The organism is Syntrophotalea acetylenica, assembly GCF_001888165.1.
In the GTDB taxonomy this organism is placed as follows: domain Bacteria; phylum Desulfobacterota; class Desulfuromonadia; order Desulfuromonadales; family Syntrophotaleaceae; genus Syntrophotalea; species Syntrophotalea acetylenica.
Genome location: NZ_CP015455.1, coordinates 2695109 through 2752779, shown reverse-complemented (window position 1 = coordinate 2752779; position 57671 = coordinate 2695109). Strand labels below are relative to the sequence as shown.

Sequence of the window (57671 nt, the reverse complement as noted above, 5' to 3'; positions counted from 1 at the left end):
CGTCACGGGCGAGGTCGGGCAGGGTTTCGAGGATAAAGGCCTTTTTTTGTTCCGGGGTCAGGTTGAATACGGCCTGTTTGATCTGATCGACGGTCATGGGTAATGCGGCTCCTTGGTCGTGCCTGATAATGGGTTCGGGTTGGTGGTAACGGTGCCTTGCAGACTTCAGGCACCTGCGAAAGCGACCTTGTAGACATCGCGGTAATCCCGCGCGAAGTGCACCTTCAGCCCTTCCTGCAGATGTTCGGGAAGCTCCTCGAAATCCTTGCGGTTGGCCTCCGGAAGAATCACGGTGTCAAGTCCGATGCGTTTGACGGCGATGATCTTCTCCTTGACGCCGCCGATGGGCAGCACCTTGCCGGTCAGCGTCAGTTCGCCGGTCATGCCGAGTTTTTTGATCACCGGCCTGCCGGTGATCATGGACAGCAGCGCGGTGGCCATGGTGACGCCCGCCGACGGGCCGTCCTTGGGGGTGGCGCCGGCCGGTACGTGCAGGTGCACGAAGTGCTTGTCGAAAAATTCCGGGTCGACGCCGTATTCCTCCAGGTGGGCCATGACGTAGGAATAGGCGATATCGGAGCTTTCGATCATGACCTTGCCGAGCTGGCCGGTCTGCTTGAAGCCTTTGCCACTGCTCGGCATGGCGGTGGCTTCGATCTGCAGGGTGGCGCCGCCCATGCTGGTCCAGGCCAGTCCGGTAACCACGCCCGGAACATCCTCGAACACTTCCTCTTCGGTGAACACCGGCTTGCCGAGAATCGCCTCCACGTCTTTCTTGCCGACGGTGATTTTGTCGGCGTGTCCCTGGGAAAACTCCATGGCGGCGTAGCGCATGATTTTCTTGATGCGGTTTTCCAGACTACGCACCCCGGCTTCGCGGGCGTAGCCGTCGATGATGGTGTGCAGGGCGTCCTTGCGAATGGTCACCTGGCCCTTGTCCAGGCCGTGGTTTTCCAGGGCTTTCGGGATCAGGTAACGCCGCGCGATCTCCATCTTCTCTTCAAGGATATAGCCGGCCAGGCGGATGATCTCCATGCGGTCCAGCAGCGGCGCGGGGATGGTGTCAAGCTGGTTGGCGGTGGCCACGAACAGCACGTTGGACAGGTCGAAGGGCACGTCCAGGTAATGGTCGCGGAAGGAGCTGTTCTGCTCCGGGTCGAGGACTTCGAGCAGCGCCGAGGCGGGGTCGCCCTGAAAAGAAGCGCCGATCTTGTCGATCTCGTCGAGCATCAGCACCGGGTTGGCGGTGCCGGCGCTCTTCATGGCCTGGATGAAACGTCCCGGCATGGCGCCGATATAGGTGCGGCGATGTCCCTTGATCTCGGCTTCATCGCGCATGCCGCCGAGCGAGAACCGGTAAAAGGTGCGGTTCAGGGCGGCGGCGATACTCTTGCCTATGGAGGTTTTGCCCACTCCCGGTGGACCTACCAGGCACAGGATCGAGCCGGAAATATCCCCCTTGAGCTTGCCGACGGCGATAAATTCGAGGATCCGGTCCTTGACGTCCTTGAGGCCGTAATGGTCGCGATCGAGGATACGCCGCGCCCGCTCGATATTGTAGTTGTCCTTGCTGTGCTTGCCCCAGGGCAGAATGGTCAGCCAGTCCAGGTAGTTGCGCGAGACGTTGTATTCCGGCGAGGACGGCTCGATGAGCCGCATCTTTTCGATTTCCTCGTGGATGGTTTTTTCCGCCTCTTCGCTCAAGGTCAGGTTTTCGAGGCGCTTTTCAAACTTCTCGATTTCGCTGACCTTGCCTTCTTTTTCAAGACCGAGTTCCTTTTTAATGGCCTTGAGCTGTTCGCGCAGGAAAAACTCGCGCTGCTGAGCGCTGACCTTCTGTTCGATCTGCTTGGAAATCTTGGTTTGCAGTCGCGATACTTCCAGCTCCTTCTTCAGCAACACCAGAACCTTGTCGATGCGCTTGCGCACGTCGATGGTTTCGAGGATATCCTGCAGCAGTTGCCCGTCGCCCGAAGTCAGGTTGGCGGCAAAATCGGTCAGCCGGCCAGGGTCGTCCATGCTCTGGCGGTTGAGGAACATCTTGATTTCTTCGCTGTACAGCGGGTTGATCTGCACCAGTTCCTTCAGGGCGCTGATGATGGCCATGGAGTAGGCTCTCAGTTCCGGGTTGACCGACAGTTCCGCCGCGTAGTGGTAGTCAACCCAGGCAAACAGCCCTCTTTTCGACTCGCTCAGTTCCCGAATGCTGAAACGTTCCAGACAGTTGACCAGCAGATGGATGCTGTCGTCGTCGGAGTGCAGCACCTTCATGATGCGTCCGACCACCCCGAAGCGATGCAGGTTGTCGGGGCTGTCCGGTTCCTCGACCTCCTTGACCAGCACCAGTCCCATCATTTTGGAGGATGTCTCGACCGCGCGCCTTGCCATGGCGATGTGCTTGTCGCCGGTAAACACCATCGGCGTCAGAATGCCGGGGAATGCCGGCCTTGGACGCAGGGGGATGATCGGCAGGGTGGGCGGCAGAACGTCGGAGGCAACCACCAGGCCATCTTTCGGTTTTTCCGTCTCGGCGGGCTCCGGAGTATCCTCTGCGGCAAAATCGGCCTCTATGGTTTTTTCATGATCGTCTTCCATTTTGTCCCGGTCGTCAGTCATGGTGAGGTCTCCTTGTGTGGTGTCGGGATATAAAGGGCAACCTAATCATTTAGGCGTCGCTTGTCAACCGTGGCGCAGAGGTGTTTCGGTGGGTGCCGCGCATCGGCGACACATTGCTTTTTGACGATGCGTGAGATACTGTTAGGAACGATATCACGTTGAAAATTCTTATCATTCGATTTCAGGATCAGGAACCTTATGACCGACCAGCGTCAGCGTATTTATCTCATCGACGGATCTTCCTATATTTACCGTGCCTATTATGCCATTCGCCAGTTGTCCAATTCCAGGGGGATGGCGACCAACGCCGTGTTCGGCTTCACCAATATGCTCCTGAAGGTGGTGCGGGAGGAGCGGCCCGATCACCTGGCGGTGGTGTTCGACGCCAAAGGTCCGTCTTTTCGCAAGGATATCTATCCGCAGTACAAAGCCAACCGTTCCGCCATGCCGGAAGATCTGCAATCCCAGATTCCCCTCATCAAGCAGGTTGTACGAGCCTTCAAGATGCCGGCCCTGGAACTGGCCGGCTACGAAGCCGACGACATCATCGCTACCCTGGCGCGGCGCTTTGCCGAACGGGGCATGGAGGTTACGGTGGTGACCGGCGACAAGGACCTGATGCAGATTGTCAACGAGCAGGTGCGGTTGCTTGATACCATGAAGGATCAGGTGACGGGACTGGCCGAGGTCGCGCAACGGTTTGGCGGCGCCCCCGACAAGGTGGTGGAGGTACAGTCCCTGGCAGGGGACAGCTCCGACAACGTCCCCGGGGTGCCGGGGATTGGCGAGAAGACCGCCCGGGACCTCATCCTGCAATTCGGCACCCTGGAAAACCTGCTGGCCAACATCGATCAGGTGTCGGGCAAAAAGCGGCAGGAAAATCTGCGTCAATTCGCCGATCAGGCGCGATTGTCCAGGCAGCTGGTAACCCTGGTGGATGATCTGCCGCTGGCGGTCGATTACGATAATTTCAGTCTCGACGAGCCGGATCGCGAGGCTCTGACGGCTTTGTTCAAGGAACTCGAATTTCACAAGCTGCTGCAGGAATTCTCCAGTGATGAGCGCGCCAGCGGCGAGAAATACAGGGCGGTTCTGAGCGGCGCGCAACTCGATGCGCTTGTGGACAGCCTGAAAAAAGCCGCCCGCTTCGCGTTTGATACGGAAACCACCAGCCTTGACGCTGTGCGTGCCGATCTGGTCGGGCTGTCTTTTGCCATCAGGCCCGGCGAGGGCTGGTACATTCCCCTCGGACATCGTTATCCGGGGGCGCCAGAACAGCTCGATCGCGATCTGGTGCTGGAGAAGCTGCGGCCCTTGCTGGCCGATCCACAGCTGGCGAAAGTCGCGCAGAACGCCAAATACGACATGCTGGCGCTGCGTCGCGCCGGCGTCGAGGTGGCCGGGCTGAGCTGCGATACCATGGTTGCTTCCTACCTGGCCACTCCCGCCGCCAAATCCCATGGTCTCGATACCCTGGCCGCGGACCTCCTCGGATACCGCACCATCAGTTATGCCGAGGTGACCGGCACGGGCAAAAACCGCATCGGTTTTGCGGAAGTCGCCGTGGAAAAGGCGACGGTGTACGCTACCGAAGACGCGGATATCACCCTGCGCCTGGCCGACAAGCTGGAGCCGCTGCTGCTTGAGACGCACCAGGATGCGCTGTTCCGTGAGGTGGAACTGCCGCTGGTGACGGTGCTGGCTGACATGGAATGGCAGGGTGTGCGCATCGATGCCGGTTTTCTCAAAGGACTGTCGGCGGATATGGAGGTGCGCCTGGCCGATCTGGAACAGGAAATCCACCAGATGGCCGGCCGTGCCTTCAACGTCAGCTCTCCCAGGCAGCTTGGTGAAGTGCTGTTCGAGGAACTCAAGCTGCCGCGCGGCAAAAAAACCAAAACCGGCTGGTCGACGGATGTCGAGGTGCTCTCGCAACTGGCCGAAGAACACGCTATTGCGGCACGGGTGCTCGATTTCCGTTCGCTGGCCAAGCTTAAAAATACCTATTGTGATGCTCTGCCCAGATTGATCCATCCGGAGACCGGGCGCATCCATACGTCCTTCAACCAGGCAGTTACGGCCACCGGCCGGCTTTCGTCCAGCGATCCCAATCTGCAGAATATTCCCATCCGCACCGAAGAGGGCCGCCGCATCCGCGAAGCCTTTGTGCCGGCCGAGGGCAATGTGCTGCTGGCGGCCGACTATTCCCAGGTGGAGTTGCGGATTCTGGCCCACATGGCCGACGAGCCGGCCCTCAAGGAAAGCTTCGCGCGTGGCGAGGATATCCATTCCCGCACCGCCAGCGAGATTTTCGGTGTGTTTCTGGAGATGGTGACACCGGAGATGCGTCGCCAGGCCAAGACCATCAATTTCGGGGTGCTCTACGGCATGAGCGCCTTCGGTCTGGCCAAAGCCCTCGGCATCGGCCGCGCGGAGGCCCAGACCTATATCGACAATTATTTTTCCCGTTACCCGAAGGTCCTCGAGTTCATGGAGGCCAAAAAGAGCGAGGCCCGCGAAAAGCTCTACGTCACCACCCTGCTGGGCCGGCGTTGCGCGGTCCCGGAAATCACCAGCAAAAACGGTGTGATGCGCGGCTATGCCGAACGCAACGCCATCAATTATCCGATTCAGGGTTCGGCCGCGGATATCATCAAGGTGGCCATGGTGCGTATTTTCCGGGAACTGCAGCAGCAGCGACTGCAGGCGCGGATGGTGCTGCAGGTCCACGATGAGCTGATATTCGACGTGCCGACTGCCGAGCAGGCCGCCATGGAGAAACTGGTGCGTCGGGAAATGGAACAGGCCGCATCACTCGACGTGCCGCTGCTGGTCGACCTGGGCGTCGGACGCAGCTGGAGCGAGGCTCACTGATTCATCGTGAAGGATGATGCCGCATCCGTCACGGTTTTTCTGCCGGCATTATCTTGTAGCCGCCGAGGCCGCCCATGAGATCGCTTGGTCGCAAATTGTTGCTGTCGGGAGGGCTTCTGCTGGCGGCTCTTTGCCTGGGGCTGCTGGGCTGGAGGCTGCTTGTTTCCGACCGGTTTCTCGACGGCATCGCGCGGCCCTGCCTGCAGAGATATGCCACTTCCCGCCTGCAAGCCGAGGTCCAGGCGGAGCGACTGGTCTGGCAAGACGGCGGCCTGAACCTGGCAGGCCTGCGCGTGGCGCGCGTGGACCGATACCGCTTCTCCCTGGATCGCCTGCGGGTGATTCCCTCTTTGGCCGGCCTGCTGCGCAGACACCTGCCCGCCGTCGAAATCCTGAATCCCCGGCTTGAGGTGATTCCTTCCCCTGCCTCGAACGAAGTGTTCGGCATTCCCGCGGAGCCGCCGCTGACCATCGGCCGGTTGACGGTGCGCGGCGGCTCTTTGGCCTATCTTCACGCCGGACATCCCCTTGTAATGCAGGATATCTCTTTCTCGATGCATGGCGAGGCTGCCTTCGCTTTTGTTCTGTCTGCCAGCCTGCGGGGTCGCGATGCGATTCCGATGGAAAGCCGCGGCACCGGGCGCTGGCATGACGGTATCCGGTTGGCGTTGTCCGTTCTGAACTGGCAGGGTCGGTCGCTGTTGCGAAAGCCGGTGCTGTTGTCCCTGCCCGCCGGGCGCGGCAAGGGGCAGTTACAGTTTTCCGTTGCCTTTGGCCGCATATCGCGCGGCGATGTGCAGGTGTGGCTGGAGGCGCTCTCCCTGGCTCTGCCGCTGCCTGACGAGCTGGATTTTGCGGTGGATGATGTGCGTGTCTGTGCCGATTGGCGCCCGACTGGTCTCGCTGCCCGGCTGCGTTTGGGACCCGGACTGGTGCGGTGGCCCAAGCTGGCATTGCCGCTGGCGTCGCTGACACTGGATGTCACCAAAGGCGATGGGCTCTGGCGGGGCGGCGGCAACTTTGTTCTGGACCCGGAGACGACAGGCGAACTGGCGTTTGAGGCTGGTCCCGACGGCCGGCGGGGGAACCTCACGCTGACGGTGACGGATCCGGTGGCGTTGCAGGAGCGCATCCTTGGTCGCGTGCCGGCACCGGTGGCCGGTGCGGTGCGCCTGGAAGCCCGCGGCGAGCTCTCCGGCGAGGCTCCCGCTGTTTTTTTTGCAGTGCGCGGTGGCCCGGGCAAGAGGCCGCGTCCCGGCGCACTGCTGGATGTTTCTGAGCTGACGCTGCAGGGGCAGCTGGCAAGATCGCCTCGGCAGTGGCGTGTCGATGCGGTTGCCAGCCTCGCCGGCGGGAAGCTGGCAACACTCAACGGCACGTCGGACCAGATGCAGGTGGCCGCAGGGCCCGTTTCGTGGTCCCGTTTGCGCCGGCTGTTGCCTCCAGCGCGCCGGCCGGCATGGCTGCAGGATGCGCAGGGACTGACTGGCGAGGCGACCCTGCAACGTGACCGCCGGGGATGGACGGCCGAGGCCCTGTTGCAGGCTGATCGGGTCGCGACCCTTCATGGCGGGCTGCGGACGGTGGTGTTGAAGGGCCGCTTGCTGGCGGAGGATGGACGACTCGCTTTTTCTTCCTGCCATCTGCGCGGCCGCGTTGTGCACCGGCAAGGCGGCGAGGGGGATCTGCGAGCCCGCTTCGATGCTGTTGTGCGACCTGACGGCGGCTGGGATGCGCGCATCGGCGACCTGGATTTCGGACCTCTGGAGTGGATGCGGCCCGACGGCCTTGCCGGCCTGACAGGAGGGCGACTGCATCTGGAAGGGCGGATCTGCCGCGCCGATCGAACCTCCCCAACAGAAATGCTTCTGCATGGCCGGGTTGCGGTGGAAGAAGCCCTGTGGGGAGCCTGGTACGGCGAATTGCGCGATCTGCCCCTCGATTTCAGGGTGTTCGCCGGATGGGATCCCCGGTTGGCACGCCTGGAGCTGATCGATCTGAAACTCGACGCGGGCAGTCTCGTCGTGATCCGGGGCGAGGGACAGCGACATAAGGCGCGGCTGTCTATGCAGGGCCGTATCCAAATAGACGATCTGAACACCGCCTGGAACGGCAATGGCCGCGTTCTGCTGCGTGAACTGCGCCCGGTGCTGGCCGATCTCGACCTCCATGGTGGGGCCGAGGTGCGTTTTGCCCTGGATGGCGAGCCGGGGCAGTGGCGGCTGGCGGGAACCTGCCGGCTGCGGGATCTGTCCGCCGACTGGCCACGGGCCAGGCTTTCCGCGCAGGGGGTCCGCGGCCTCATTCCCCTGGATCTGGCCCTGCCTGCCGGTCGCCTGCGGGATGTGCCCCTGCGCCGCGCCCGCCTGGATATCGATCGACTGGCCTGGGGTCCGGTGCGACTGACGGAAGCAACGGTGCCGTTGGCCGTGAGCACCAACCGGATGCTTCTGTCGGCGCCGCTGGAGCTGAACCTGGGAGGCGGCAAGGTTGGCATCCGCCAGTTGCAGGCTGGCTATGCGGAAAGCGGTCCGCAACTGCTGTCCGAGATCCGCATGGAAAGCATCGATTTACAGACCCTGACGGCCGACCTCGGCATGGTGCCCATGGAGGGTGAGGTCAACGCCGACCTGGGACGCATCAGTTACGTCGGCGGCGTGTTGCGCTCCGACGGCGAGGTTCTGCTAAAGGCTTTTGACGGCGAACTGCGCATGCGCAATCTGCAACTCGATCCTTTTTCCCTGGGACTGCCCCAGCTGCAGGCGGATATAACCTTTGCCGGCATCGATCTGTACAGGCTGACCCGGACTTTTGCTTTTGGTGCTGTCAATGGGGTGGTTGACGGGCGACTCGACGGCCTGCGTCTGTACGGCACGACCCCTTCGCATTTTACCGGGCAGCTTCAAACCCGTCTCGACGGACGCCGCAATATCAGCGTCAAGGCATTGAACAATCTGTCGATTCTCAGCCAGGGCGGCCTGTCCGCCGCCCTGTCGCGGGGCGTCTATCGTTTTATCGATTTTTACCGCTACCGCCGTATCGGCGTCCGCTGCGAACTCGCGGAAGATGTTTTTACCCTGCGCGGCGTTGCCCGCCCCGGCAGCGAACGTTACCTGGTCGATGGCGGCTTGCTGCCTCCGAAGATCGATATACTGGCTCCGGCACAACCCATCTCCTTCCGGGAGATGCTGCGGCGCCTTCAACGCCTCGACCGTGCCGGCAGGGGCGGTGATTGATTTTGTCCGCAAGCGGCGATATAGTGAAGCGACATGAGGAAGCACTGAATATCCAATCGGGAGAGGGTCTATGAAAAAGCGTTCCTTGGTCTGTTCCATGGCGATTGTCTGGCTGATGGCGGCGTGCGTGACCATCAATATCTATTTTCCCGCGGAAGAAGTGCGCAGCGCCGCCGACCGCATCGTCAACGAGGTCTGGGGCGAAGGCGATCAGCAGCCGGCGCCGTCCAATCCGGCAGCGTCTCCCGAAACCGGCCCCACCAGCCTGCTGCCGTTCAGTATCGGCCCCGCCAGTGCCTGGGCCGCCGAAGGAGTCAATGGCGCGGATATCAATATCAGCACCCCGCAGATCCGGGCCATCAAGGATGCCATGAAGCAGCGCACCGCGGAGTTGCGGTCCTATCTTGATGGAGGGCAGGTCGGCATCGGGCGTGACGGTCTGCTCAAGGTCAGGACCCTCGAAGGGCTGGACCTGCGTGGCCGCAGCAGCGTACAGCGCCTGGTAAATGCCGAAAACCAGGATCGCCTGCGGCTTTACAGCGAGATTGCCGGCGAGATCAATAAAAACCCCAATCGTACCGCTACCCCCGCCCAGGTGCAGGAGATTTTCGCTGAATCCTGGCGGGCCCAGGCCGCTTCCGGTTGGTACATTGAATCCGGTGGTGGCAACTGGCAGCGCAAATAGGCGGTTTTTGTCAATGCAGGCCGCACTGTCGGGTTGATGATTCGCGGTGCGGCTCTTGTGAAAGGCCCGGGCATGGAATACCCTCCGGTGGGCGGTCAGACTGGCAGCACCCTTCTGATGGTGCTGGCGGCCCTGGTGATCCTGGGGTTGACGGCGGGGACGGCCGGTAACAGCTGGAAGCATATCCTGCAGCGTGACCGAGAACAAGAGCTGCTGTTTCGCGGCGATCAATATCGCCGCGCCATAGAAAGTTTTCACCATGCCTGGGGCATCTATCCGAAACAGGTGGATGAATTGCTTGCCGATCAGCGTGCCCTGAAGGTGCGCCGCCATCTGCGGCGGCCCTATGCCGATCCCATGACCGGCAGGCCCTTCGAGCTGATTCGCGATACGACCGGCGCCATTCTCGGCGTTGTCTCCACCGATCATGGCCGGCCTTTCCGGCGCGACGGATTCCCCGCCGGCTATGAGGAGTTTTCCAGGGCGAGCAGTTACCGCGACTGGAAGTTTGTTTTCGAATCTGTCCAGAAGGCGGAAACCACGGGCGGTGCCGTGGTTTCTCCGGGAGAATCCCGGGGGCCGTGAAGGGCTGTTGACAGCGGATAATTCCGGGTGTTAGTCTCATGTGTTTCGTATTTTACCGCATGAGAGGGGAACGCCATGGATCAGAAGCTGCAGCTTCTTCTGGATACCGTCAAGAAACTGATCCGGCGCGGAGCTTATCCCAACCTGACAAAGGTTATCGGTAAAACGCATCCCGCCGATATCGCCCATCTTTTCCCCCATCTGACGCCCAAGGAACAGCAGACGCTGTTCAACCTCATCGACGACACCGAAACCGCGGCCAGCGTGCTGTCGGAACTTGACTATGTCAGTGGCGCCCAGCTGCTGGAAAAGATCGGTCAGGAGGCCATCACCGAAGTTCTTCAGGAGATGCCCTACGACGACGCCGTTGAAATCATCCGCAACATGCCTGAGCAGATCGCCGAGGAAATCCTCAGTACCATGAAGGATGAGCATTCGGATGAGATCGAGCAACTGCTGAAATACGACGAAGACACCGCCGGCGGCATCATGTCGACGGAATTTTTCTGTCTGCCCGAGGATACCACCGTCCAGCAGGCCATCGAAGCCCTGCAGCAGGCCGCCGATGTGGAGATGGTGTTTTACGTATATGTCGTCGACCGGCACAATCACCTGGTCGGCGTGCTGTCCCTGCGGCAGCTGCTGATGGTGTCTCCTGCCACACGGCTCAAGGAGATCATGGTCGCCGATGTGATCAGCGTGCGCACCGACAAGGACCAGGAGGAGGTGGCGCAACTGGTCGAACGTTACAACCTTCTGGCCCTGCCGGTAGTGGACGAGTGGAACAAGCTGGTCGGCCTGATTACTGTCGACGATGTCATCGACGTGCTGCGCGAGGAGGCCACCGAGGATATCTACATCATGGCTGGCGCCAGCGAAGAGGAGCTGCTTTACGGTCACAAGTCCTTCAAGGTAGCGCGCCTGAGGCTGCCGTGGCTGATCACCAACCTGTTCGGCGGCATTGTCACCGGATACCTGATGTGGACTTTCAAGCTGACCCTGGAGTCGGTCATCGCCCTGATTTCCTTCATCCCGGTCATCACCGGCATGGGCGGCAATGTCGGCGGCCAGTCGGCGACCATTGTGGTGCGGGGGTTCGCCACCGGCAACATCGATTTTTCCAGTTTGCGCAAGGTGTTTTTCAAGGAACTGCGCGTCGGTATCATCATGGGGGCGGTCTGTGGACTGACCGTCGGGCTGGTCGCCTACCTCTGGCATCACAATATCTACCTGGGGATGGTGGTGGGGCTGGCCATGGTTTCGGCAATGACCGTGGCGGCGACCATGGGGGTGCTGGCACCGAGTTTTTTCAAACGGGTTGGCATCGACCCTGCCATTGCGTCGAGCCCATTTGTCCAGACCGCCAATGATATCACGGGCATTCTGATTTATTTCGGCACGGCGACCTTGTTTCTGCCGTTTCTGCAGGGTGGCATGTGAAGCCGGGAGTTTATGGCATGCAGTAACCATTCGGAGATTCCGGATGGTTACTGCATTGTGGCCGGTGGTTGTTCTGGAGGTACGCTGGCGTATGGAAACCTGTTGTTCGGATGCCGTGGTGCTGCATCACCTGGACTATGGTGAGGCGGACCGCATTGTGACGTTTTTCAGCCTCGATCAGGGTCTTGTAAAGGGTTTTGCACGGCAGGCGCGCAAGAGCCGGAAACGTTTTGGCGCGGCGCTGGAGCCGTTTTCGTCCGTCCGTATCCGCTGGCAGGCGCCGCGCGGCGGGGAGCTGGTTTCCGTGCAGGAGGCGGAACTCGTCGATCTGCGCAACGGTCTGCGGCACGATCTGCTGGCCCTGGCCCTGGCCGCCTACGGCTGCGAACTGGTCGAAAACCTGATGGGTGAATCCGGCCCCCAGTCCGGCGTCTACCATCTGCTGATCGCTTTTCTTGACCACGTTACCCGCCATGGGGGTTCGGACGAAGCCCGCTTGCTGTTCGAACTGCGTCTGCTGAGCCTTGCCGGTTACGAGCCTCGTCTTCTGCAGTGCTGCAAGTGCGGCGTGCCGCTGCGCTCCGAAACGGTGGCTTTTGCCGCCGCGTCCGGCGGGGGGCTGTGTCCGGACTGCGCCGGCCAGGGAGATGTTCAGCTGCTCTCGCCGTTGACTCTGGGCAGTCTGGCGCGCGCCCTGCAGTCGCCCCCGACCCTGTTCGAAGGGTTCCGTTTCGGGGCGCAGACCCTTCAGGAGGGCGGACGGGCTATTTTCTCGATGCTTCGGCAGCATCTCAGCCGCCCCGTCAAATCGCTGGCGTTTCTCACGCAAATGGCCGAGGGTCGCTCCCGGGTCGCTGCCATTCGTTAACCGTCGACAGGCGTTTGCCCGGGGCCGACGGCGGAATGTCAAACGGGTTGACAGGTTCGGCGCAAACAAGCTAATGTGGGCTGCTCAATTGACAGTGCATTCCGAAGCCGGAAAGGTGCTCCCCGTGCGGGTCGGCATCGTCCGGACCTGGAGGTATCGTGACTTTTCAAGAACTCATTCTGGCCTTGCAGAATTACTGGGCCGGGCAAGGTTGTATCATTCAGCAGCCCTACGACATGGAAAAAGGCGCGGGGACCTTCAACCCTGCCACCTTTTTGCGCGTGCTCGGTCCGGAGCCCTGGAACGTGGCCTATGTGGAGCCTTCCCGGCGCCCGACCGACGGCCGTTACGGAGAGAATCCCAACCGCCTTCAGCATTACTATCAGTTCCAGGTGATCATGAAGCCCTCGCCCATGAATATCCAGGAACTCTACCTCGACTCTCTCAGAAGTTTCGGCATCAGCCCGTCGCGGCACGATATACGCTTTGTCGAGGATGACTGGGAATCTCCGACACTGGGCGCCTGGGGGCTTGGCTGGGAGGTATGGCTGGACGGCATGGAAATCACCCAGTTCACCTATTTTCAGCAGGTCGGCGGTATCGATCTGAAGCCGGTTTCCGCGGAGATCACCTACGGTTGCGAGCGCATCGCCATGTATCTGCAGGGTGTCGACAATGTGTACGATCTCGAATGGATCGACGGCATCCGATACGGTGACGTGCACCATCAGTCCGAGGTGGAGTTCTCCACCTACAATTTCGAAGAAGCCGATACCGGCATGTTGTTCCAGTTGTTCGACATGTATGAAAAGGAATCTGTCCGCCTGGCGCAAAAACAGCTGGTGCTGCCGGCCTACGACTACGTGCTGAAAGCCTCCCATTCCTTCAACCTGCTCGATGCGCGCGGGGCGATTTCCGTCACGGAGCGGGCCCACTATATCGGCCGGGTGCGCAACCTGGCACGGCTGTGCGCCGAAGGGTATGTCGCCCAGCGGGAAAAGCTCGGATTTCCCCTCATCAAAGGGCGGTAAATTCCCTGCAACAGGTAACCGCGCCACGGAAAAATGCTTTTCCGTGGCTTGCTTTTTTTTGAAATAACGGAGCGCTCATGTCTGCTGAACTGTTCCTGGAAATTGGTACCGAGGAAATCCCTGCCGGTTTTCTGCCGACGGCCATGGCCGATCTTGAACGGCTGGTTCGCAAAGAACTTGAAAACGCGCGTATCGGCTTTGAGTCGGTGCGAACCTTTGCCACACCCCGCCGGTTGGTGGTGGCGGTCGATGGGGTCGCCCGCGGTCAGGAACGCCAGGAAGTGACGGCTTCGGGCCCCTCCGTTGCCGTGGCTTTCGATGCCGACGGCCAGCCGACCAGGGCCGCTCTGGGGTTTGCCCGCAGCAACGGCGTCGACGTTTCCGATCTTGAACGGCGGCAGACGGACAAGGGGGAATACCTGTTTGTCTGCAAGGTCGTCGAAGGGCGCCCGACGCTGGAACTGCTGCCCGAAATGCTGCCCCGCATCATTGGCGCCATCCCCTTTAAAAAATCGATGCGCTGGAAGGATCTCGATATCCGCTTCGCCCGCCCTATGCACTGGATCGTCGCCCTCTTCGACGGACAGCTGGTGCCGTTTTCCTATGGCAACCTGGCCAGCGGCACGTTTTCGCGGGGACACCGGTTCATGGCACCCGAGACATTCGAGGTGACCGGACTCGACCAGTATCTAGAGGAGACGCAGCGGCGTTTTGTGGTTGTCGATCCGGCCTGCCGCCAGGAGATGATCAGGGAGCAGTTGGCTGAAGTCGTTTCCCGCACCGGAGGGCGGCTCAATCCCGACGAGGAACTGCTCGACGAAGTGGCGTTTCTGGTGGAATATCCGACGGCGGTAATCGGCGGCTTCGAGGAGGCTTATCTGCAATTGCCACCGGAACTGCTGATCACGGTCATGCGGGAGCACCAGCGATATTTTACCGTGGTGGACGATGAGGGTCGGCTGCTGCCGCGTTTTGTGACCATTTCCAATACGCGCGCCGAAGACCTCACCGTGGTGCAGCGGGGTAATGAAAGGGTGTTGCGCGCGCGTCTGTCCGATGCCATGTTTTTCTGGAAAGAGGATCGCAAGATCCGCCTGGAAAGCCGCCTCGATGCCCTGAAAAATGTCGTTTACCAGGCCCGGCTTGGAACCAGCTACGAAAAAGTCATGCGATTTAAAACCCTGGCCGTGGAACTGGCGGACCGACTGGCGCCCGACGCGGCTCGCCTGACCGAACGTGCGGCGTTACTCGCCAAGTGCGATCTTGAAACGGGCATGGTTTTTGAATTTCCCGAGCTGCAGGGAGTCATGGGCAGGGAATATGCCCTTCTCGACGGTGAGGACCCCCGTGTTGCGCGCGCTGTTTTCGAACATTACCTGCCGCTTCAGGCGGGCGGTAATCTGCCCGGCGACGATGTCGGGGCGTTTGTCTCCATTGCCGACAAGCTCGATTCGATCTGCGGCTGTTTCGGGGTCGGGTTGATACCCACCGGGACTGCGGACCCCTTCGCGTTGCGGCGCAGCGCCATCGGCATTCTCAATATTGTTCTCGATCGCGGTTACCGGCTGTCCTTGCCCGCCCTTGTCAGTCGCAGCCTGGAACTGCTGGCAGACAAGCTGACCCGGCCCTCTGCCGAGGTATCCGCCGAGGTGCTGGAATTCATCCGCCTGCGATTCTTCAACATGCTTTCTTCCCAGGGGTTGCCCAACGATGTCGTGGATGCTGTCTTGAGTGCAGCTTTCGACGATCCTGTCGAAGCCCTGCAGCGGGTCAGGGGGCTGGCGGCGTTTCGCGAGGAGGAAGAATTCGCCGCTCTGGCGATAACCTTCAAGCGGGTCGTCAACATTGTCAAGGGCGGCGTCGATGCTCCGGTGCAAGCCGATCTGTTCGAGGCGGATTGCGAGGGGCGGCTTTTGGCGGCGTTGCAACAGGTGAACGGTCGTTTTGAACAATATGTCGCAGAAGGTGCCTATCTGGATGCCCTGCGTACGGTCGGAGAGCTGCGGCCGGCTGTCGACGACCTGTTTGAAGGGGTCATGGTGATGGCCCCGGACGAGACGCTCAAGACCAATCGGCTTGCATTGCTGACCAGGGTGGCACGCTTGTTCCAGGGGATTGCCGACTTTTCGAAAATCGCTGCCTGACTCATCAATGATGCGGAGCTCAACGCTGCCGTTGAACGGCTGCATACCAAATCCTTCAGGAGGAACTCAATAATGGCTGCAAAGTACGTTTATTTCTTCGGCGCCAACCAGACCGAGGGCGGAGGCCAGATGCGCAACCTGCTTGGCGGCAAAGGCGCCAATCTCGCCGAGATGACGGCTATCGGTCTGCCGGTGCCCGCAGGTTTCACGCTTACCACCGAGCTTTGCACTGAATTTTATCGCAACGACCGCCGCTATCCCGAAGGGGTACGCGAGGAGGTTGCCGAAAATCTTCAAAAACTGGAACTGGCCATGGACAAGCGCTTTGGAGACCCGGCCAACCCTATGCTGCTGTCGGTGCGCTCCGGCAGTCGGGTGTCCATGCCCGGCATGATGGATACGGTTCTCAACCTGGGGCTCAACGATACCACTGTCCAGGGTCTGATCGCGCAGAGCGGCGACGATCGCTTCGCCTACGACTCCTATCGGCGTTTCATTCAGATGTACTCCAACGTCGTGCTTGGCATGGACGGCGAGATTCTCGAGCACATTCTGGAGAACATGAAGGAGACCCGCGGCGTCGATCTCGATACCGAGCTGACCGGCGACGACATGAAGCAGCTGGTTGCGCTGTTCAAGGCCAAGGTCAAGGAAACTCTGAACCAGGAATTTCCCGACGATCCCGAAGAGCAGCTCTGGGGCGCCATCAATGCGGTGTTCGGATCCTGGATGAATCCTCGCGCCGTCACCTATCGCAAACTCAACAACATCCCCGCCGACTGGGGCACCGCTGTCAATGTCCAGGCCATGGTGTTCGGCAACATGGGCGATGACTGCGCCACCGGAGTCGCTTTCACCCGCAACCCGTCCACCGGCGAAAACCGCTTTTTCGGTGAGTTTCTGCTCAATGCCCAGGGCGAGGACGTGGTTGCCGGCATCCGTACCCCGCAGCCCATCGACAAGGACAGCAGCGACGGTCAGCTGCCGTCCCTCGAGGAAGTCATGCCGGAATGCTATCAGCAGCTGCTGGACATTCGCCAGTTGCTGGAAAAGCATTATCGCGACATGCAGGACATCGAGTTTACCATCGAAAAAGACAAGCTCTACATGCTGCAGACTCGCGGGGGCAAGCGCACCGCCACAGCGGCGGTGAAGATTGCCGTGGACATGGTCAGGGAAGGTCTCATCGACAAGAAAACCGCCGTGCTGCGGGTCGCTCCGGAGCAACTCGACCAGCTGCTGCATCCGTCCCTCGATCCCAGGGCGCGCAAGGAAATCATCGCCACCGGTCTTCCCGCTTCCCCGGGCGCCGCCAGTGGCGAAATCGTATTTTCCGCCGAGGATGCCGAAAATGCCGCCAAACTCGGCCTTAAAGTCATCCTGGTGCGGATCGAAACCAGCCCCGAGGATATCCATGGCATGAACGCCGCCCAGGGCATTCTGACCGCTCGCGGCGGCATGACCTCCCACGCTGCCGTGGTGGCGCGCGGCATGGGCAAGTGCTGTGTGGCCGGCTGCGGCTCCATCAAGGTCGACTACAAGACCCAGCAGTTTGCCACCGCTGCCGGCGAAGTCTTTAAAAAGGGCGACGTCATTACCCTCGATGGCTCCACCGGGGAAGTGATGAAGGGTTCCGTCGATACGGTGCAGCCTTCGCTGACCGGTGATTTCGGCAAGCTCATGGAGTGGGTCGATCAGTTCCGGCGACTGCGTGTGCGTACCAACGCCGATACCCCCAACGATGCCGCCGTGGCCCGCAATTTCGGCGCCGAGGGGATCGGGCTTTGTCGCACCGAGCACATGTTTTTCGAGGGCGACCGCATCATGGCGATGCGCGAAATGATCCTAGCCGAGGACGTCGAGGGACGCAAGCTGGCGCTGAGCAAGATTCTGCCCATGCAGAAAGGCGATTTCCTCGGGCTGTTCCGCGAAATGAAGGGGCTGCCGGTTACCATCCGCCTGCTCGATCCGCCGCTGCACGAGTTTTTGCCCCATACCGACAAGGAGCTTGAAGAACTTGCCGGCGTGATGAACGTTGCGGCCAAGATTCTCAAGCAGAAGGTCGAATATCTGCACGAATTCAATCCGATGCTCGGCCACCGCGGTTGCCGCCTGGGCGTGACCTTTCCCGAAATCTATGACATGCAGGTGCAGGCGATCATGGAGGCGGCCTGCGAGTTGGTGTCCGAGGAAGGTTTTGAAATTGTGCCCGAGATCATGATTCCGCTGGTCGGTCATGTCGCGGAACTCAAGCTTCTGCGGCCCCGCGTCATCCGGGTCGCCGACGAGGTGATCGCCCGCTATGGCGTGCAGGTCAAATACCTGATCGGCACCATGATCGAGTTGCCGCGTGCCGCGCTTACCGCCGACGAAATCGCCCGCGAGGCCGAATTTTTCTCCTTCGGCACCAATGACCTTACGCAGACCGCCTTCGGCCTGTCTCGCGATGATGCCGGCAAGTTCCTGCCGTTTTACGTGTCGCGCGACATTCTGCCGCAGGATCCCTTTGTGGTTCTCGACCAGGATGGCGTCGGGCAACTGGTTCGCATCGGCTGCGAGAAGGGGCGCAAGACCCGCCCCGGCATCAAACTCGGCATCTGCGGCGAGCACGGCGGCGAACCTTCCAGTGTGATCTTTTGCCACAATGCCGGCCTCGATTACGTTTCCTGCTCCCCCTATCGGGTCCCCATCGCCCGTCTCGCGGCAGCCCATGCGGCGTTGCTTGAGGAGCGGGGATAGGCTGCAGGGTTCCTTGTCCTGTCCGCAACATCAGGCGGCCCCCGGAAAGGATCTTCGGGGGCCGCTTTTACGTTGCGATGCAATATCGGGGACGGCCCGGCATTCCTTGACAGGTTCGTGTCGAAGATGATAAATTTCGTCCCACGCAATACGCGTTGCCACAGGGCGGTAGTCCCTGTGGTTTTTTCTTTGGTTCAGAGGAGATGTATGAGTAAGCAGTTGTCGGCAGGAGATATTATCGAGGCTCGTTGCACCCGTTGCAAAGCCGTGACAAACCATACGATTATCGCCATGATCGGGGGCCAGCCCGTTCGCGTGCGCTGCAATACCTGCGATGGCGATCACAATTATCGTGCTCCCAGGGTCAAGAGCGAACCGGCGCGGAAAACGTCACCGGCCCGTCAACCCGGGGCGCAACGCAAGCCGAAGGCGGTAATGCAGGACGAGCAACAATGGCAGGAGGCCGCTGCGCGCTTGCGCTCGGGGCAGAGTGTGCCCTATGCTATGGACAGATCGTTCAAAAAGGGGGACGCTGTCGACCACCCTGCTTTCGGCATCGGCATTGTGGTGGATATGGTGCCGCCCAACAAGGTGGAAATCCTGTTTGAAAGCGGTCGCAAATTGCTGCGCTGCAAACTTTAGGAACAGCGGGGCCGGACTGATGCCCGGCCGTGCGTATAGGTGGGTGCCGCCGTCTGTTTTGTTCCGGCGGCCTCTATCGAGAGAGAAGCGCAAGGGGTATGGAGTTTGCCGAGCTTCACGGTTGGTGCATGACACCCCGGCAGGCGATCGCATTGCAAAAGGCCCTGGCGCATCGTGTTTGCACGGAAAGCCGGCTGCCCCAGAACCTGCGCCATGTGGCCGGTGTCGATGTCTCCTTCCGGCGTGGCGACTCGCTGTTTCATGCCGCAGTGGTGGTCGTGGATTTAGCCGACATGGCGTGCGTCGAGGCGGTCTGTGCCGCCATCGAGATTCGCTTCCCCTATGTGCCCGGGTTGTTGTCCTTCCGTGAGTTGCCGGTGGTGCTTGAGGCTTTCCGGAAATTGCGGAGTACACCGGATGCGGTGCTGGTGGACGGCCAGGGTATTGCGCATCCCCGTCGCCTGGGCCTGGCGAGCCATCTCGGATTGTGGCTTGGCCTGCCTACCGTCGGTTGTGCCAAAAGCCGACTGTGCGGGGAACACCCGCCGCCGGGCCGCAGACGTGGCGAGCGGGTGCCGCTGGTTTTGGACGGCACCGTTGTCGGCACGGTTCTTACCACCCGTGATGGCATCAGGCCACTGTATGTTTCTCCGGGGCATATGATGGACGTGCCCGGCGCTGCGGAGCTGGTGCTGGCCTGCACCGGGCGTTATCGTCTGCCGGAGCCGATTCGCCGGGCGCATCAGTGCGCCAACGAGGCGCGGCAACGCGCCCGGAGTGACATCAACTCACCGTTTCACTGAATACCGATGTTCAGCCAGTTCACCCCTTCGATCTCCGCGCAGATCTGATCCCCCTGAACCACCGGTCCGACGCCCGCAGGCGTTCCGGTCAGCAGGATGTCACCTTTTTCCAGGGTAAAAATGGCCGATGCGGCGCTGATCAGGGCCGGGATTTTGAAGATCATTTCCGCCGTATTGCCATCCTGCCGGGTTTCGCCGTTGACTGACAGGGTAAGACGCAGGGCGTGGGGGTCGGGAACCTGTCCGGCCGGTACGAAATCGGACAGGGGGCAGGAGGTGTCGAACCCTTTGGCCTGGTCCCATGGCAGGCCCTGCGCCTTGAGGCGTTGCTGTACGTCCCGCAGGGTCAGATCGATGGCGACGCCGTAGCCGGCGACATGGTTCATGGCCTCCGCTTCCGGTATGTTGCGGCCCCATTTTCCGATGAGTACCGCCAACTCGATTTCGTGGTGGCAGAGCCTGCTGTAAGGCGGGATCACGGCATTTTCTCTGGGGCCGATGATGCTGCTGGAGGGCTTCAGAAAAAATACCGGTTCATTGGGCGGTTCATTACCCAGTTCATCGGCGTGGGACCGGTAATTGCGAGCCACGCAAAGAATCTTGCCGACCTGAAAAAGGGTGTCATCGAGCAATCTGACTGTATGCATGGCAATCCTCCTGTTTCGGATGTCAATCCCGGGCGCGTGGCAGCGCCCAGTTGAAGTGGATGGCAAACAGCCGCAATGCGCTGACCGTGACGGCGGCCACCAGCAGGGCCGGCGATCGGGCAACGCCGAAACGGATGAACAAAGCCAGCAAAGCGGCGCCGGCCAGGCATGCTGAAGCGTAGATCTCCTTGCGCAATATCAGTGGGATCTGGTTCGCCAGAACGTCCCGCATAATGCCTCCGGCGGTAGCTGTGACGACCCCCATCAGGACTGCGCCCAGAAAACCCAGCTTGAAATGCAGCGCCTTTTCGGTGCCGATGACCACGAAGGTTCCCAGGCCGATGGCGTCGAAAAACAGCAGCGGCTGCCGAAAACCGCCAAGGTGCCGATGGAGAACGAAAGTTAACAGGGCGACCCCCAGACTCAGGTAAAGATAGCCTTCATTCCGGAAACAGAATGGGGGATTGTCGCCAAGCAGAAGATCCCTCAGGGTACCTCCTCCGATGGCGGTGACCAACCCCAGGACCAGGACGCCGAACAGATCCATTCTGCGTCGAATGCCGGCCAGGGCGCCGGAAGCCGCGAAAGCCGCTGTGCCGATCAGGTCGAGGGTATAAAGCAGGGACAAGATTTCATCCTCCGGAGGTTTATGTAATGATACCTTCCGGGCGGCGAAACACAACAATCCGTGCGCCTACGCCGGTTATGGTAAAATGTACCGGCATGATACCCGATGGAAGGCCTTTCGTTAAACAATTTTTGTTCGGCAGGGTGCTGTCGTCCCGCCCGTCGTGTTGTGGCGGGGTCGTTGCGAGCTGGCGGTACCGGTCGAGGGAGAGTGTATGTTCCTGCCCTTTGGTGATACCCCCAACCCGCGTGTCACGGCCTATGCCAACTGGCTGCTGATTGGACTCAACATTGCCGTGTTTATCGGTATCAGCCTGCCTCTGACCCTGTCGCGCGCCGACCCTTCCGATCCGTTGCTGCTGGAGTATCTGCGCAGTCACGGGGTGCGGGGATTAGTCTCTGCCCGGGAGCTTCTGCAGCAGATCAGCAGCTACGACCTGTTTGTTTTCCGCTACGGTTTCCGTCCCGCGGAACCTTCCCTTACCAGCCTGTTTTCCTGCATGTTCCTGCATGGCGGATGGATGCATCTGGCCGGCAATATGCTGTTTTTGTATATTTTTGGCAACAACGTCGAAGCACGCCTCGGCGCTGTTGGATATCTTCTGGTCTACCTGACGAGCGGCGTGGCGGCGACATTGTTTTTTGCCCTGTTCGTACCGGGATCCCAGGTGCCCCTGGTGGGGGCTTCCGGGGCGATATCCGGAGTTCTGGGGTGCTATTTTTTGTGGTTTCCCCGCAATCAGGTCAAGACTTTCATTTTTCTTTTCCCGTTTTTGATGACCACGGTGCTGCTGCCGGCCCGACTGGTGCTTGGCGTGTATCTGGTTATCGATAATCTGCTGCCGTTCCTGGCCAATGGCGGAGCCTCCGGCGGCGTTGCCCATGGCGCGCATATCGGCGGGTTTCTGGGAGGACTGGGGCTGGCTTACGGAGTGGAACACTGGGGCCTGGTGCGGCACCGCCGGCGCTGAGCCTCCCGGCTTTCAGAACGGGAATAAAAGGGGAATCATCAAGGATGCGCAGGCCCATACCAGCAGGTTGAGGAGGGTGCCGGTGCGGGCGAAATCGGAAAAACGGTAGCCACCCGGCCCCATCACCAATGCGTTGGACTGATGGCTTATGGGGGTCATGAAGCAGGATGACGCGGCCACGGCCACGGCCATGAAAAACGGTCGTGGCGAAACCTGCAGGGAGGTGGCCGCATGCAGTACCACCGGTGCAATCAGCACCGCTGCGGCGGCATGGCTCATGATTTCGGTCAGCAGCGAGGTGAGCAGGAAAAACACCGCCAGCACCGCCATGGGGCCCCAGTGCCCGATCAGATGCAGGATGTTTTGCGCCAGCAGGCTTGCGGCTCCGCTGTTCTGCAGAGCCAGGCCCAGTGGCAGGGTGCCGGCAATCAGCAGAAGGATGCGCCAGTCAATGCTCTCATAGGCTTCCTGCATATTGAGACAGCCGCTGAGCACCATGGCCACCGCGCCTAAAGGGGCGGCCAGGGCGATAGACAGGCTCTCGGTCACCGTCAACAGAATCACCCCGGCCAGCACCAGCAGCGCCATGGGGGCCTGCCGTGGCCGATAGGGTGTCGGTTCAATCCCGCCCAGCAGCAAAAAACCGTGTTCGCGGCCCAGGTGCGCGATTCCCGCCTCGTCCCCCTGCAGAAGCAGCACATCACCAAATCGCAACACGACATGATCGACTTTTTTGACCACCGGCGCGCCCTGACGCCACAAGGCCAGGACGTTGAGTCCGTAGGTCTCCCGGAACCGTACCTGGCGCAAGGTCTTGCCGGCCATTTCACTGTTGGGGGTCAGGGAGGCTTCGATCACCATCAATTCCTTGCCGCGATGTGGCGGAGGGTTATCCCGTTCCGGAATCAACTCCAATCCCTTGGCTTTTATCACCTTGAGGATGCCCTGGGGGTTGCCTTCGAGAAACAGGATATCGCCGCTGCGCAATTTGCGGTTACGGCGCGGCGCGGGAATTTTTTCCCTGCCGCGCAGGATGGCTCGCACCCGCAGCTGAAAGTCCCGCTCCAGACTGCTGCCGGCGATGGTCTGGCCGGCGATCGGCGAGTCCGGCAGGATTTCCGCCTGCGTAATGTATTCCTTCACCTGGTAGGCTTCGGTCAGTTGCCCGGATTTGCGCACCGGCAGCAACCGCCGGCCGAGCAGCAGCATGTATCCGATACCGACGGTAACGATCACGAGCCCCACCGGGGTGAAGGAAAACAGGCCGAAGCGCTCCCCTGTATATTCCTGCAGCAGGGCATTCATGAGGATGTTCGGCGGGGTGCCGACCAGCGTGCAGACGCCGCCCAGCAGGGATCCGTAGGCGAGGGGGATGAGCATTTTCGAAGGGCTGATATGCAGGCGGCGGCACACATCGATGACGACCGGCATCAATACCGCGGTGGCGCCGATGTTGTTGATAAAGGAGGAAGCCAGGGCAACACTGACCATGATGATGGCGGTAAGGCGGTTTTCGCTGCCTTTGGCCAGATGGATGAAGAGTACGCCGGCTTTTCCCAGAGCGCCGGTATGGGTTATTCCGGCGCTGATGACGAACATGGCCGCCACCGTGATTACCGCCGGATTGGCGAAGCCGCTGAGCGCCTCCTGTATCGAGACCATGCCGCTAATGGCCAGCGCCAGAAGGACCAGCAGCGCGACCATATCCATTGGCAGCCATTCGGTGGCGAACAGCAGGACCGCCACCAGCAGAATGCCTAAGGTCATCGCAATGGCCATGCCACCCCTCACGCTTCAGCAAAAAGTCCTGTCCTGAAAAGTGTAGCCTTTATCTTTGCGAAGTCACCCGCAGCTTTGGATTGTCCAGGTTTTTTGTGTGTGAAAATGCCCGTTTGGCGAGCAAGTCATCGGGAGAAATCATCGGTCCGCGTCCCGGAATCGCTTTAAGCCAAAGGTTCATCCATTTCGGCCAGCAGGGCCCGTGTTGCGGCTTCGGGGTTGGCGGCGGCCAGAATCGCCGAAATGAGCGCCACGCCTGCCGCCCCGGCGGCACGCACCTCCCGGATGCGACCCTGCTGGATGCCACCCAGCGCCAGTACCGGCAGCGGACTGCAGGCGCAGGCGCACCGCAGTGCCTCCAGGCCCTGGGGCGCACCGAAGGGCGCTTTGGAAGGGGTGAAGTAGATCGGGCTGAAGGTGACGAAATCGGCTCCCTCTTGAGCGGCTGGGTGGATTGCCTCAGGGTGGTGAACGGAGCGGCCGATGATGGCGTTCTGGCCGAGCAGACGGCGGGCTTCGGCGGTGGGCAGGGAATGCTCGCCAAGATGCACCCCGTCGGCACCGGTCGCCAGGGCCACGTCGATGCGGTCGTTGACCAGCAGTCTGGCGCCGAATCGTGCGGTCAGGGAGCGTAATGCCAAACCGCAGCGATAAAGCTCGTCGGCGGGCAGATCCTTGTCCCGCAACTGGACGGCGCGCACACCTCCGCACAGGGCCTGTTCCACGCATTGAAGCAGGGTGCGTCCTTGCGGCACGGTTTTGCGATCGGTGATCAGATAAAGGCGGAACGCACCTGTATCCATGGACATGGCGGTCCCCCCGACTCAGTTCTGAAAAGCGCTGTCCCAGTCTTTCCAGACCGGCTCGTAGCCGCTGGCCCGCAGCATGGCGCAGACCTGCTCGGCGTCGCGTTCGTCGCTGATGGCGAACTGTTCGCTGCCGTCATGCTCGTGTCCGTAGCCGCCCGGCGCGGTGCTGGAACCGGCGCTGAGCTGGGTGATGCCCAGCGGCAGCAGGCTGTCGCGCAGGGCCGCGCTCTCGCGCGTGGACAGCACCAGGCCGGCATCGGGCATCAGCAGGCGCAAGGCGCACAGCAGCTGCACCAGGGCGCGGTCGGAGACCGGCGCCAGGGGCTGGAAGCCGCCGTCGGCCGGCCGCAGGCGCGGAAACGACACATTGACCCGGCTGCGCCACCAGCTGCGGGCCAGATGCCGGGCGTGCAGCCCGACGAAAAAGCCCTCGGTACGCCAGTCGCTCAGACCCAGCAGCGCGCCGACGCCGATGGAGCGCAGCCCCGCCGCGCCACCGCGATCCGGCGTGGTCAGGCGCCAGTCGAAATCCTTCTTGCGCCCGAAAGGATGCAGGCGATCGTACAGCTGGCGATCGTAGGTCTCCTGATAGACGGTCAGGTTGTCCACCCCGGCCGCCACCATTTTCCGGTAGCCGGCTTCATCCATCGGAAAAACCTCGATGCTGATGGCGGAAAACAGCGGCCGCACCCGCCGCACCACCTTTTCGAGATAGTCGACGTTGACGGCCCGCGGCGCCTCGCCGGTCAGCAGCTGCACGTGACGAAAACCCCGCTGGCGCAGGATGCGCGCCTCGGCTTCGACCTCGTCGAGGCTCAGGGTGCGCCGCGCCACCTTGTTGGCGGCGTTGAATCCGCAGTACAGGCAGCCGTTGCTGCACTCGTTGGAGACATACAGCGGCGCGAACATCTGGATGGTTTTGCCGAAGCGCCGCTGGGTGACCCGGTGGGCCTTCTGCGCCAGCGGCTCCAGATACGCTTGCGCCGCCGGCGACAGCAGCGCCATGAAATCGCCGAGGCGCAGGTGTTCCGCCGCCAGCGCCCGCTGCACATCGGCGGCGCCGCAGGCGGCGATATCCCGCGCCACTTCGGCGCGGTCATAACCGTTGAAAATCTCCAGAAAACTCATCGCTCGTCCCTCAGAAAACCGGTCAGCGGACTGGAGGCTTCCGCCATTTGCCGCTGCGCCGGCAGTCCCGCCAGGTAGGCGCGGCGGCCGGCCTCGACCCCCAGACGGAAGGCGTGCGCCATCCCCGCCGGGTCCGGTGTCACCGCCAGGGCGGTGTTCACCAGCACCGCGTCCGCTCCCATCTCCATGGCTTCCGCGGCGTGGGACGGTGCCCCCAGCCCGGCGTCCACCACCACCGGCACGATGGCCTGTTCGATGATGATGGCGATACTGTCGCGGGTACGCACCCCCTTGTTGGTGCCGATCGGCGCCCCCAGCGGCATCACCGTGGCGGTGCCGATCTCCTGCAGGCGTTTGGCCAGCACCGGGTCGGCATTGATATACGGCAGCACCACGAAGCCTTCCTTGACCAGGATCTCGGCGGCCTTGAGCGTTTCGATGGGGTCGGGCAGCAGGTAGTAGGGGTCGGGGGTCACTTCCAGCTTGACCCACGGCTCGCAGCCGGCGGCGCGGGCCAGACGCGCCAGGCGCACCGCCTCCTCGGCGTCGCGGGCGCCGCTGGTGTTGGGCAGCAGCAGGTAGCGGTCGCGGTCGATATGCGCCAGCAGATCGTCGTCGGGCCGGTCGATATCGACCCGGCGCAACGCGACGGTGACGATCTGCGCCCCGGAGGCGTCAAGCGCCTGGGCCATCAGGGCGTTGGAGGCGAATTTGCCGGTTCCGGCCAGCAGCCTGGAACGGAAGCGGCGACCGGCGATAACCAGTTCATCCATGGGCTTATCCTCTTCAGGCGGGTTACCCCCCGCCGACGAATTGCACGATCTCCAGCTGGTCACCCGCGGCCACCGGGGTCGCGGGGAAGGCTTTCTGCAGGAGAATGGTGCCGTTGTGTTCGATGGCGACCCGTGCCGGATCGATGCCGAGATGGGACAGGATCCCGGAAAGGGTTGCCGGCTCGGGAAAGCTGTGCGGTTTGCCATTGATCGTGATTTTCAGCATCATCCTGTCCCCTGGATCAGACAGGCACGTCGCCGAGCAGCAGCTGGACAACGGCATTGGCCTGATGATGGGCGGCAACGCCGACACGGGGCGCCATCAGGCCGGTGCCAGGAGCCGCTGCGGTTTCGCCGTCGCCCACCAGGTAGAGATTGCCGATGGTACGGCGGGTGACGATCGTGTTGGCGGAGCCCGCTCCCGCCACGCCCGAGGCGGCAACCAGCGGCTTGCCGGGAAAGTGGCTCATGAAAGTTTCGGTCAGCATGGCCTTGGCCCGAGCATCGTCGAGCGCCTCCACCATGACGTCCACCTCCGCAAACAGTGTGGCGATATTGTCGCGGGTCAGGCGCACGATGTGTGTGACCACCGCGACCCCGGGATTGATCCGCGCCAGGGTGGCGGCCAGTGCTTTGACCTTGGGCAGGCCGATCTGGTCGATAAAATACATCTGGCGATTGAGATTGGATGGTTCCACCACATCGTAATCCGCCACCACCAGTTTCCCTATGCCGCTGCGCGCCAGTGCCGCGGCAATGGGCGAGCCGAGGCCGCCGGCACCGGCGATGCCGACGCAGGCATGCTTGAGGCGCTCATGCACCCCCGGGGTATGACGTGCCGTCAGCAGGGCGTCAAATTCCTCGGCGGATGGGGTTTCACCACGGCGGATCAGCACCACACGGTCGTTCTCGGTCAACGGCAGGTCCGCCGTTTCCGGAAAACCGTTGACAATCATAACGTCGGCCTGCGGCCTGAATTGGTCACGAACGCCGAAAAGGCTGGCGTCCGGCGGGACGTCATGCCTTTGCTCGTTGATCCAGATCTGCATATCCGCTACATCCTTGCCAAAAAACAAAAGGCCGCATAAGCGACCTTGACGACACTCCGGGGGTGTCGTTTACGCGCCGCTTCCCTACGCCGGAATGACCCGGATCAGGTTCGAAGGGTTGTCCCGCAAAAAAAGGGACTCTCAGTCTGGCAACTCCCCCAGGGCTTGGCTATGTACGACCGGATCTGTCCAAAAATCCGGTCATCAACTGTCTGATTAACAGGTTAGCAGCAGCGCGCCGCCGCCGTCAATGCCTAACTTCCAGGCCAGTGCGGCGCTGGCTCTGGTCTGGTTAACGGAAAAAATCACGTGGCGCCGCTGAAACGGCGGCTAGATGTTGTCCGCGAAAGCCGGTTGTTGCTACAATGGCGCCTGGAAATGTTTTCCCTTTAAAGGAGTATGCATGAATATCTCAGATCGTTATCGCGCCCTCGCGGATGAAGTGCGCAGTTTGATGACCGGTACGGCGGACCCCAAGGTTGAGCGTTTGCTTGAGCAGGCGGTGCGGGAACTTGCCCAGCACGAAGAGAGTGTCGGCGATATTCCCCAGTTGCGGTTGGAAAACGAACTGACCCCGGTTCTGCTCAAGGCCCACAACCTGCTTGACCGGGCTCGCCTGCTGTTCAATGAATGCGGCGAGGAAGATCGTGCCGCCAGTCTGTGGGAGGCGGAGCAGAAGATTTATCGTCTGCTGAACGCCCTGTAAAAGGGGTTATGGGCGCGGCCTGGTTGCTGGCTTGCCGTTTCTGACCCGGTTGCATGTTGGCCTGCATCTTCTAAAGTATAAATAAAGCTGCCGCATGCGGGTTGTCGGGGGAGTCCCCGAATGGCGGTTTCTGTCGGCTGCGGAAAGGAGCCTGTCTCATGTCTCTGGTGAAAACCTGGTTTGCCCCGGAAGAAGCGGCCGGGAGGTTCGGGATCAGCAAAGCCCTGGTACTGGAATGGGTGGATCAAGGACTGGTGCGCAGCGAAAGGGAACACGGCAAGGTCACGCGGGTCAATATTGACGATGTCAAGCTGCAGGTCGATGCTTTGGTGCATCGTGACTGAATTGCGCTTCACGGCATAAGGCGCGGGAATGAAAAAAGGCGGCTTTCGGAAAACCGAAAGCCGCCTTTGCCATTGGTGTGCCTTGCGACGGTGCGGGCGGTGTTTTTTTCAGGCAATGGCGCGTCCGCCGCATTTTTTCAAACGCTCGCGGGCATGCCGCAACATGCGTTCGGTGGTGGCCCAGTCGACGCACTTGTCCGTGATGGAAAGGCCGTATTTGAGCAGTTTGATGTCGGCTGACAAGCTCTGGTTACCGGCCTCGAGGTTGCTTTCGATCATCAGGGAGCAGATGGAGCGGTTGCCGGCCACCACCTGGTCGAGGGTGTTGACCAGAACCTCTTCCTGCCGCTGGTGATCCTTGAAGGAGTTGGCATGACTGCAGTCAACCATGATCGCCTGCTTGAGACCGGCGCGATGCAGAAGGTTTTCAGCCCGTGCGATGTCTTCGGGATAATAGTTGGGCTTGCCACCACCGCCTCGCAGTACGATGTGCGTGTCGGGGTTGCCGGTGGTTTCGACAATGGCGGTGCGACCGTCCCGGCTGATGCCGAGAAAACTGTGCGGATGGCAGGCCGCGCCGATGGCATCGATGGCAATCTGCAGGCTGCCGTCGGTGCCGTTCTTGAACCCGACAGGAAACGACAGACCGCTGGCCATTTCCCGATGGGGTTGGGATTCGGAAGTGCGTGCGCCGATGGCCCCCCAGCTGATCATGTCGGAAAGATACTGGATGGTGATCGGATCGAGCATTTCCGTGGCGATGGGCAGTCCCATCTGGGTGATGGCGCACAGCAGACCCCGGGCGACTCCGAGACCTTTGGATATCTGATGGGTGCCGTTGAGGTCGGGATCGTTGATCAGGCCTTTCCAGCCGATGGTGGTGCGCGGTTTTTCGAAATAGACGCGCATCACCAGAAACAGTTGATCGGACAGCTCTTCTTTCAGTGCAGCCAGGCGTTCAGCGTATTCCAGGGCTGCCCTGGGGTCATGGATCGAGCAGGGGCCGACCACCACCATAATGCGGTGATCTTGCTGATTCAGGATGTCCCTGATGGTCTGACGGCTGCTTAGAACAAACTCCGCGGCCTCTTCGCTCAGAGGGAAGACCTGCTTGAGATCGGTCGGTGCGATGATGGGTGTAAGCGCGCGGATATTGAGATTGGTGGTCCGGATCATGGCGGTTCCTTGCTGGTGGAATGTGTCATGAACACCCTTGGGTGCGGGGCATGGAGAAGCCAGAATGTATCGGTTTTTTGTGTGTTTGTCAAAGGATACGGTCGTTGCCCGGTTTGCTTTGCCGAAAGCGTTGACACTTCGGCGGCGGATTCGGTATAACGTGACATTAATTATTGAAAAAACGATGAAAATTTTTTCAAGCGAGGTCAAGCGTGGGCATTCTTCAAGGGTTGCAGTTTACATTGATAAAAATGGTGGCTTCGGCTATCGAGATTTACGCCTACATCGTGGTGGCGCGGGCCATTCTTTCGTGGGTCAATCCCGATCCTTACAACCCCATTGTGCGGTTCCTTTACAACGCCACGGAGCCGGTTTTGCAACGCCTGCGGCGGCTTCTACCTTTGCGGGTCGGCGGGCTGGATTTTACGCCGATGGTGCTGATTTTCGTCTTGTTTTTCGTAAGCAATTTTTTGCGGACCTTGCTGTTTCGCTGATTCAGGATCCCTGCCATGACCATCACTCCCATCGATATTCAGCAGCACCGGTTCAAAACCCGCACTTTCGGCTATGACAAGGCCGGGGTCGACAGATTCCTTGAACAGGTTGCCGATGAACTGGAGCGCTATGCCCTGGAGGTACAGAAACTCAAGGAAGATCTGGCGCGGACCCGCAGCGCTCTCGACGAAATGAGGGAGCGTGAGGCGACCCTCAAGGAAACTCTGCTCACCACCCAACGCATGACCGACGAATTGAAGGCCAATGCCCGCCGGGAGGCGGATATCCTGATTGCCGATGCCCAGTTGCAGGGCGAAAAGATTCTGCAGGAAGCCCGCGGCCGGCAACTCGATCTGGCTACGGAAATCCAGGAACTGCGGCGGCAGAAGGTGTCTTTCGAGTCGGGATTGCGGGCCGTGGTGGAAAGCCACCTGCGGCTGCTTGAAATGAACGCGTTGCCCGCCCGGGAAAAGGGTCGTTTCCAGCCGGTGCTGATGGAGATCCTGGAGGACGAAACATCCGCCCGGCGGCCCTTTGGCGACGACAAGGATGGACGCTGATGTCCGGGTGCCTGACCCCTTCCGATGCGGGTGTGTTGCTCGATATTCATGTGCAGCCGCGTGCCAGCCGCAACGAGCTTGCCGGGTTGCAGGGTGATTGTCTCAAGCTGCGCCTGACCTCCCCGCCCGTCGAAGGTGCGGCTAACAAGGCCTGCCGCGAGTTCATCGCCAAACTGCTGGGGGTGGCGAAAAGTCGGGTCACCCTCGTTTCCGGAGATAAATCCCGCCACAAACGCCTTCTGATCGAAGGCATGACGGTTGAAGAAGTGCGCAGCGTACTTTCCTGATTCCCTCCCGTTTCTTATTTCCACAACCATCCCCGACAATGCGCGTGCCCTTTACCTGACGCATGTTTGCGAGTAGAATGATAACTGCTCAGGTCATAATAGATCCGCCCCGGATCGGAAAGGAAGGGTGGGCCATGGCTTCCAATGTTGTAACCGTTGACATGCTCAGCAAACACCTTGAAGAAATCCGTTCCCTCAAACGGGAAAACGAAGAGCTCAAGGCGATCAACAGGGACCTCCGCCAACGCCTGGAAGATCTGCACGGCGAATACCAGGAACTGCGGTATCACCTCAAGGGCATGGCGTCTCACGGGGAGGTTCTGGCGCTTCGCAAGAAAATCCTTGAGCTGCAAAACGAGTTGCACTTCCGTCGCTAGCCATAATGGCCGGGCGAATGCTGCTGTTCCGCCGGTCTGTTGTTGTCCGTGGTTTCCGGAGTCATTCGGAGGTTTCGACGCTGTTTGCGTCGGAGCTGAGTCCGGAAAGGTCGAGGGAGCCTTTTTTTCTGAAGGGCAGGTTGCGTTGTGCCCACGGGATTCTGCCGAGCATCACGTCTCCGGAAATTTCATAAGGCAGCGGTTTGCCCTCTTCCAGCAGCGGGCTCAGCCGCAGGAGATTGAGGTAAGAGGTAGACAGCCGCACGGCAAGCTGGCCGCTCTGCAGCGATCCCAGGCGGATGCTGTCCAAAGAATTGCCGTGGGCCACGCGGATGCCGCCAATGGACAGGGCATAGCGTATCTTGCCGACGGTGATGTTGAAATCGTTGGGGTTATACAGATCGAGGTCCGCCGTCAAAAGGGCGTGACTCAGGGTCAGGTTGTCCACCTGCAGCGCGGCCAGGGCGATTTCCGGCGGTTCGGCGCGGAATACGGCGCACCCCCCGAGCAGGGATGTCAGTATCATCAACAAAAGCAATCGGTGCGGCAGGGCAAGGCGTTTGAACATATCGAATTCCTCGGGGTTTGTCGGGGTGGTGTTATCGGGGGTCGGGCGGTTTGCGGTGTGTCTGTCCGGTTGCGGATGCGGGTCTGCGGCGTTCTACCAGCCAGCGGCCGAGGCGCAGCAGCCAGCCCTGGCGGGTCAGCAGTGCGCCGTAGGGGCACAGTTCCTGGCAGCAGAAGCAGCCGATGCAGCGCCGGTAGTCGATGCGCAGGCGGTTGTGATCCAGTTTCATGGCCCCGGGCGGACAATGCTTGACGCACAGGCCGCAGCGCCTGCAGCGTTGCATATCGGCATAAGGCCACGAACTCAGAGAATGTTTTAACGCCGAGCGCATCCAGCAGGGCAGGCCCCACGCCACGTCGGCGCTTGGTGCCGGCCGGAGGGGCGGTACCGCCAGTTTTTCCAGGGCAGAGCCGCAGCATTCGATGTCTTCCAGGCGGCTGCCGGGGCGCCCGGTCCGCTGCGCCATGCGCTGCGTCCAGACCTGGTCCGGAGTCATGCCGACCAGGCGGGTGGCGACGGTGTCCACGGCCAGGGGGTCGGTGCCGGCCAGCAGCGCGCCGATGGCGACGGGGTCGCCGCTGCCGGGACCGTTGCCTTCCATCCCGACAATGGCATCAACGATGGTCAGGCAAGGGCGGATGTGTTCCGCCAGTTCCAGCAGCATCAGGGCGAACAGGCCCTTGTCGGCGCCGGCCTGCAGATGAAGGGCCGGTTTGCGCATTCCGACCACGGCGCCGAACAGGTTTTTCACGCCGCAGGTCAGTCCCATCATGCCGTGGGTTTTCAGTTTCGGCAGATTGATGATGACCTCGGCAGCCACAACATCCCGGGCCAGTTCGAGTTTGTGAAAAGTCCGTCCGACCGCGCCAATGGCGACCGAATCCTGGAAAGGGGCAAAAACCGCCCCGGTTTCTTCGATCACATCCATGATGCCGCAATGTCGCGCTACCTGTGCCGGAGCGCCGATGCCGGGCGAGTCCCCTACCGAGACGATGCCGCCGGCTTTCTGCGCCAGCAGGATGACCGCGCGCACCACTTCCGGGTGGGTGGTAACCGCGCTGTCCGGCGGCTTGCCGGCCAGCATGTTCGGTTTGATCAACACCCGCTGGCCGGGCCGGATGAAGGCGCCCATTCCCCCCAGATGCTCCACAAGGATCCCGATGGCTTCCGCAACCGTTTCGCGCCGGTAATCAGCCGCGGCGGTCAGTGCGACGCGCGGCGTCATGCTGCGATGATCCGGAGGTGAAGTTTGCGGCGGCGCGGGCCATCGAATTCGCAGAAATAGATTCCTTGCCAGGTGCCCAGTACCGGCTGGCCGCTTTCGATCAGCAGGGTCTGATCGACGCCCAGCAGCGAACTTTTCAGGTGGGCATCGCTGTTGCCTTCGGCATGATGATAGCCGGCATCGCGGGGGACGAGGCGCTGCAGGCCGAAAAGCAGGTCGCGAACCACATCGCGATCGGCGTTTTCGTTGATGGTGATCGCCGAGGTGGTATGCGGAACATGCAGACAGGCGATTCCCTGCCGGATTCCCGACCGACGGATGGCATCGCGAACCAGGTCGGTGATATCGAGCATTTCTTCACGCTGCCGGGTTGGAATGTCGAGGGTGATCATGGCTGTTGCTCCCTGAGAAGGCCGAGGCTGCTCCGGACGGCAAAGCTCCGGGACAGGCCGTGCGGCAGGCACCGCTTTGCTGTTGAACCATGCCGGGGGGTGCTGTAGGATGATAAGTGTCGCGCACGATATCCCGCCGCGAATCCGCATTATGGCGCATTATGGAATGCTTTGCGGGATTGTTCCGATCGCCTCCGATTATGGCATGCTCCCGCGCAAGCGTCAACGCGCGCATCTGCAGGCCCGCCGGTTTATATGGCCCGGGCCGGACAGGGATGAAACATGGACCGCTCAATCGATCGCTTCTGTTGCTATCTTGAGATTGAACGCAACCTGTCCGTTCACACGCTGCGCGCCTATCGGCACGATTTACTGGAGTTTTTACGGTTTGTCAAAAGTCAGACGGACACGGATGCCGGGCCGGTGACACCGGAACGGGTCGATGTTTTGCTGCTGCGGCGCTATCTTGCCCGGCTGCACAAGCGCAACTGCAGAACCACCATTGGCCGCAAACTGTCAGCCATACGCAGCTTTTTCCGTTATCTGGTGCGCCAGGGGGCATTGCAGGTCAATCCCGCCGAAACCGTCGCCACGCCCCGGCGCGAGCGCTATCTGCCAAAAGTTTTGACGGTGGACGAGATGTTTGCCCTGATACAGGCTGCCGCCAGCGACGAGCCGCTCACGGTTCGCGATCGGGCCATTCTCGAGCTGTTTTATTCCAGCGGCCTGCGGGTCGGGGAACTGGCAGCACTCGATGTCGGTCACGTCGATCTTGTCGAAGGGCTGGTGCGGGTCCGGGGCAAAGGCGACAAGGAGCGCATCGTGCCGGTCGGGCGCATGGCGCGGCAGGCCCTGGACCGTTATCTGGTCGCGCGGGGCGCGCCGCGACAGGACCAGCCGCTGTTTCTCAACTACCGGGGCGAAAGACTGTCGGCCAGGAGTATCGAGCGCAACCTGAAAAAATGGCTGCTGCACGCCGGCATTCTCAAAGATGCCTCCCCCCATGCCCTGCGCCACTCCTTTGCTACCCATCTGCTGGATGGCGGCGCCGATCTGCGCGCTATTCAGGAGCTGCTTGGACATGCGTCGTTGTCCACAACCCAGAAATACACCCAGGTCAGCCTCGACCGGCTGATGGACGTGTACGACCGGGCCCACCCGCGCAGCCGTGGAAAGAGCTGATCCGTTTTTGGTTTGCCAAGTGGCAATACATCGGAAGGGGTTCTTCATGGACGAATTGTACTGGAAAGTCGACAGTCCGCTGGCAAGGCTCGCCGAACTGACCAGTTTTGCCGGCGACCTCTGGGAGCGGCCCTTGCGTCGCGATGTGCGTTCCCTGGGAAAGCTGCTCGGCACCGTTATCCTGGAGCAGGCCGGCATGCCGGTCTTCGAGCGGGAGGAGCAGCTTCGCCAGGAAGCCATCGCCCACCGGCGCCGCCTCTATCATGCCGAGTTTGCCTCGCAGGCCTGGCAGGATGGGGGCCGCTTGCAGGCGGCCATCGATCTGATACGCGAACTGTCACTGGACGATGCCGGCCAGATCGTCAAGGCGTTTTCGACGTTTTTCGAACTGGTCAACCTGGCCGAGATCCAGCATCGCAAACGGCGCCTGCGGGCTGTGCGCATGGCGCCCGAAGCGGCGGACAAACCGGGCTCCCTGCGGGGTACTCTGCGGCGGCTGCGGGAGCGCGGCATCCAGGCGGAACAACTGCTGGAGGCTCTGGGGCAGATCGAACTTGTCCCGGTATTCACCGCCCATCCGACGGAAGTCGCGCGGCGCGTTACCCGTACCAAGCGTCAGCATATCGCCACCGCTCTGGAACAGCTCAACCGGCCGCTGCTGTTCGATGCCGAAGCGGCCGCTCATCAGCAGGCGATTCTCTGTGAAATCACGGCGCTATGGCAGACCGAGGAAATCCGCCGCCAGCACCCGACCGTCGAAAATGAAATCGACATGGGACTGGACCATTACAGCCCTTTTCTGATCCCGGCGCTGAGGGATTTCTACCCCGATCTCGCCGCCGCGCTGCAGGAAGTTTATCTTCTGCCGATCACCCCCGGAAGCCTGCCGACGGTGGTGCGTTTCGGCTCCTGGATCGGCGGCGACCGCGACGGCAACCCGTCCGTAACGTCCGCTTCCACCCGTGCCGCTTTGGCCGGCGCCCGGGCCGTTATCCTTGAAAGCTATCTGGCGGATGTGGCGCAGCTTGGGGAGGTGCTGACCTCCTCCGGATGCCGGGTGCCTCCCTCAGCGGACTTCCGGAAGGCGCTGCAGGGTTATCGCCAGACCATGCCCGGGGCCGTCGGACGGATGGCGGCATTTCCGTCATGTGAACTGTACCGGCAGTTCATGGCGGCGGTCGGCTATCGTCTGGAGTGCACCCTCGAAGCACCGCGGCATGCCGACGCCTACCGCTGCGCCGAAGACTTTTACGCGGATCTGCGGCTGGTGCGTGACAGCCTCGATCACCACCGCGCGCAACGACTCTCCCGCAGCTATCTCGATCCGCTGCTGCGCAAGGTGGATACCTTTGGGTTTCACCTGCATGCGCTCGATATCCGGCAGCACGCCCGCCTGCATCGGCAGGCCGCGGCCGATATCGAGCAGGGGCAAGGCGATAGCAGCGCATCGAGCACGGTCATGGAGGCGCTGGAGGCGGTTGCGGTGCTCAAGCGGCAGTTTCCGCCGCAGGCGATCTGCCGTTATGTCATCAGCGGCGCGCAGAGCGCCGAGGATGTCCTGCTGTTGGTGAAGCTGGCCCGTCAGGCCGGGGTTAAGGTCGCCGCGGACAACGAAAGCCGGGACCCCGGCCTGATGCCGGTGCCGTTGTTTGAATCGATCGAAGATTTGCGCAATGCGCCGGAAATCTGCCATCGGCTGTGGCACGATGAAGACTACCGCAACCTGCTGGATAGCTGGGGCGGTTGCCAGGAGGTGATGCTCGGCTATTCGGATTCCAACAAGGACGGCGGCATGTTCACCAGCACCTGGGAGCTTTACAAGGCCCAGCGGGCACTGCACCGGGTGGCGCGGGAGAGCCATGTCCGCCTGCGGCTGTTCCACGGCCGGGGAGGTACCGTGGGCCGCGGCGGCGGTCCCACGCATCGTGCCATACGCTGTCAACCCGCGGGGGCTTTTTCCGGCGGCATCAGAATTACCGAACAGGGCGAAGTCATCAACTGGAAATACGCGGATGTGGTGCTGGCCCGGCGCAATCTCGAACTGATGGTAGCCGCCTGTCTCGAAAACCTGCTGTCTGCCGACACGGACAGCGAAGGGATCTGTTCCGAATGGGAATCCGCCCTGGAAGAGATGTCGCTGCTGGCGCTATCCTTTTATCGCCGGCACATTGTTGAAAACCCCGACCTGGTGCCCTATTTCGAACAGGCCACGCCGGTGCAGGAATTCGAACTGGCCAAAATCGGCTCGCGGCCGGCGCGGCGCAAGCCGGCCGGTGGCATCGACGATCTGCGCGCCATTCCCTGGGTTTTCGGCTGGATGCAGAGCCGCCATGTGCTGCCTGGCTGGTTCGGGGTCGGCCATGCTCTGTCCACCTTTGCCGAAAAAGGCGCGGATGCCCGCCGCCTGCTGGCGCAAATGATGCGCGACTGCCCGTTTTTTACGGATCTGATCCGCAACGTGGAGCTGGCGTTGACCAAGGTCGATCTGCCCATAGCCTGGCGTTATGCGCAACTGGTAACGGATTCCGGGCTGCGCGAGCGGTTTTTCGCTCTGGTGGATGCCGAATATCGGCGCACGCTGGCCGCCGTGCTGGAGGTTGCCGGCCAGCGCAGTCTCATGGAACACGAGCCGAGCCTGGCCCGGTCCCTGCGTCTGCGCACCCCCTATGTCGATCCCCTGAGTCTGATGCAGATCGAGCTTTTGCGGCGACGGCGGGCCGGTGAAGAGAGCGACGCGCTGAATTACCTGCTGGCGGCCACCATTCATGGCATCGCGGCCGGGCTGCGCAACACCGGGTGACGCGGAGCAAAGGGCTGTTTCAGTCGTGCCCGGTAAGGCGGTAATAGGCGTGGGGACGCAGGATTCTGACGGCGGATTCGGTGCCGGGGGCGAACCACACGCGCACCGGCATTTGCACGATGGCCAACCCCAGTTCTTCCTTGTAGCGGCACAGGCCGGGCGCTTCCCGGGCATGCAGGCCGTGGACGATTTCGCGAATGAATCCGGAACGGCGGCAGATCTGCACCCATTCGTAAAACAGGCCGAGGCTGATATTGGTGCGCAGATAATCGGAATGCAGGAACAGATCGTCGATGTAGGCCGTTGTGCCGATGGCATAACTGGTAAGATAGCCGCCGAGATGGCCGTCGATCAGGCCGCCCAGCACCAGGCAGTGTCCGCCGTCATAATAGCGCCTGATCATTTGCCGATAGGCGGCGGGGCCGGGCACTCTGCCGTAACGGTTGCGGGCATGGGCCGAGCGCAGGATCCCGTATCCCTGCCGGCTCAGCAGCTCGGGCTCGCACAGTTCCACGATCCGTGCCTGGCGGCGCAGGTTGCGCAGTTTGTTGCGGTGGCGCGGGCTCAGATTCTGCCAGGTATAGTCTGTTACGTCGGCCAGCATGTGCAGCGGCATGCTGCCGTTGGCCTGTTGCCTGTCCTCCTCCCGCAGCGCACAGCGATAGCCCCAGCACGCCCGGCAGGGGCGGCTCGCTTCCGCCGCCGTCATGCGGGCCAGCGGATGCAGAGCGGAATAAAAGCCGGGATGCACCCGCAGCCAGTAACGCCCCTGGTGTCGAACGGTTTTTTCCCCCCGCGCGGTAAGCCAACCGGCAAATTGCTCCTCCGTCAACGGCGGCAGGGTGGCTTCGGATGCATCGCGAACACTGGCGAAAACTGCATGCATGTTCAGTCCCTTCCTCGGGTGATTCACCGGGCCGGTCAGGGGCGCTATTCAGGGCGGGCGAGCCATTGCAGTGACGTGTTTGCAAAATAGCCCAGCCAGCTGACAATGCCGAACAGCTTGAAGCCATCCTCGAAGAGATGATAAACAGGAATCAGATGTCCCCAGCGGGCGGCGATGCAATCGACCGCTACCGACAGAAAGAAAAAGCCGAGCGCCAGCACCAGCAGCAAGTGATCGGTTCTGAAGATAATCTTGCGGAAGCCTGCAAGATATCCCAGAGTGATCGTCATGTAGCCCAGATAGATGTAGCGCTGCCGCCAGTGCAGATATCCTGGCAGAACCCTTTCGTGCAGCAGAAACAGGTCGTCCAGCAGCAGCATGCCGGTAAACAGGCCGGAAACCAGCAAAAACATTGCCAGGTCCTTATGACCTTTTTTTTTGACGCCCAGATGTGAAAACAGGCAGATGCTGGCCGTGGCGCACCACAGCAGGATACATATATTCGACACCACTCCCAGAAAGGGCGAGGTTTCGGTGATGTCGGCCGGGTCCCGGGTGAACATGGCCAGAGGGATGCCGGTGTGCAGACTCACCGCCAGGGTGGCGAGCATCAGCAGTCCGGCGGGCACATACAGCCCCAACAGCAGTTTTCGGTGAGTTGGCCGGTTGGTTGTCAGTAATTTCATGGCATCCGGTGCAGGGGTGAAGATTGCAAAAAGTCATCGACAAACATGGCTGTCTCCGGCTATGAGGTCCGAGCCGGATTATTCGACTATATCCGGCCGGCGGGCCGGCGGCAGATAACGATCCTCGGCCTGTTTCAGTTCCTCGACATTCTGCAGGCGGAAGATCTCCTGCACTGGCACGATGTCCTTTTCGACCTCCAGCAGCGACTGTTGGGAATGGATTGTCGCCGCGGTTTTCTGCATGGCGGCCACGCTGGAGCGCAGCAGGTGGTTGGCCCAGATCACCAGACGGATGCCGGCTTCACGAAAAACCGAAGTCGGCGTCGTATAGTATTTGGTGGGCACCACCACGACAGGGCAGGTGTCGCCCCACTCCTTCATGAAAGCCAGGATTTCATCCGCCGTCGACAGCTTGCTGTGGATCAGCAGAGCATCGGCGCCGGCCCGCTGGTATGCCTCGGCCCGCTTCAGGGCCTCGCCCAGACCCCATTTGGCGATGAACGCCTCGATACGCGCGACCACGCAGAAATCCTCGTCCTGCTGGCTGTCCTTGGCCGCCTTGATTTTGCCGACAAAGACATCGATGGCTTCCAGGGGCTGGCGGGCATTGTCCAGCAGCGAGTTGTTTTTCGGAAACAGTTTGTCCTCGATGCAGACCGCGCCGACGCCGCGCTGCTCCAGTTTGCGCACCAGTCTGCGCACATTGTTGAAATTGCCATAGCCGGTATCGCCGTCCAGCATGATGGGGATGGAGGAGGCATCGCTCATGAATTCGACGACGTCCAGTACCTGGCTCCAGCTGGCTTCGTTGTTGTCCCGCACCCCCAGCGATGCGGCGATGGCCAGACCGCTGCCCCAGATGCCCTTGAAGCCGGCTTCCTCGACGATGCGGGCGCTCAGCCCGTCATGGGCTTCCATCAGAAACTGCAGATCCCGCGCTTGCAACAGAGCCTTGAACTGCGTGGTTTTTTTTTGCATCGCCAGCCTCCTTGCACAACTGTATCCATCTGGAGTTTCCGGGTGGATACAATCTAAAGCGGCAGTCCTGTTTCCCGTGCCTGCCCGTCGGGTGTTGATCCGGAAACGGCGAAGGTGTCGACAATGCCGATGATCCGGCGTCCGATCTCCCGCTGGGAGTCGATAGTCATGGCGCCGATGTGCGGCGTCAGCACCACATTGGGCAAGTCGGCCAGCGGCGAGATGGCGCCGCCGCCTTCCACCTGGTGCACATCCAGTGCCGCGCCAGCCAGGGATCCCTGGCGCAGGACTTCGCTCAGCGCCGCTTCATCGATGATGCCGCCCCGGGCCATGTTCAGAACATAGCTGCCCGGTTTCAGCATGGCCAGTTCCTCGCGGCCGATGAGCTTGCAGGTCGAGTCTTTCAGGGGGACGCAAACGCTCAGGTAGTCGGCCGAAGCAAGAACGGTATCCAGATCGGCCAGCTGGATGCCCTGGCTCGCAAAGGCTGCGGCCCGTTCCGGCGAGGGGTGTTCCACACAGCCCGTGACCCGCATGTTCCAGGCCAGGCCCATGTTCGCCAGCAGGGAGCCGATGTTGCCAAGCCCGACGATGCCCAGTTGCTTGCTGGTCAGCAGGTGCCCGGTCAGGCGGTGTTTGGCCCAGACCCCCTCGCGCAGCAAGCGGTCTGCCACCAGGATCTGCCGGGACAGCGCCAGCATCAGGCCAAACGCCAGTTCCGCCACGGCTCTGGCTCCGGGCTGGGGTATCCTCTGCAGTTCCAGACCATGGGTGCGCAGGTAGTCCAGATCGATGTTGTCCAGCCCGGAGCCGGCGCGGATCAGTAGCCGCAGCCCCGGCGCTTCGGCCATGAGTTCGCCGCTGATCTCGACGCCGCTGCGAAAGATCAGGATTTCCCGATCCCGGATCCGCTCCCGCAGTTGTTCCTGGCTGGCGCCGATGCATGAAACCACATCGTGCCGCTGCTGGAGGATGGCGAGAGCCTCGGTGTCGATCGGGCTGGCAAGCAGGATTCTCATGTTTTCTCCCTTGAAGGTTCATCCGGACGGTGGCGGCGGCGTTCACTGCTGTTGATAAACAGGCGGACGGAACGCCACAGGTCTCCGACGAAGGGGCGCGGATCGGACCAGGAAAAAATGGCGAAGGTTTTGCGTCCGCGCAGTGACTCGCGCCACTGCGGGACGCTCAGCTCGCCCTTGCGCCAGTAATAGAGCGCCGACCGCAGATCCTGCCTCAGATTGATCCACTTCACGCCCCGGTATTGCTGCACACGGTTCGGTGGCAGCGGCAGGCCGAGGGCATCGCAATACATGGTGTAGAGCAGATCGACGCCGCCCGCTTCGGCGATGGCGGATCTGCCGGTGGGGCGACAGATATTCGGCTCGACCATGAAGTAGTCGCCGGAACGCTGGTCCCGTTTGATTTCCAGGTAGGCAAGGCCATGAAAACCGACCGTCTGGAACAGCCGCAATGTTTCATGGAGCACGAAATCGTTGCGGCATTCCTCGCCGAGGGAGCTTTGCCCCATTTCCGGTGGCCACTGGCGGAGTTTTCGGGCCACGAAAGTCGCCAGAGCGCCTCCGGCGGCATCAAAATAGGCATTGCAGGAGAAAAGGTTGGCGTCCGGGCCTTCGATCCAGTTTTGCAGGATAAAACACCCGGTGGCGTTTTCGTATCGCTCGTAGATGGCCAACAGTTGCTGCAGCGTATTGATTTTAAATGCTTTGAACGGCGACAGCCGATTCCACTCGGCAGTGCGCATATGCGGTTTGAGAACACATGGGAAACACAGCGTTTTAACCGCTTTTTCCAGATCGTCGCGATTGTAGACGAACCAGGTGTCCGGAACGCGAAAGCCGGATTTTTGTGCAAAGGCATAAAATTGCAGTTTGTCCATCAACATTTCGACGACTTGAGGTTTCGGAAGGCACAGAAAAAAGTATTCGGACAGTTGCTGCCGGTTGCGTGAAACCATCAGAACATCGCCATCGGTTCCGGGATATAGAACGGATTTTTGCGGCAGGCTTTTGCCGATATCCATCAGCGCTCCGATGAGATCGCCCTTGGATGATACGACGTTTTCGCAACAATTGGTTTTGGCATAAGGATGATTTATGTCTTCGCAGATTGCTATGACGGGCAGATGATGACGTCTGGACAGAATCCTTGCGGCTTGAATCCCCTGCATGTATTCAAGGCCGGTGACAATGGCATGAGGTTTTTGCTCTGCATATGCTTTCATGACCATCCTCGCCCGGCTGTCAGAAAAGGGCATGATAAAAACAACGGCAAAAAACCATTTTGATGACGAAATCTTAGTAAAACGATATCGGCGCCATGGGCAAAGTCAAGCCGCCGCCAGCGGTGCCGTCCGTCGTCTGTATTGGCGGGGCGCTCATGTTGGCCAATGCGTCATTGAACGCCGAAACTGACGTGGTGTCCTTCGCCCGGCACCCGTGGGGGTGCCACCGTGACCCGACCTTGCAGTTCCGGGCGGGTTTCGATGAACGCTTTTTGCACCTGCCGGCCTCTCTCCAGGGCGAGTTGCTCAAGGGCTTTGTCATCGTTCGGATAGTGTTCGCGAATCCGCTCCATCATCTCCTGCGGCGGGAGTTTTTTTACCAGCCCGAGAAAATTCTTTGGCTTGTCGAAGGCTTGTTCGGCATAGACCTCGAACAGCAGATCCGCGTATTCATCGGCATCCGTTTCGGGGCCGACGGCCAGATCCAGCGGCTCCAGGCGCTGCTGTTCGGATTTTGGCAGGTCGGCATGCTTCAGTTCCTGCATGCGGCGCATGACGTAGGCATCGGCCAGCATTTTGCGGTCTTCTTCATCGGCATGCGGGGTCAGTACCAACCCGATCTTCGGCCGCGCCAGCAGCATCTCGGCAATGGTGGGCACCGCCTGGGCATCCTTTGCCAGCAGTCGCCCCTCACCCGGGCTGAAGGGGAGGTATTCCAGCCCTTCGTCGCCGGCGCCCAGGATGCCGCCGAGCAGCGCGAAAGGGGATGTCACCGCTTTCATCAGCAGGTTGGCGATCACCTTGAAGATCAGGCCGCCGACGCTGAAGCTTGGGTCGTGCAGATCTCCGCGCACCGGCAGGGTCAGGTTGATATTGCCGGCGGGATCCTGCAGCAGGCTGACACCGAGTTTGACCGGGAGGTCGGGAGCATCGGGTGAATCGACCTTTTTGCCCAGTTCCAGGCTGTCGAGGTGAATTTTGTGGGTCGAGTCCAGCTTGCCCTGGTCGATGGCGATACGGCTGTCGAGGGTGAACGTCCCCTGCTGCAGAGGATAGGCGATAAAACGTTCCGACAGGGGGACAAGGGTGTCAGGTTCAAGGTCCGCAGGCTGGTCTGAAGTTCCATGGCGTCGGCGGCCCGCAGCAGATTCATGCTGCCTTCCCCCTTGACGGGCGCGCCGTCCAGTTTGCCGGCGAACGTCAGAGGGGAGCGGCTGTCGGGGCTGGAATCCATGGCGCCGACGGTGACGTTCAGTTTTTCGAGTTGATTGGTCAGGGCCGGTTTGTATCTGTTGTCGTGCATCCGCAAGGTGGCATCGGCGATTTCTATTCCGGCGATGCGCAGGTAGGGGGGCTTGGCCGCTGACGGTTTTTTGGGTTTTGTGGCGGGCGCCTGGCCGGCTGGAGGATGGCCGCCGAACAGCCGTGCCAGATTGTTGGCTCCGTTGCTGTCCACCACCAGGTTGATGTGCGGCCGGGTCAGGGATACTTTGCCGATGCTGTAGCGTTGTTGCGCCGGCTGGATGTCGAGGCCCGGCAGTTGCAGGCGGCGCAGGGCGGCGAACTGCCGCTTGCCTTCCAGCAGCGAGACGGACTCCAGCCGCACCTGACCCGTGGTCCTTGACCGGTTTTTGCCGGCCGCGCTTTTCAGGTCGGTGCGCAGGTCGGCGGTCAGGGTGCCGGCACCGAGTCGCAGGTCCGGGTTGAGGGCGCCCAGCAGGGGGGACATGGGCCTCAGGTCCAGACTGGAGGTGCGCATGCGCAATTTCAGTTCGAGGGGCTTGAGCAGAGCAGTGCCATCGATGACGAGGGTGCCTCCCTGCCTGTCCCGGCCTGCCAGTGACACATTCAGTGGCGTCGCGGCAGCCGAGTCGTAGCCGGTGATGCGGGCGGACAGGTTTCGAAGCTCAGCCGTGGCTGTTTCCTTCGGGCCCTCCAGCCCGACGGCGACCTGTCCCTCTTCCAGTTTCAGCTCGGCAAGCAACAGCTGCCAGGGGCGTTCCGGCCCTTCCGGAGTCCTGGCGGGAGCGTCTCTGTGAGTGGCCGGCCGCAGCTGCTGCAGATCGATGATGCCCTTGCGGTCACGGCGCAGCTGCAGGGACGGGGCGCGCAGTGTCAGCTGCCGTGCTTCGATGCGGTGCGCCGCTGCTGAGACGGTCAATCCTTCCAGGATCAGATCCTCCATCCGGAAGAAGGTTTTGCGGGTGTCGTTACGCTGCAGCGCCAGCCCCTGCAGGCCCACCGTTCCCTGTTTGAAAATAAAGGCATCTGCATCGGTTTCCAGGAGGCCGGAGCAGGTCAGTTTGCCCTGTTGCAGGGTGACGGGTATGCCGCTCGCCGCTGCGTATGGCTGAAATTGGGCCAGGGCCAGATCAGCAAGCTCCATGCGCAGGCTCCCTTGCAGGGGCTTCGGGAGAAGGGCGCCGTCAAGGGACAGGCTGGCGTCGCCGAGGCGCAGTGCCGCCTGCAGGCGGGCCGGTTCGCTGCCGGGCAGGCGCAGGTTGGCCACGGTTATGGCAAGCTCTTCGGCAAGGGTCTGAAACCCGCCCCGGATCTTGCGGTCGCGCCACAGTACCCTGCCGTTTTTTACTTCGAACAGCTCCACATGCAGCGGCAGGGGAGTATCGTCCTGTTCCTCGGGTTCCGGCGGTTTTTTCCACCAGGTGGCCCAGTCGATGCGGCCGTCCGCAAGCCGCGTAACCTGCAGTTCGGGGTGCTGCGCCGTCACTTTTTTCAGAGTCAGGCCCTCGTCGGTATTGAGGGCGCCATCCAGGGCGATGCTCAGGCCGGGCAAGCGCAGCGCCGGCGCGCCATCGGGTGCCAGAAGCGCGAGATCGGAGGCCATCAGCTTGCCAGTCAGGCCCAGCCGGATGCCGGTTTCTGCATGCTGGCGCATGTTGAAAACCAGATCGGTGCTGAGCACGCCGTTTTCCAGGGTAATGTCGGCAAAGGGTTTCAGATAGGGTTGAAAGCGTGCCAGTTCCAGGCGGTCGAGGCGGATGTCGAATTCCGTGTGCAGTTGCTCGGCAAAAGGCTTGAGCCTTCCTTCGATGCGCAACGGTCGCCCGTTGACCACTGCCTGCAGGTAGGGCGTGATGGCCTGTTCACGATGCCGCTGCAGGGTCGAGGTGAAGGGGGTGAAAAATTCAAGGGAGCTGATGGTGTGTTCGGTCTGCCGAATATTATCCTGAAAATGCAGGCGGCCTCCGACAATTTCCAGGTCGCTGATTACCAGACCGAAAAACCGGTCCCCGGGTTCAACATTGTCGGTAGCGGGTGCTTCGGATGGCGTTGTTTTTCTCGTCGGTTCCGGTTTGGACGCGGGTGCCAGGCTGGCGAGGGACAGGGTGCCGTCTGTTTGCAGGACCGCCTCCAGGTTGGGTTTGGTGAATTTCAGATCGCTCAGCACCGGTGCCAGCCGGTAAATGCCGCTTGGACTCAGGCGGACCTGCAATTGTTCCAGGCTGAAGCAGTCGCCGCCGTCGGGCAGGGGGATGCGCAGATGACTGGCGGTCAGGCGCAGGGTGAAAGGGTTGAATTGCACCTTTTCAAGGGTGCAGGCACTGCCGAGCATTTCCGACAGCCGACTTTGCGTCACGTGCCGGACAACTTGCGGCAGTACCAGTCCCGCCAGCACGGCCCACAGGGCAATGAATCCTGCCGTCCAGAAGATGAAACGTGTGATGGCCTGTCGCTGCTTGGCAAAAAACAGAGAAAATCGGTTGGTCATAATGTGATCCCGGTCGCGAGGTGACAGAAAACAGGATAGGTTGGTCCGTGCTTAAAGTCTATCCGCTTTTTGTCCGGAATCCAGGTTTTAAAACCCGACCACGGCTGGCTGGCAGCGCATCCGGCCGTTCAGAAACTGTGACGAATCGCCAGGTAAATATTTGTATTCTTCTCGAACTGGGCAAAAAAAGTGTGATGACAGTCGCCGACAAAGATGTTGGCTCCCAGGCTCATGGTAAGGTGATCGCTATATTTGTAACGTGCCAGCGGGCGCAGATAGGCGTCCCGGTCGCTGGGCGACAGGTAGGCGGACAAGGACAGTTCCAGGTTTTGGTCCATCAGCAGTTTGGTGCATTGCAACGTGACCACATGCCGGAACTGGTCACCAGCTTCGCTGTCGGAAACGCCGGAGCGATAGCGGGCGTGATGCAGCATGTGCTCGACGTAATACTGCAGGCTGGCTGTAAGATCCCGGCCTATCTCCCGCGCATAGCCGAGCAGATAGCGCAACTCGGAATTTCTGACTGCCGGATCTCTGCCGCTCTGGTCCTCGCGTGAGCGGTACCAGGCGATTTCGGCGTTGCTGATGCCGCCGGTGACGGCGCCGCGCACACTGGCGCCGTAGACATCCAGTGCTGGAAATCGCTTGGTACCGGCCGATGTTTGGCCGGCCGGACTTTTCCAGAACCCCCGATAACCGTAAAATGCGTATTCGCTGCCGCCGATATTGCCGTAGATACGCAGGGCGAGTTCGTCGTCCCGCCACCAGCGATCGGGCCGGTCGGTGGATGCGTTGGCGTTCCGACCCGTGAGGCTGCCGAGGCTGCCATCCCAATGGGAAACATAGCGCCCGGTGATGTAACGATCCGCATCGAACCGCGGCGTGTAGACCACATCCACATTCGCCAGACTGGAAAACAGGCTGATCTTGACGGCGTCGGACGGTGCCTTGAGATACTCGGCATCCCGGCCTATAAAAAAGGACTGCCAATCCTTGGGAAACAGATCGTTGAGAAACACCAGTTCCCCGGTGCCCCAGGTCAGCACCTGCCGGCCCAACTTGATGTCCACGGCGCCATACGGACGCAAAAAGACCCAGGCCTCGCGCGTGTCGTATTCGATGCTGTTTGTTACAGCGTCACCCCACACATCCCCTTTGTACTTACCTTCCAGCCAATCGTTGCCGGCATACAACTCCCCTTGCAGGCGCCCTCGGCCACCGGCAGGCCGGTGATGTGGTAGGACTCGTTGCCACCCATCCGAGCGATTTTTTTGTTGAGCTCGGTATAGACCCGGTAGCTGAGCAGCTTGTCCGTCAGGGGCAGATAGAGGCAGATGGCCTTGCCGTCCCCGGACACCATGTGTTTGAGCAGCAGCGGGTTGGAAAGGGCCCTGTTCCGCAGGGCCAGCGCTTCTTGCCGGGTGCGCGGCGGATGAGCCATGAGCCAGTCGAAGCGTAGCGTGCCTGATCCGCCCTGACTGATGTGATCGACCAGGGACGGCGCGATCATGTCCACCTCGATGACCCCGACGGTGCGGTCTGGATGGTCTGCATCCGGCCAGCGCAGGGTTTTGGCGAAAGCGGTCAATTCGTCAATACGCCGCAGGGTGGCCGGGTTGAACACACCGTCCGGGTGTTGCTCGTTGACAATACCCAGCACCACGGTATCGCACAGATCAAAGCGTTTTTTTGTCTGGTTGTGAAAGATCCGCGCCGGTTCGCTGTGCGCCAGCATGTTCTCGGGGTCGGTATCGATCGTGACCTGCGGCAAAAACACACCGGCCGCCAGGGTCAACATCAACACGCCTGCGGTGGCCAGACGGTAATGACGAATGGCAAAATTGATCAGAAGGTTTTTCAGGTTATTCATATACCTAATCTTTCTTTCCAAAAAGCTGCAGGTAGAAGTACTCTCCAACTTCGAACAGGCCGGCGGGCGCCAGGTCGATCAGTCCCTGCAGTTCTTGCGGCGACCGGCGCATGTCCAGGGGAGGGCCGATGGGCGTTGGTCGCTTAACCAAATCCACAATGGCCAGGCGGCCGCCCGGCTTCAGCAGACGCCGCACCTGCCGATTGAATCCCCCACCTGGTCTTCGGAAAAGATATGAAACACGTTGGATAAGTAGATCAGATCGACAAACCCGGACGGCAGGGGAATGACGGTGGTAATGTCGGCTGTTAACGGATAAATGACGGCGCTCGCGGGCGTTTCCTCGTCATCCGATATTTCCGGCGCCGTCCGGTCGATGGCATAGACACGGCCCGCGCCACCCAGAGCGCGGGCGAACAGCCTTGTCATATAGCCGCTGCCGCAGCCTGCGTCCACGATGATCTGGCCGGGTCGGATTGCCAAGGCTTCGAGGATGGCGTTTTTGTCCAGGTACGGTTCCGAAGACCTGCTTCCAGGATGGCCGTTGTGCATCGGGTCAAGCGGTATGCAAGGTTGCTGTTGGGGTGCGGAAGGGGTGCCGGTGCGGGAGTTTTCCGATTCGCTCATGGTGTGCTCCGTTGTTTTTGCCATGGGAAAAATAAGGGTTGCTCCGCCGGATGAAATATCCGATGTCAGCAGAGTATAGTGCCGCACAGTGGCCCTATTCTGCCCGGAGAGGCACTTTTTCTGCCCCGTGACACACGTCGGTTTTTGCCCGGATAACGGAATCGACGGCAGGTATGATTTTCCAGCAAGCGAAAGCGGCGGGAACCTGAAAGGAGCCAGGAATGGCCGAAGGATCAGGCGGAGCAGGTGAATGGAGAAAAAAGAGGATTGCTATCCGGCAAGGTTTTGCAGATACGTCATTGCTGAAAAAAGGCGGATCAAGGAAGCGGGATGCTGACCCGGGCGGATTTGAGGAAGGTTTTGGGGAGCACGCCGAAGCGTTTTTTGAAGGCGGCGCTGAAATGACTGACGTTGGTATAGCCCACGGTCCACGCTACCTGGCTGACGTTCAGTTCACCCTGCTCGAACAGCAGCCTGGCCTGCTGCATCTGGTGTTCCCGGAGTTGGCCGTATACCGTGGTGCCGAACAACTCCCGGAAGCCGGCTCCCAGCCTGTTCACTCCCATGCCTACCTGCCGGGCCAGCTCCGGCAAAGCCGGCGGACAGGCCGGATCCCGCAGCAGGATTTCCCGGGCGGTGAGAAGGCGCTCACGGTCCGCCGGACGCAGGGCGGTGCGGTGGGTCGCGCGCCCTTTGCAGGTTCCGAGCCAGGCCAGCTGCAGGGAGATGAGTTCCAGTGCCTTGCCTTCCAGAAACAGGCGGCCGGGCATGCCGGGCAAAGGGCCGTTGGAGAGCTGGCAGGCGACGATGCGGGCCGCCGGGTCCATTTCGCCCTGGCAGAAATAACCTTCGGTCGCCGTTCCTTCGACAACCCGCCGGAAGTCGGCCGGGATCAGATCCTGTTCGCCCTCCAGCAGAGCGCTCAGCGCCTGCCGCTCCATATGCACATGCAGGATCCGCATGCTGCGTTGCGCCGGGATTTCGACAACGCCCTCGGCATATGGCAAAAAGGCGATGCCTCCCTGGCCGGGGCTGTTGTATATTTCTCTTTTCGCGGGTGACGCACCCCGGAAGCTGTTGCGCATGTCCCCGGCCAGAACAATGCCGAAGTCGATGCAAGCATGCCTCTTTTCGTAGCGGAAGCGGATACCGGCCGCGGGGCTGATATCCACGGTGCTCAGCCAGAGCCCTTCCCGTAATCGTGTCTCGCGCACCTTTATTTCTTCCGGAGGATCCAGAATGGTCACCCCGGCGCAACAGCAGCTCCGGGCGACAGGCGTTGTGTTTTTGCGGCCTGCAACATCGCTTGTCATGTCCTGCCCTTGGATCGAGATTCCGGCCATGCCTGGTACTCCTGCGGATTTTTTCAGGATATAGTAGGGTTGCATGCGTGTTTCAGCTTCCCATAATGTGCCGGCCTGGTGCAAGATCCTTCCAGGTTTTATCCGTATGTTTGATGAAAACCTGTGATTTTTGACGAGGCTGGGTGCAGGGAGCCGGCCTTTAGAAAATGCATCATGGCATAAACCAAAACGAAAACAGGAGGGAATGTTCATGCCGAAGCTTCACCTGATTTATTTTTCTCCGACCGGTACCACCCGTAAAACAGTCACCGGCATTGCCGGGGGCATGGGCGCGGGGCAGACGACGACTTATGATCTGACGCTGCCGGACGCAATGCCTGAAGCCGTACTGAAGGACGGCGCGGCGATCATCGGCGTTCCGGTGTACGCCGGCCGGGTACCGGAGCTTTTTCTGCGGCGCCTGCGAGGTATTTCTTCGTGCGGCGTGCCTGCCGTGTTGGTGGCGGTTTACGGCAACCGTGCCTTCGAGGATGCCCTCGTCGAACTGCGCGATGTCGCAACCGCAAAGGGTTTCAAGGTCATTGCCGCAGCCGCGTTCATCGGTGAGCACTCCTTTTCCACCTCGACTCTGCCCATCGCCACCGGCCGACCCGACGGGGACGACCTGAAACTTGCTGCAGTCTTCGGCGAACGGGTCGCGGCTAAAATCGCGCGCGGCGCCCTCGATACGCCGATGATCGATGGCCAAACCCCTTACCGCGAAGGGATGAAAGCGGGTAAGATGGCGCCGGAGACCGACAGCGCTGCATGCACCCTGTGTGGTGCATGTGCGACGGCTTGTCCGGCGGGGGCGATCCGAGTTGCCGCCAGGGTGACGACCGATGCCGCGGGCTGCATCTGGTGCTGTGCCTGTGTCAAAGCCTGCAAAACCGGCGCCCGCACCCTGAACCCGCCAGGCATCGTGGCATTGCGGGAACGTCTCCACGATCAGTGCGGAACGCCCAAAGCGCCCCGGTTTTTTCTGTAGCCCGATTCATCTGTGCGTCTTGCCCGGATTTTGGCCCAAGATGACCAAATGGTAATGTTACCGTCATCTTGAGGTCACTTTGGTTTGCTATTTTCCTGAAAAGAATACGGTCCATTCCGTCGGGTAGCACAATTTGGCCGGTGGAAATCGTTGCTTGCATCTCCCGCAGCATCTATTTCGAGGGAAAATAGCCATGCCAGAACCGAGGTTCTTTGACAGGACAGCCAAACTGCCCGCTCGTTGCTGCTGCGCGGCTTTGGATGTGGTCGGACCGCTGCGTCCGCTGGTGAAATTTCTGGCGGTTGCCATACCGCTGCTCAGTTTGACGCGTCTGGGCATGGTCCTCTGGCAATGGCCGCGGGTACAGGCCGTCGACGGACTCTGGAAGGTGCTCGGTTACGGTATCCGCATGGACATGATCCTGCTCTGCTACCTGCTGGTGCCGGTCGCTTTAGGGCTGTTTCTGTTTCCGGTGCAATTGAACGGCGGGTCACTCTGGCAGAAACTGGCCTCGGCATGGCTGTCCTTCTGGATCGTTTTTATGGTGTTCATGGAGGCGGCTACCCCATCCTTTATCCTGCAGTACGATCTTCGCCCCAACCGCCTGTTTGTCGAATACCTCAATCATCCCAAAGAGGTGGCCTTGACCATCTGGGGCGGGTTCAGAATTCAGCTACTGATCGCGCTGCTGTTGACAGCGGTGGTGACTGCCGCTGTTCGCAGGATCTTCCGGCCGTCTGTCATGCCGGTGCGGCAGTGGAGCCTCGGCAAGCGCCTGGTGGTGTTCCCTCTGATTCTTTGCCTGCTGCTGATCGGTGGGCGCAACAGTTTCGATCACCGCCCCGCCAACCCCAGTACGGCGGCGTTTTCCAGCGATCACCTGGTCAATGAACTGTGTCTCAATTCCGCCTATTCGGTGCTTTATGCGATCTATCGTCTGAAGGACGAGACAGGCAAAACCAGAATCTACCCGAAAATGCCGCAGCAGGAAGTCGTACAGCGCATTCGGCGCGGCATGCTGCTGCCCCCGGACGCCTTCGTCTCTGACGAAATTCCCACGCTGCATCGGCAAAAACCCCTGGCTGTGCGGCAGCGGCCGATGAATCTGGTCATCATTCTGGAGGAGAGCCTGGGAGCGCAGTACGTAGGTGCCCTTGGTGGCAGACCCTATACCCCTGAGCTGGATAAGTTGGCCGGGCAAGGATTGTGGTTCAAGCAGCTTTATGCGACGGGAACCCGCTCGGTACGCGGTATCGAAGCGGTTGTTACCGGCTTTTATCCCAGTCCGTCGCGCAGCGTGGTGAAGCTGGGACTGTCGCAGAACAACTTTTTCACCATCGCCCGCATATTGAAGACCGCCGGTTACAAAAGTGATTTCATCTACGGTGGGGAGAGTCATTTCGACAACATGCGCGGCTTTCTTCTGGCCAACGGGTTTGACCGGGTGATCGATGAAAACGACTATCCGGCCCCGGATTTCCGGGGCACCTGGGGGGTTTCGGACGGTGACCTGTTCAAACGTGCCGACGAGGAATTCGATCGCCATGACGACAATCCTTTCTTCGCCCTGGTCTTCACCTCTTCCAATCACTCTCCCTACGACCTTCCGGAAAGTCCGGCTGCAAACCTGACGGCGGGAAAAGGCACAGTTGCCAATGCGATCCGTTATGCCGATTACGCGCTGGGCGAGTTTTTTCGCAAAGCCCGCGCCTCGAAATACTGGGACAATACCCTGTTTCTGGTGGTTGCTGACCACGACGATGTCGTCAAGGGACCCAGCCTGATTCCGATAGAGCACTTCCATATCCCCGGCCTGATTCTGGGCGGAGGCGTCGAGCCTGCCGTATACCGTAAGATCGCCAGTCAGGCCGATCTGGCGCCAACCCTTTTGTCAATGATGGGCCTGCATTCGGAGCACCCCATGCCGGGGCACGATCTGTTGCAGCTTCCCGGGGATTTTCCCGGCCGTGCCATCATGCAATACGGAACGACCCATGCCTATATGCTTGGCGACCAGGTGGTGGTGCATGCGGCCGACAAACCATCCCGGCAGTTTACCTACAGCGCCGGCACGCTTCTGCCCGTCGTTCATCCGGATCCGGAACTGGTCAGGGATGCTCTCGCCACCGCGCTCTGGCCGAGCCTGGCTTACCGGAACCAGCAGTATGCCCTTGGCGAGCATTCCCTGGAGCAGGTCCGGGTGAACAGCGACTCCAGGGCGCTGGCCCAAACCGGCAACCGGAAAAAGTGAGCGCATGTCGCCACAGATCTCTGGCGAGCGCCACGCCTGCGCCATTCCCCCTTTGCAATCCCCGGCAAGAGGCCCTAAAATAGGACCCGGGGAGCGGTTCTCCGCTCCCCGTCGCTTTTTATTGAGGCCGAAACACGGGGGAGGACCATGCGGATACTGCTGGTGGAAGACGATGTGCGAACCGCCCAGTTCATCAGGAAAGGTTTCAACCAGGCCGGGTTTGTGGTGGACAGTGCCGTGGACGGCATGGAAGGACTGCTGATGGCGGAGAACGGTGGTTACGATGTCGCCGTGGTCGATATCATGCTGCCCAAACTGGATGGCCTTTCGCTGATCGAGCGGCTGCGCCAGCAGCGCATCAATACGCCGATTCTGGTTCTCAGTGCCAAGAAAACCGTCGATGATCGGGTCCGTGGCCTGCAGACCGGAGGCGACGACTACCTGGTCAAGCCCTTCGCTTTTACCGAATTGCTGACCCGCGTCCAGGCCCTGTTGCGCAGAAGCCAGGCCCAGGAGAAACCGACCACCCTGAGCGTCGCCGATCTGACCCTGGATCTGGTGCGGCGCAAGGTTTTTCGTGGAGGTATTGAAATCGAACTGCAGCAGCGGGAGTTTTCGCTGCTGGCCTACCTGATGCGCAACGAAGGGCGGGTGGTTTCCAAAACCATGCTCATGGAGCACGTCTGGGATTATAACTTCGACCCGGAAAGCAATGTGGTCGAATCCCGCATCTGCCGCCTGCGCGACAAGGTCGATCTGCCGCGGTTCCGCAAGCTGATCCATACCGTGCGCGGGGCAGGCTATCTCCTCGAGGATAAAACCTAGCATGTTCCGTACTCTTGCCGCGCGTCTGACGTTCTTCTACACCCTCCTTTTCGCCGTGCTGTCGCTGGCGGTTTTCGAGACGATCGACAACAACCTGGAAACCAATCTGCTGCACCGCATCGATACGGAATTCAGCGGCGACGGCAGTGAATGCGTGGATATATACCGGGAGAACGGACTGGAGGGCCTCGCGCGGGAAATATATCTCGAAACGCAGGGCGAGGGCGACGAGAATGTTTTTATCCGTGTCTATTCGCCGGAATTCAAGGTCGTCGCCTCTTCGGACCTCCGCCGCTGGCAGGGCCTGCCACAACATACCCGGCAGCTGGAAGCGGCCCGCCGGGAGCGCTTCAAGACCATCTACCTCCCGGGAAATCCGGATCGGGTGCGGATTTTTTTTCAGGAACTCGGGGACGGCCATCTCATGCAGTTCGGCAAGATTCTCAGCGATGACGAGCAGCTTCTGAGCGACTTCCGCCGCGTATTTTACCTGTCTTTTGCGGTTATGCTGCTGGCAGGCATTCTGGTCGGCTTTTATGCGGCGAAGAGTTCCCTCAGCGGCATTCAGCGGGTCCGGCGCGGCGCCGACCAGATGAGTCGCGGGGACCTGTCGCAACGCATCGTTTTGCAGGGCGGCAGCGAGGAAATTCGTAATCTGACGTACAGCTTCAACCGCATGCAGGACCGCATACAGTCCCTGATCAGCGAACTGCAGAACGTCACCAACAATGTGGCCCACGATCTGCGCAGTCCGGTGACCCGCATGCGCGGCCTGGCGGAAACCACCCTGACCGGCAATCAGAGCCTGGAGGAGTATCGCGACATGGCGGGGGCGGTTGTGGAAGAGTGCGACCGCCTGGTCGGCATGATCAACATCATGCTGGAAATCGCCGAGACGGATGCGGGATTGCGGCCCCTGGCTCACCTGCCGGTGGATATCCGGGAAATGGTGCAGGACGTGGCGGAACTGTATTCCCCGGTTGCGCAGGATAAGGGCATCGTTCTGAAAACCCGGATCGCCGAGGCTTCCCTGATTGTGCATGGCGATCGGAGATGTCTTCAGCGGGCGCTCGCCAATCTGCTCGACAACGCTATCAAATTTACCCAGCCGGATGGCGTGGTCGAGGTCAGCGCCTCTTTCGAGAAGCATAGCGTTGTCGTGGAGATTGACGATAACGGACCGGGCATTCCCGCGGAAGACCTGTCCCGGATCTACGACCGCTTTTTCCGGGGTGACCAGAGCCGTTCAACCCCCGGCAACGGCCTCGGGCTGAGCCTGGTGCAGTCGATCATCCATGCCCACGGCGGACAGGTCGCCGTTGAAAGCGCGGTCGGTCGGGGTACCCGGGCACGACTCTCCCTTCCCCTGTCCTGACGTGCCAGAGAAAGCGATCCGTCGATATGCACCGCTCATGCATCGATGCGGAAACCCTTAGGCCTGGCCGCCACTGACGGTGAAGCGTCACGATTGGGCCGGATTTGCAGTCCCGGGAAAAATTTGTGGGGCGGCGTTGTTACAGGTGTCCTGTTAAACAACGAAACAGTTGTCGCAGGAATGATTCCACCGCGCAAGGAGGCTCCAGGCGGCGACAGGCCGTTTTTCCCGCAGCCTTGTCGCTAACGGGCTCAATCGATATTCACCGAAACCGTCAAAGACGCGACCGCCACCAAGATATTGTCTCCGCAACCCAGGGCCGGCACTTCGATGCCGCGGGTCGAAAGGCCCCCTTCGACCGCTTCAAATTCCCTGGATCCGAAGGGGATCTCGGCCAAAACTTCTTCCGCGACGATCTCGTTGGCCTTCGGACATCCGATTTTCACCGCGATATGCATCTCGTCGGGGTCTTTGATGCCGACGATATCGAACAGGCCGCACAGGCAACTGCGGGAAATCGCGTCTTTAACCGCTCTTTTGGCCGCCTTGGTCGGATCGGCGCCGTGCAGGTCCGCTCCGTACCCCAGTTCAACAACAAAACGTTTGTATGGCATAGTGTCCTCTCAAGGCCTCCCCGCGCGATCCTGCAAGCCTGCCGGAACCTGACATGAATGCCGTTTTGCGAGGTCTGCGGAAATGAAGTTGTCCTGGCCTCTTGGCAGCGCTTTGCATGCGCATCGGCCGATGGATCATCTCTGTCATTGCAGATCTCGTACCGGTTTTTTCAATGGGGGGATGAGTGCCATTGGGCGGTTTTCAGCGCGCGGCAGGACGATTGGTCGCGAGATTAGAAATCTTGACGATGCCGGCGGGGAGCGCTAGCTTCATGAAGTTTTGTTTTTGATAGAGAGATCCGCTTTTTGTTTAAACCAGGAGTCACTCGTGGAATGCATGGATGTTTTCTACGCCAGCGATGACGGGTATGCCCAGCATCTTTGTGTATCGATGGCCTCGGTGTTGCGTCATTCCCAATGGCCTGTTCGATTTCATGTCCTTGACGGGGGATTTCTGAGAGCAATAAGGCCGTTATCACAAAACATGTGAAAAAATTTCCTTATTCGGAAATCGAATTTATTGTTGTCGATAACGATTTTTTCAAGGATTTTCCCATCTCGGAACGTTTCACTGTTGCAAGCTACTACCGTTGCATTATTCATGAATTAAGACCGAATATTGACAAAGCCATATATCTTGATTGTGATGTCGTTGCGAGATGTTGTTTAGGTGAATTGTTCAATATCGATGTTACTGGATATTATGCGGCTGTTGTGGAAGATCCGAATATCATGATGGATGCCCGAAAGGGTTTACTCGATCTTCCCGACGACTGCCGATATTTCAATTCCGGAGTTCTGTTGTTGAATCTTCGGAAAATAAGAAAAGAATCCGTTTTTGAAAAAATAAGAGTCTTGATCAATACATATGAAGAACATTTGACTTTTCAGGATCAGGATTTGTTAAATATGCTTTTTTTTCAAAAAGTGAAATTTCTTGAACCTTCCTGGAATGTCATGGAGATCGTTTATCGAAATGGGGGGAGGTTTTGTCAGCACAGGTTTTACGCCAATGAGTTTTTTGATGATTGTGCCAATAATCCGAGACTGATACATTATGCCGATCGATCGACATTGTGGTTTAAAAAACCAAACACCCACCTGCATAAATTCTGGCTCGATTATTATCGATATCTTCGGACTACGGACTTTTACAGGTTTTTCTGGCAGTTTCCGGTTTTTTTGCTTTGGAGGACCTTTGTTACAAAAAAGCTGATGAAACAGCTCAGAAGGTGGCTTTTTCGCATTCATTTTACCGATAACAGTCAAATTGTCAGGCTGTTCGGGGTCTATATCATGAACCGATCCGGAACCATGTGCGGATGATATTGGAAAGTATCCATCCGGAAGCTCCGGATGGATACAGCGTGGTTTTCATATGGGGAACGAGTCATTTTTCGTTGTGGCAAGGAAATCAAGGGGTTGCGCGGAGGTGTACATCGGTACGCCGCACAAGCAAGCCTGCGGATTGACGCCGCCACGGCGGAAAAGGGCCGTTCCCGGATGAAAATTAGAAAGGGAGGGGAGATGGCGCGGATATTGGTGGCGGGCGGTGCCGGGTTTATCGGTTCACATCTGGTTCGCAGGCTTCTCGTGCAGGGTCACGAGGTTGTCTGTGTCGACAATCTGTCGACAGGGTTTCTGTCCAACCTTGAGGATGTGCTGGGTTTTCCGCAATTTCACTTTGTGGAGGCGGAT

Annotated in this window: 51 protein-coding genes, 1 pseudogene and 1 riboswitch (2 of these 53 running past the window's edge); of the genes and pseudogenes, 26 read left to right on the top strand and 26 right to left on the bottom strand. The window is 60.4% G+C overall.

Annotated elements, in window-relative coordinates; all coding sequences use genetic code 11:
* Together A6070_RS12870 and lon are read right to left on the bottom strand one after the other, a co-directional pair.
* On the bottom strand, positions 1–97 hold the 5' end (the start) of the coding sequence (locus tag A6070_RS12870; RefSeq protein ID WP_072286151.1) for a hypothetical protein. Its footprint begins 122 nt before the window's first position; only the first 97 of its 219 coding nucleotides appear in the window; it begins with the start codon at positions 95–97; its stop codon lies beyond the left edge, outside the window.
* 68 nt (positions 98–165) lie between these two features.
* Positions 166–2616 (bottom strand): endopeptidase La, encoded by a 2451-nt coding sequence (gene lon / locus A6070_RS12865; protein WP_083558488.1) that lies wholly within the window; start codon positions 2614–2616, stop codon positions 166–168.
* Between the two features lie 198 nt (positions 2617–2814).
* Here lon and polA point away from each other — a divergent pair, with 198 nt between their 5' ends.
* The 11 genes from polA to nfi all read left to right on the top strand — a co-directional run bounded on the left by polA (position 2815) and on the right by nfi (position 19663).
* Complete coding sequence (polA, locus tag A6070_RS12860; protein WP_072286150.1) at positions 2815–5490, top strand: DNA polymerase I; 2676 nt, start codon at positions 2815–2817, stop codon at positions 5488–5490.
* A 74-nt stretch (positions 5491–5564) separates the two neighbouring features.
* Complete coding sequence (locus tag A6070_RS12855; RefSeq protein ID WP_072286149.1) at positions 5565–8726, top strand: hypothetical protein; 3162 nt, start codon at positions 5565–5567, stop codon at positions 8724–8726.
* A gap of 70 nt (positions 8727–8796) precedes the next feature.
* Positions 8797–9411 (top strand): DUF1318 domain-containing protein, encoded by a 615-nt coding sequence (locus tag A6070_RS12850; protein ID WP_072286148.1) that lies wholly within the window; start codon positions 8797–8799, stop codon positions 9409–9411.
* Positions 9412–9483: 72 nt separating this feature from the next.
* Positions 9484–9996: a type II secretion system protein gene (locus A6070_RS12845; protein ID WP_072288006.1), complete on the top strand. Its 513-nt coding sequence runs from the start codon at positions 9484–9486 to the stop codon at positions 9994–9996.
* A gap of 75 nt (positions 9997–10071) precedes the next feature.
* A complete protein-coding gene (gene mgtE, locus A6070_RS12840) occupies positions 10072–11436 on the top strand; it encodes a magnesium transporter (protein WP_072286147.1) in 1365 nt (454 codons plus the stop codon).
* Between the two features lie 43 nt (positions 11437–11479).
* Positions 11480–12304, top strand: a complete 825-nt coding sequence (gene recO, locus A6070_RS12835; RefSeq protein ID WP_083558485.1) for a DNA repair protein RecO — start codon at positions 11480–11482, stop codon at positions 12302–12304.
* Positions 12305–12462: 158 nt separating this feature from the next.
* Positions 12463–13335 carry a glycine--tRNA ligase subunit alpha gene (gene glyQ, locus A6070_RS12830; protein ID WP_072286146.1) on the top strand — a complete coding sequence of 291 codons (873 nt, stop codon included), beginning with the start codon at positions 12463–12465 and terminating at the stop codon, positions 13333–13335.
* 77 nt (positions 13336–13412) lie between these two features.
* Complete coding sequence (gene glyS, locus A6070_RS12825; protein WP_072286145.1) at positions 13413–15479, top strand: glycine--tRNA ligase subunit beta; 2067 nt, start codon at positions 13413–13415, stop codon at positions 15477–15479.
* Between the two features lie 72 nt (positions 15480–15551).
* A complete protein-coding gene (gene ppdK / locus A6070_RS12820) occupies positions 15552–18218 on the top strand; it encodes a pyruvate, phosphate dikinase (RefSeq protein WP_072286144.1) in 2667 nt (888 codons plus the stop codon).
* Between the two features lie 207 nt (positions 18219–18425).
* Positions 18426–18860 (top strand): hypothetical protein, encoded by a 435-nt coding sequence (locus tag A6070_RS12815; protein WP_072286143.1) that lies wholly within the window; start codon positions 18426–18428, stop codon positions 18858–18860.
* 98 nt (positions 18861–18958) lie between these two features.
* On the top strand, positions 18959–19663 hold the full coding sequence (gene nfi / locus A6070_RS12810; RefSeq protein ID WP_072286142.1) for a deoxyribonuclease V: 705 nt from the start codon (positions 18959–18961) through the stop codon (positions 19661–19663).
* On the opposite strand, the gene A6070_RS12805 is transcribed toward nfi, so the two are convergent.
* Positions 19657–20310 carry a fumarylacetoacetate hydrolase family protein gene (locus A6070_RS12805; protein ID WP_072286141.1) on the bottom strand — a complete coding sequence of 218 codons (654 nt, stop codon included), beginning with the start codon at positions 20308–20310 and terminating at the stop codon, positions 19657–19659. The two genes, nfi and A6070_RS12805, sit on opposite strands and share 7 nt — an antisense overlap.
* 22 nt (positions 20311–20332) lie before the next feature.
* Positions 20333–20938 carry a trimeric intracellular cation channel family protein gene (locus A6070_RS12800; protein ID WP_072286140.1) on the bottom strand — a complete coding sequence of 202 codons (606 nt, stop codon included), beginning with the start codon at positions 20936–20938 and terminating at the stop codon, positions 20333–20335.
* A 214-nt stretch (positions 20939–21152) separates the two neighbouring features.
* Here A6070_RS12800 and A6070_RS12795 point away from each other — a divergent pair, with 214 nt between their 5' ends.
* Positions 21153–21908, top strand: a complete 756-nt coding sequence (locus A6070_RS12795; protein ID WP_072286139.1) for a rhomboid family intramembrane serine protease — start codon at positions 21153–21155, stop codon at positions 21906–21908.
* A 12-nt stretch (positions 21909–21920) separates the two neighbouring features.
* On the opposite strand, the gene A6070_RS12790 is transcribed toward A6070_RS12795, so the two are convergent.
* The 6 genes from A6070_RS12790 to thiF all read right to left on the bottom strand — a co-directional run bounded on the left by A6070_RS12790 (position 21921) and on the right by thiF (position 27446).
* Entirely contained in the window at positions 21921–23687 is a 1767-nt protein-coding gene (locus tag A6070_RS12790; protein ID WP_072286138.1) for an SLC13 family permease, read from the bottom strand.
* A 164-nt stretch (positions 23688–23851) separates the two neighbouring features.
* Entirely contained in the window at positions 23852–24490 is a 639-nt protein-coding gene (gene thiE / locus A6070_RS12785) for a thiamine phosphate synthase (protein ID WP_072288004.1), read from the bottom strand.
* 21 nt (positions 24491–24511) lie between these two features.
* Positions 24512–25624: a 2-iminoacetate synthase ThiH gene (gene thiH / locus A6070_RS12780; RefSeq protein ID WP_072286137.1), complete on the bottom strand. Its 1113-nt coding sequence runs from the start codon at positions 25622–25624 to the stop codon at positions 24512–24514.
* Positions 25621–26397 (bottom strand): thiazole synthase, encoded by a 777-nt coding sequence (locus tag A6070_RS12775; RefSeq protein WP_072286136.1) that lies wholly within the window; start codon positions 26395–26397, stop codon positions 25621–25623. The genes thiH and A6070_RS12775 overlap by 4 nt, the downstream gene beginning before the upstream one ends.
* A gap of 22 nt (positions 26398–26419) precedes the next feature.
* The gene (gene thiS / locus A6070_RS12770) at positions 26420–26626 is read right to left on the bottom strand and encodes a sulfur carrier protein ThiS (protein ID WP_235605462.1); all 207 of its coding nucleotides are present in this window, start codon (positions 26624–26626) and stop codon (positions 26420–26422) included.
* 13 nt (positions 26627–26639) lie between these two features.
* Positions 26640–27446 (bottom strand): sulfur carrier protein ThiS adenylyltransferase ThiF, encoded by an 807-nt coding sequence (gene thiF / locus A6070_RS12765; RefSeq protein ID WP_072286135.1) that lies wholly within the window; start codon positions 27444–27446, stop codon positions 26640–26642.
* A gap of 63 nt (positions 27447–27509) precedes the next feature.
* A riboswitch (TPP riboswitch) is annotated at positions 27510–27616 on the bottom strand.
* A gap of 233 nt (positions 27617–27849) precedes the next feature.
* Here thiF and A6070_RS12760 point away from each other — a divergent pair.
* Both A6070_RS12760 and A6070_RS12755 read left to right on the top strand, forming a co-directional pair.
* The gene (locus tag A6070_RS12760) at positions 27850–28152 is read left to right on the top strand and encodes a hypothetical protein (RefSeq protein ID WP_072286134.1); all 303 of its coding nucleotides are present in this window, start codon (positions 27850–27852) and stop codon (positions 28150–28152) included.
* Between the two features lie 158 nt (positions 28153–28310).
* A complete protein-coding gene (locus A6070_RS12755; RefSeq protein WP_072286133.1) occupies positions 28311–28496 on the top strand; it encodes a MerR family transcriptional regulator in 186 nt (61 codons plus the stop codon).
* Positions 28497–28604: 108 nt separating this feature from the next.
* Here A6070_RS12755 and A6070_RS12750 read toward each other — a convergent pair whose 3' ends face one another.
* Positions 28605–29672, bottom strand: a complete 1068-nt coding sequence (locus A6070_RS12750) for a 3-deoxy-7-phosphoheptulonate synthase (protein WP_072286132.1) — start codon at positions 29670–29672, stop codon at positions 28605–28607.
* A 212-nt stretch (positions 29673–29884) separates the two neighbouring features.
* Here A6070_RS12750 and A6070_RS12745 point away from each other — a divergent pair, with 212 nt between their 5' ends.
* From A6070_RS12745 to A6070_RS12730, 4 genes are all read left to right on the top strand, one after another.
* Positions 29885–30166 carry a YggT family protein gene (locus A6070_RS12745; protein ID WP_083558483.1) on the top strand — a complete coding sequence of 94 codons (282 nt, stop codon included), beginning with the start codon at positions 29885–29887 and terminating at the stop codon, positions 30164–30166.
* A 15-nt stretch (positions 30167–30181) separates the two neighbouring features.
* Positions 30182–30727, top strand: coding sequence for a DivIVA domain-containing protein (locus tag A6070_RS12740; protein WP_072286130.1), 546 nt, complete (start codon positions 30182–30184; stop codon positions 30725–30727).
* A complete protein-coding gene (locus tag A6070_RS12735) occupies positions 30727–31014 on the top strand; it encodes a DUF167 domain-containing protein (RefSeq protein ID WP_072286129.1) in 288 nt (95 codons plus the stop codon). The genes A6070_RS12740 and A6070_RS12735 overlap by 1 nt, the downstream gene beginning before the upstream one ends.
* Positions 31015–31148: 134 nt before the next feature.
* The gene (locus A6070_RS12730) at positions 31149–31391 is read left to right on the top strand and encodes a hypothetical protein (RefSeq protein ID WP_072286128.1); all 243 of its coding nucleotides are present in this window, start codon (positions 31149–31151) and stop codon (positions 31389–31391) included.
* 61 nt (positions 31392–31452) lie between these two features.
* On the opposite strand, the gene A6070_RS12725 is transcribed toward A6070_RS12730, so the two are convergent.
* The 3 genes from A6070_RS12725 to A6070_RS12715 are packed head-to-tail and all read right to left on the bottom strand — an operon-like array spanning position 31453 to position 33576.
* The gene (locus A6070_RS12725) at positions 31453–31959 is read right to left on the bottom strand and encodes an LEA/WHy family protein (RefSeq protein ID WP_072286127.1); all 507 of its coding nucleotides are present in this window, start codon (positions 31957–31959) and stop codon (positions 31453–31455) included.
* Positions 31960–31990: 31 nt separating this feature from the next.
* Entirely contained in the window at positions 31991–33184 is a 1194-nt protein-coding gene (locus A6070_RS12720) for a DUF362 domain-containing protein (protein ID WP_072286126.1), read from the bottom strand.
* On the bottom strand, positions 33181–33576 hold the full coding sequence (locus A6070_RS12715; protein ID WP_072286125.1) for a secondary thiamine-phosphate synthase enzyme YjbQ: 396 nt from the start codon (positions 33574–33576) through the stop codon (positions 33181–33183). Before A6070_RS12715 ends, A6070_RS12720 begins: the two co-directional genes overlap by 4 nt.
* A 282-nt stretch (positions 33577–33858) precedes the next feature.
* Here A6070_RS12715 and xerC point away from each other — a divergent pair, with 282 nt between their 5' ends.
* Together xerC and A6070_RS12705 are read left to right on the top strand one after the other, a co-directional pair.
* Entirely contained in the window at positions 33859–34758 is a 900-nt protein-coding gene (gene xerC / locus A6070_RS12710) for a tyrosine recombinase XerC (protein ID WP_072286124.1), read from the top strand.
* Between the two features lie 46 nt (positions 34759–34804).
* A complete protein-coding gene (locus tag A6070_RS12705; protein ID WP_072286123.1) occupies positions 34805–37558 on the top strand; it encodes a phosphoenolpyruvate carboxylase in 2754 nt (917 codons plus the stop codon).
* 19 nt (positions 37559–37577) lie between these two features.
* Here the strand turns inward: A6070_RS12705 and A6070_RS12700 are convergent, their stop codons facing one another.
* From A6070_RS12700 to A6070_RS12645, 11 genes and pseudogenes are all read right to left on the bottom strand, one after another.
* Positions 37578–38444, bottom strand: a complete 867-nt coding sequence (locus tag A6070_RS12700; protein WP_083558482.1) for a hypothetical protein — start codon at positions 38442–38444, stop codon at positions 37578–37580.
* 44 nt (positions 38445–38488) lie between these two features.
* Positions 38489–39130, bottom strand: coding sequence for a hypothetical protein (locus tag A6070_RS12695; RefSeq protein WP_083568966.1), 642 nt, complete (start codon positions 39128–39130; stop codon positions 38489–38491).
* Positions 39131–39208: 78 nt separating this feature from the next.
* Entirely contained in the window at positions 39209–40108 is a 900-nt protein-coding gene (gene aepX, locus A6070_RS12690) for a phosphoenolpyruvate mutase (protein WP_072286117.1), read from the bottom strand.
* Positions 40109–40161: 53 nt separating this feature from the next.
* A complete protein-coding gene (locus tag A6070_RS12685; RefSeq protein ID WP_072286115.1) occupies positions 40162–41127 on the bottom strand; it encodes an NAD(P)-dependent oxidoreductase in 966 nt (321 codons plus the stop codon).
* On the bottom strand, positions 41124–42350 hold the full coding sequence (locus A6070_RS12680) for a carboxylate--amine ligase (protein WP_072286113.1): 1227 nt from the start codon (positions 42348–42350) through the stop codon (positions 41124–41126). The genes A6070_RS12685 and A6070_RS12680 overlap by 4 nt, the downstream gene beginning before the upstream one ends.
* A gap of 170 nt (positions 42351–42520) precedes the next feature.
* Positions 42521–46080 (bottom strand): annotated as a pseudogene (locus A6070_RS12670) (DUF748 domain-containing protein).
* A 128-nt stretch (positions 46081–46208) separates the two neighbouring features.
* Positions 46209–47228, bottom strand: coding sequence for a hypothetical protein (locus tag A6070_RS12665; RefSeq protein WP_072286110.1), 1020 nt, complete (start codon positions 47226–47228; stop codon positions 46209–46211).
* Entirely contained in the window at positions 47210–47950 is a 741-nt protein-coding gene (locus A6070_RS12660) for an RND transporter family protein (RefSeq protein ID WP_072286108.1), read from the bottom strand. Before A6070_RS12660 ends, A6070_RS12665 begins: the two co-directional genes overlap by 19 nt.
* A 4-nt stretch (positions 47951–47954) precedes the next feature.
* A complete protein-coding gene (locus A6070_RS12655; RefSeq protein WP_072502100.1) occupies positions 47955–48146 on the bottom strand; it encodes a hypothetical protein in 192 nt (63 codons plus the stop codon).
* A complete protein-coding gene (locus A6070_RS12650; RefSeq protein WP_072502099.1) occupies positions 48131–48577 on the bottom strand; it encodes a class I SAM-dependent methyltransferase in 447 nt (148 codons plus the stop codon). Before A6070_RS12650 ends, A6070_RS12655 begins: the two co-directional genes overlap by 16 nt.
* A 317-nt stretch (positions 48578–48894) precedes the next feature.
* Positions 48895–49920: a helix-turn-helix transcriptional regulator gene (locus A6070_RS12645; RefSeq protein WP_072286107.1), complete on the bottom strand. Its 1026-nt coding sequence runs from the start codon at positions 49918–49920 to the stop codon at positions 48895–48897.
* Positions 49921–50131: 211 nt separating this feature from the next.
* On the opposite strand from A6070_RS12645, the gene A6070_RS12640 reads away from it, so the two are divergent.
* From A6070_RS12640 to A6070_RS12625, 4 genes are all read left to right on the top strand, one after another.
* Positions 50132–50908, top strand: coding sequence for a 4Fe-4S binding protein (locus A6070_RS12640; RefSeq protein ID WP_072288000.1), 777 nt, complete (start codon positions 50132–50134; stop codon positions 50906–50908).
* 193 nt (positions 50909–51101) lie between these two features.
* Complete coding sequence (locus tag A6070_RS12635) at positions 51102–53159, top strand: LTA synthase family protein (protein WP_072286105.1); 2058 nt, start codon at positions 51102–51104, stop codon at positions 53157–53159.
* Positions 53160–53306: 147 nt separating this feature from the next.
* On the top strand, positions 53307–53984 hold the full coding sequence (locus A6070_RS12630; RefSeq protein WP_072286104.1) for a response regulator: 678 nt from the start codon (positions 53307–53309) through the stop codon (positions 53982–53984).
* 1 nt (position 53985) lies between these two features.
* The gene (locus A6070_RS12625) at positions 53986–55359 is read left to right on the top strand and encodes a sensor histidine kinase (protein ID WP_072286102.1); all 1374 of its coding nucleotides are present in this window, start codon (positions 53986–53988) and stop codon (positions 55357–55359) included.
* Between the two features lie 251 nt (positions 55360–55610).
* On the opposite strand, the gene A6070_RS12620 is transcribed toward A6070_RS12625, so the two are convergent.
* Positions 55611–55973 (bottom strand): Lin0512 family protein, encoded by a 363-nt coding sequence (locus tag A6070_RS12620; RefSeq protein WP_072286101.1) that lies wholly within the window; start codon positions 55971–55973, stop codon positions 55611–55613.
* A gap of 486 nt (positions 55974–56459) precedes the next feature.
* Between A6070_RS12620 and A6070_RS12615 the strand changes: the two genes are divergently transcribed.
* Together A6070_RS12615 and A6070_RS12610 are read left to right on the top strand one after the other, a co-directional pair.
* Positions 56460–57299 carry a glycosyltransferase family 8 protein gene (locus A6070_RS12615; RefSeq protein ID WP_072502098.1) on the top strand — a complete coding sequence of 280 codons (840 nt, stop codon included), beginning with the start codon at positions 56460–56462 and terminating at the stop codon, positions 57297–57299.
* Between the two features lie 177 nt (positions 57300–57476).
* Positions 57477–57671 carry the 5' end (the start) of a UDP-glucuronic acid decarboxylase family protein gene (locus A6070_RS12610; protein ID WP_072287999.1) on the top strand. 807 nt of this gene lie beyond the right edge of the window, so 195 of the gene's 1002 nt are visible here — the first part of the coding sequence; its start codon is at positions 57477–57479; its stop codon lies off the right edge, out of view.

Coding starts and splice junctions, on each gene's coding strand:
- thiH (WP_072286137.1), bottom strand. CDS start 25,624: ATGAGTTTTCTGGAGATTTTCAACGGTTATGACCGCGCCGAAGTGGCG.
- A6070_RS12735 (WP_072286129.1), top strand. CDS start 30,727: ATGTCCGGGTGCCTGACCCCTTCCGATGCGGGTGTGTTGCTCGATATT.
- A6070_RS12700 (WP_083558482.1), bottom strand. CDS start 38,444: ATGCATGCAGTTTTCGCCAGTGTTCGCGATGCATCCGAAGCCACCCTG.
- thiS (WP_235605462.1), bottom strand. CDS start 26,626: ATGATGCTGAAAATCACGATCAATGGCAAACCGCACAGCTTTCCCGAG.
- recO (WP_083558485.1), top strand. CDS start 11,480: ATGGTTACTGCATTGTGGCCGGTGGTTGTTCTGGAGGTACGCTGGCGT.
- A6070_RS12795 (WP_072286139.1), top strand. CDS start 21,153: ATGTTCCTGCCCTTTGGTGATACCCCCAACCCGCGTGTCACGGCCTAT.
- A6070_RS12705 (WP_072286123.1), top strand. CDS start 34,805: ATGGACGAATTGTACTGGAAAGTCGACAGTCCGCTGGCAAGGCTCGCC.
- A6070_RS12850 (WP_072286148.1), top strand. CDS start 8,797: ATGAAAAAGCGTTCCTTGGTCTGTTCCATGGCGATTGTCTGGCTGATG.
- aepX (WP_072286117.1), bottom strand. CDS start 40,108: ATGCAAAAAAAAACCACGCAGTTCAAGGCTCTGTTGCAAGCGCGGGAT.
- A6070_RS12805 (WP_072286141.1), bottom strand. CDS start 20,310: ATGCATACAGTCAGATTGCTCGATGACACCCTTTTTCAGGTCGGCAAG.
- thiF (WP_072286135.1), bottom strand. CDS start 27,446: ATGCAGATCTGGATCAACGAGCAAAGGCATGACGTCCCGCCGGACGCC.
- A6070_RS12715 (WP_072286125.1), bottom strand. CDS start 33,576: ATGATCACCCTCGACATTCCAACCCGGCAGCGTGAAGAAATGCTCGAT.
- A6070_RS12730 (WP_072286128.1), top strand. CDS start 31,149: ATGGCTTCCAATGTTGTAACCGTTGACATGCTCAGCAAACACCTTGAA.
- mgtE (WP_072286147.1), top strand. CDS start 10,072: ATGGATCAGAAGCTGCAGCTTCTTCTGGATACCGTCAAGAAACTGATC.
- A6070_RS12695 (WP_083568966.1), bottom strand. CDS start 39,130: ATGAAATTACTGACAACCAACCGGCCAACTCACCGAAAACTGCTGTTG.
- xerC (WP_072286124.1), top strand. CDS start 33,859: ATGGACCGCTCAATCGATCGCTTCTGTTGCTATCTTGAGATTGAACGC.
- A6070_RS12790 (WP_072286138.1), bottom strand. CDS start 23,687: ATGGCCATTGCGATGACCTTAGGCATTCTGCTGGTGGCGGTCCTGCTG.
- A6070_RS12755 (WP_072286133.1), top strand. CDS start 28,311: ATGTCTCTGGTGAAAACCTGGTTTGCCCCGGAAGAAGCGGCCGGGAGG.
- nfi (WP_072286142.1), top strand. CDS start 18,959: ATGGAGTTTGCCGAGCTTCACGGTTGGTGCATGACACCCCGGCAGGCG.
- A6070_RS12650 (WP_072502099.1), bottom strand. CDS start 48,577: ATGAGCGAATCGGAAAACTCCCGCACCGGCACCCCTTCCGCACCCCAA.
- A6070_RS12680 (WP_072286113.1), bottom strand. CDS start 42,350: ATGAAAGCATATGCAGAGCAAAAACCTCATGCCATTGTCACCGGCCTT.
- A6070_RS12775 (WP_072286136.1), bottom strand. CDS start 26,397: ATGGATGAACTGGTTATCGCCGGTCGCCGCTTCCGTTCCAGGCTGCTG.
- A6070_RS12845 (WP_072288006.1), top strand. CDS start 9,484: ATGGAATACCCTCCGGTGGGCGGTCAGACTGGCAGCACCCTTCTGATG.
- lon (WP_083558488.1), bottom strand. CDS start 2,616: ATGACTGACGACCGGGACAAAATGGAAGACGATCATGAAAAAACCATA.
- A6070_RS12815 (WP_072286143.1), top strand. CDS start 18,426: ATGAGTAAGCAGTTGTCGGCAGGAGATATTATCGAGGCTCGTTGCACC.
- A6070_RS12635 (WP_072286105.1), top strand. CDS start 51,102: ATGCCAGAACCGAGGTTCTTTGACAGGACAGCCAAACTGCCCGCTCGT.
- thiE (WP_072288004.1), bottom strand. CDS start 24,490: ATGGATACAGGTGCGTTCCGCCTTTATCTGATCACCGATCGCAAAACC.
- A6070_RS12760 (WP_072286134.1), top strand. CDS start 27,850: ATGAATATCTCAGATCGTTATCGCGCCCTCGCGGATGAAGTGCGCAGT.
- A6070_RS12645 (WP_072286107.1), bottom strand. CDS start 49,920: ATGGCCGGAATCTCGATCCAAGGGCAGGACATGACAAGCGATGTTGCA.
- A6070_RS12740 (WP_072286130.1), top strand. CDS start 30,182: ATGACCATCACTCCCATCGATATTCAGCAGCACCGGTTCAAAACCCGC.
- glyS (WP_072286145.1), top strand. CDS start 13,413: ATGTCTGCTGAACTGTTCCTGGAAATTGGTACCGAGGAAATCCCTGCC.
- A6070_RS12660 (WP_072286108.1), bottom strand. CDS start 47,950: ATGAATAACCTGAAAAACCTTCTGATCAATTTTGCCATTCGTCATTAC.
- A6070_RS12685 (WP_072286115.1), bottom strand. CDS start 41,127: ATGAGAATCCTGCTTGCCAGCCCGATCGACACCGAGGCTCTCGCCATC.
- A6070_RS12620 (WP_072286101.1), bottom strand. CDS start 55,973: ATGCCATACAAACGTTTTGTTGTTGAACTGGGGTACGGAGCGGACCTG.
- A6070_RS12625 (WP_072286102.1), top strand. CDS start 53,986: ATGTTCCGTACTCTTGCCGCGCGTCTGACGTTCTTCTACACCCTCCTT.
- A6070_RS12750 (WP_072286132.1), bottom strand. CDS start 29,672: ATGATCCGGACCACCAATCTCAATATCCGCGCGCTTACACCCATCATC.
- A6070_RS12720 (WP_072286126.1), bottom strand. CDS start 33,184: ATGACGCCGCGCGTCGCACTGACCGCCGCGGCTGATTACCGGCGCGAA.
- polA (WP_072286150.1), top strand. CDS start 2,815: ATGACCGACCAGCGTCAGCGTATTTATCTCATCGACGGATCTTCCTAT.
- A6070_RS12640 (WP_072288000.1), top strand. CDS start 50,132: ATGCCGAAGCTTCACCTGATTTATTTTTCTCCGACCGGTACCACCCGT.
- ppdK (WP_072286144.1), top strand. CDS start 15,552: ATGGCTGCAAAGTACGTTTATTTCTTCGGCGCCAACCAGACCGAGGGC.
- A6070_RS12725 (WP_072286127.1), bottom strand. CDS start 31,959: ATGTTCAAACGCCTTGCCCTGCCGCACCGATTGCTTTTGTTGATGATA.
- A6070_RS12630 (WP_072286104.1), top strand. CDS start 53,307: ATGCGGATACTGCTGGTGGAAGACGATGTGCGAACCGCCCAGTTCATC.
- A6070_RS12855 (WP_072286149.1), top strand. CDS start 5,565: ATGAGATCGCTTGGTCGCAAATTGTTGCTGTCGGGAGGGCTTCTGCTG.